General features: G+C 74.2%; 39 protein-coding genes and 1 riboswitch. Of the genes, 25 read left to right on the top strand and 14 right to left on the bottom strand.

The features are described 5' to 3' along the window. The 5 genes from H0H10_RS18570 to H0H10_RS18550 all read left to right on the top strand — a co-directional run. A partial coding sequence (locus H0H10_RS18570; protein WP_188182122.1) for a condensation domain-containing protein occupies window positions 1-595 on the top strand: 595 nt, incomplete at its 5' end. Continuing rightward, window positions 595-15,450, top strand: a complete 14,856-nt coding sequence (locus tag H0H10_RS18565; RefSeq protein ID WP_188182121.1) for a non-ribosomal peptide synthetase — start codon at window positions 595-597, stop codon at window positions 15,448-15,450. The genes H0H10_RS18570 and H0H10_RS18565, both read left to right, overlap by 1 nt. A 156-nt stretch (window positions 15,451-15,606) precedes the next feature. Then, on the top strand, window positions 15,607-16,728 hold the full coding sequence (locus H0H10_RS18560; protein WP_223180076.1) for a hypothetical protein: 1,122 nt from the start codon (window positions 15,607-15,609) through the stop codon (window positions 16,726-16,728). A 250-nt stretch (window positions 16,729-16,978) separates the two neighbouring features. Next, entirely contained in the window at window positions 16,979-18,091 is a 1,113-nt protein-coding gene (locus H0H10_RS18555) for an NYN domain-containing protein (RefSeq protein WP_188182120.1), read from the top strand. A 145-nt stretch (window positions 18,092-18,236) separates the two neighbouring features. Next, complete coding sequence (locus H0H10_RS18550; protein WP_188182119.1) at window positions 18,237-18,560, top strand: alpha-amylase inhibitor; 324 nt, start codon at window positions 18,237-18,239, stop codon at window positions 18,558-18,560. Between the two features lie 70 nt (window positions 18,561-18,630). Here H0H10_RS18550 and H0H10_RS18545 read toward each other — a convergent pair whose 3' ends face one another. The 6 genes from H0H10_RS18545 to hppD all read right to left on the bottom strand — a co-directional run bounded on the left by H0H10_RS18545 (window position 18,631) and on the right by hppD (window position 26,537). Beyond that, window positions 18,631-19,470 carry an ABC transporter permease gene (locus H0H10_RS18545; protein ID WP_188182118.1) on the bottom strand — a complete coding sequence of 280 codons (840 nt, stop codon included), beginning with the start codon at window positions 19,468-19,470 and terminating at the stop codon, window positions 18,631-18,633. Between the two features lie 14 nt (window positions 19,471-19,484). Then, window positions 19,485-20,423, bottom strand: coding sequence for an ATP-binding cassette domain-containing protein (locus tag H0H10_RS18540; RefSeq protein ID WP_188182117.1), 939 nt, complete (start codon window positions 20,421-20,423; stop codon window positions 19,485-19,487). Between the two features lie 215 nt (window positions 20,424-20,638). Next, window positions 20,639-21,868 carry a sensor histidine kinase gene (locus H0H10_RS18535; RefSeq protein WP_188182116.1) on the bottom strand — a complete coding sequence of 410 codons (1,230 nt, stop codon included), beginning with the start codon at window positions 21,866-21,868 and terminating at the stop codon, window positions 20,639-20,641. Window positions 21,869-21,892: 24 nt separating this feature from the next. Beyond that, the gene (locus tag H0H10_RS18530) at window positions 21,893-23,023 is read right to left on the bottom strand and encodes a prephenate dehydrogenase (protein WP_188182115.1); all 1,131 of its coding nucleotides are present in this window, start codon (window positions 23,021-23,023) and stop codon (window positions 21,893-21,895) included. After that, a complete protein-coding gene (locus H0H10_RS18525; RefSeq protein ID WP_188182114.1) occupies window positions 23,020-25,506 on the bottom strand; it encodes an aminotransferase class I/II-fold pyridoxal phosphate-dependent enzyme in 2,487 nt (828 codons plus the stop codon). The genes H0H10_RS18530 and H0H10_RS18525 overlap by 4 nt, the downstream gene beginning before the upstream one ends. Then, window positions 25,503-26,537: a 4-hydroxyphenylpyruvate dioxygenase gene (hppD, locus tag H0H10_RS18520; RefSeq protein WP_309141830.1), complete on the bottom strand. Its 1,035-nt coding sequence runs from the start codon at window positions 26,535-26,537 to the stop codon at window positions 25,503-25,505. The genes H0H10_RS18525 and hppD overlap by 4 nt, the downstream gene beginning before the upstream one ends. 329 nt (window positions 26,538-26,866) lie before the next feature. On the opposite strand from hppD, the gene H0H10_RS18515 reads away from it, so the two are divergent. After that, entirely contained in the window at window positions 26,867-27,328 is a 462-nt protein-coding gene (locus H0H10_RS18515; RefSeq protein WP_309141829.1) for a hypothetical protein, read from the top strand. Here H0H10_RS18515 and H0H10_RS18510 read toward each other — a convergent pair. Then, complete coding sequence (locus H0H10_RS18510; protein WP_188182111.1) at window positions 27,232-28,092, bottom strand: thioesterase II family protein; 861 nt, start codon at window positions 28,090-28,092, stop codon at window positions 27,232-27,234. The genes H0H10_RS18515 and H0H10_RS18510 overlap by 97 nt on opposite strands. Window positions 28,093-28,464: 372 nt before the next feature. Here H0H10_RS18510 and H0H10_RS18505 point away from each other — a divergent pair, with 372 nt between their 5' ends. From H0H10_RS18505 to H0H10_RS18420, 18 genes are all read left to right on the top strand, one after another. After that, on the top strand, window positions 28,465-28,680 hold the full coding sequence (locus H0H10_RS18505) for an MbtH family protein (protein ID WP_188182110.1): 216 nt from the start codon (window positions 28,465-28,467) through the stop codon (window positions 28,678-28,680). Window positions 28,681-28,739: 59 nt separating this feature from the next. Further along, entirely contained in the window at window positions 28,740-28,991 is a 252-nt protein-coding gene (locus tag H0H10_RS18500; protein WP_188182109.1) for an acyl carrier protein, read from the top strand. A gap of 42 nt (window positions 28,992-29,033) precedes the next feature. After that, window positions 29,034-30,290, top strand: coding sequence for a beta-ketoacyl-[acyl-carrier-protein] synthase family protein (locus H0H10_RS18495; RefSeq protein WP_188182108.1), 1,257 nt, complete (start codon window positions 29,034-29,036; stop codon window positions 30,288-30,290). Further along, on the top strand, window positions 30,287-31,417 hold the full coding sequence (locus H0H10_RS18490) for a beta-ketoacyl synthase N-terminal-like domain-containing protein (RefSeq protein WP_188182107.1): 1,131 nt from the start codon (window positions 30,287-30,289) through the stop codon (window positions 31,415-31,417). The genes H0H10_RS18495 and H0H10_RS18490 overlap by 4 nt, the downstream gene beginning before the upstream one ends. After that, window positions 31,414-32,304 carry a beta-ketoacyl synthase N-terminal-like domain-containing protein gene (locus H0H10_RS18485; protein WP_188182106.1) on the top strand — a complete coding sequence of 297 codons (891 nt, stop codon included), beginning with the start codon at window positions 31,414-31,416 and terminating at the stop codon, window positions 32,302-32,304. Before H0H10_RS18490 ends, H0H10_RS18485 begins: the two co-directional genes overlap by 4 nt. Next, window positions 32,301-33,056: an alpha/beta fold hydrolase gene (locus tag H0H10_RS18480; protein ID WP_188182105.1), complete on the top strand. Its 756-nt coding sequence runs from the start codon at window positions 32,301-32,303 to the stop codon at window positions 33,054-33,056. Before H0H10_RS18485 ends, H0H10_RS18480 begins: the two co-directional genes overlap by 4 nt. Before the next feature lie 54 nt (window positions 33,057-33,110). Next, window positions 33,111-34,118 carry a thioesterase family protein gene (locus tag H0H10_RS18475; RefSeq protein ID WP_188182104.1) on the top strand — a complete coding sequence of 336 codons (1,008 nt, stop codon included), beginning with the start codon at window positions 33,111-33,113 and terminating at the stop codon, window positions 34,116-34,118. 8 nt (window positions 34,119-34,126) lie between these two features. Then, entirely contained in the window at window positions 34,127-35,221 is a 1,095-nt protein-coding gene (locus H0H10_RS18470) for a beta-ketoacyl synthase N-terminal-like domain-containing protein (RefSeq protein WP_223180082.1), read from the top strand. Further along, the gene (locus H0H10_RS18465; RefSeq protein WP_188182102.1) at window positions 35,218-35,622 is read left to right on the top strand and encodes a 3-hydroxyacyl-ACP dehydratase FabZ family protein; all 405 of its coding nucleotides are present in this window, start codon (window positions 35,218-35,220) and stop codon (window positions 35,620-35,622) included. The genes H0H10_RS18470 and H0H10_RS18465 overlap by 4 nt, the downstream gene beginning before the upstream one ends. Then, window positions 35,619-36,149 carry a 3-hydroxyacyl-ACP dehydratase FabZ family protein gene (locus tag H0H10_RS18460; protein ID WP_188182101.1) on the top strand — a complete coding sequence of 177 codons (531 nt, stop codon included), beginning with the start codon at window positions 35,619-35,621 and terminating at the stop codon, window positions 36,147-36,149. Before H0H10_RS18465 ends, H0H10_RS18460 begins: the two co-directional genes overlap by 4 nt. Next, window positions 36,146-36,889, top strand: coding sequence for a 3-oxoacyl-ACP reductase FabG (gene fabG, locus H0H10_RS18455; RefSeq protein ID WP_188182100.1), 744 nt, complete (start codon window positions 36,146-36,148; stop codon window positions 36,887-36,889). The genes H0H10_RS18460 and fabG overlap by 4 nt, the downstream gene beginning before the upstream one ends. Beyond that, a complete protein-coding gene (locus H0H10_RS18450; protein ID WP_309141828.1) occupies window positions 36,886-37,587 on the top strand; it encodes a 2-hydroxychromene-2-carboxylate isomerase in 702 nt (233 codons plus the stop codon). The genes fabG and H0H10_RS18450 overlap by 4 nt, the downstream gene beginning before the upstream one ends. Before the next feature lie 12 nt (window positions 37,588-37,599). After that, window positions 37,600-41,097 (top strand): amino acid adenylation domain-containing protein, encoded by a 3,498-nt coding sequence (locus tag H0H10_RS18445; protein WP_188182099.1) that lies wholly within the window; start codon window positions 37,600-37,602, stop codon window positions 41,095-41,097. A 66-nt stretch (window positions 41,098-41,163) separates the two neighbouring features. After that, window positions 41,164-42,228, top strand: a complete 1,065-nt coding sequence (gene sbnB, locus H0H10_RS18440) for a 2,3-diaminopropionate biosynthesis protein SbnB (protein WP_188182098.1) — start codon at window positions 41,164-41,166, stop codon at window positions 42,226-42,228. A 4-nt stretch (window positions 42,229-42,232) separates the two neighbouring features. Next, the gene (gene sbnA, locus H0H10_RS18435) at window positions 42,233-43,237 is read left to right on the top strand and encodes a 2,3-diaminopropionate biosynthesis protein SbnA (protein ID WP_188182097.1); all 1,005 of its coding nucleotides are present in this window, start codon (window positions 42,233-42,235) and stop codon (window positions 43,235-43,237) included. Window positions 43,238-43,298: 61 nt separating this feature from the next. Further along, window positions 43,299-44,891 (top strand): phosphoglycerate dehydrogenase, encoded by a 1,593-nt coding sequence (gene serA, locus H0H10_RS18430; RefSeq protein ID WP_188182096.1) that lies wholly within the window; start codon window positions 43,299-43,301, stop codon window positions 44,889-44,891. Further along, the gene (locus tag H0H10_RS18425) at window positions 44,888-45,406 is read left to right on the top strand and encodes a YbaK/EbsC family protein (RefSeq protein WP_188182095.1); all 519 of its coding nucleotides are present in this window, start codon (window positions 44,888-44,890) and stop codon (window positions 45,404-45,406) included. Before serA ends, H0H10_RS18425 begins: the two co-directional genes overlap by 4 nt. Then, window positions 45,403-46,188, top strand: coding sequence for a thioesterase II family protein (locus H0H10_RS18420; protein WP_188182094.1), 786 nt, complete (start codon window positions 45,403-45,405; stop codon window positions 46,186-46,188). The genes H0H10_RS18425 and H0H10_RS18420 overlap by 4 nt, the downstream gene beginning before the upstream one ends. Before the next feature lie 60 nt (window positions 46,189-46,248). Here the strand turns inward: H0H10_RS18420 and H0H10_RS18415 are convergent, their stop codons facing one another. From H0H10_RS18415 to H0H10_RS18385, 7 genes are all read right to left on the bottom strand, one after another. Beyond that, window positions 46,249-47,121 carry an energy-coupling factor ABC transporter ATP-binding protein gene (locus tag H0H10_RS18415; RefSeq protein ID WP_188182093.1) on the bottom strand — a complete coding sequence of 291 codons (873 nt, stop codon included), beginning with the start codon at window positions 47,119-47,121 and terminating at the stop codon, window positions 46,249-46,251. After that, a complete protein-coding gene (gene cbiQ / locus H0H10_RS18410; protein ID WP_188182092.1) occupies window positions 47,118-47,867 on the bottom strand; it encodes a cobalt ECF transporter T component CbiQ in 750 nt (249 codons plus the stop codon). Before cbiQ ends, H0H10_RS18415 begins: the two co-directional genes overlap by 4 nt. Continuing rightward, the gene (locus tag H0H10_RS18405) at window positions 47,868-48,206 is read right to left on the bottom strand and encodes an energy-coupling factor ABC transporter substrate-binding protein (RefSeq protein ID WP_188182091.1); all 339 of its coding nucleotides are present in this window, start codon (window positions 48,204-48,206) and stop codon (window positions 47,868-47,870) included. Further along, window positions 48,203-48,901 (bottom strand): energy-coupling factor ABC transporter permease, encoded by a 699-nt coding sequence (locus H0H10_RS18400; RefSeq protein WP_188182090.1) that lies wholly within the window; start codon window positions 48,899-48,901, stop codon window positions 48,203-48,205. The genes H0H10_RS18405 and H0H10_RS18400 overlap by 4 nt, the downstream gene beginning before the upstream one ends. Window positions 48,902-48,931: 30 nt before the next feature. Further along, a riboswitch (cobalamin riboswitch) is annotated at window positions 48,932-49,115 on the bottom strand. A 106-nt stretch (window positions 49,116-49,221) separates the two neighbouring features. Beyond that, the gene (locus H0H10_RS18395; RefSeq protein WP_188182124.1) at window positions 49,222-49,683 is read right to left on the bottom strand and encodes a potassium channel family protein; all 462 of its coding nucleotides are present in this window, start codon (window positions 49,681-49,683) and stop codon (window positions 49,222-49,224) included. Window positions 49,684-49,739: 56 nt separating this feature from the next. Then, window positions 49,740-51,119, bottom strand: coding sequence for a chloride channel protein (locus H0H10_RS18390; RefSeq protein ID WP_188182123.1), 1,380 nt, complete (start codon window positions 51,117-51,119; stop codon window positions 49,740-49,742). 401 nt (window positions 51,120-51,520) lie between these two features. Next, window positions 51,521-54,643: an FAD-binding and (Fe-S)-binding domain-containing protein gene (locus tag H0H10_RS18385; RefSeq protein WP_188182089.1), complete on the bottom strand. Its 3,123-nt coding sequence runs from the start codon at window positions 54,641-54,643 to the stop codon at window positions 51,521-51,523. A 211-nt stretch (window positions 54,644-54,854) separates the two neighbouring features. On the opposite strand from H0H10_RS18385, the gene H0H10_RS18380 reads away from it, so the two are divergent. After that, complete coding sequence (locus H0H10_RS18380) at window positions 54,855-55,247, top strand: cell division protein SepF (RefSeq protein ID WP_188182088.1); 393 nt, start codon at window positions 54,855-54,857, stop codon at window positions 55,245-55,247. Window positions 55,248-55,452: the final 205 nt, after the last annotated feature.

Below are 55,452 nucleotides of genomic sequence, written 5' to 3'. Positions count from 1 at the left end.
GCCGGGCGCCGACCTGTCCCGCACGGTCGGCTGGTTCACCAGCCTCTACCCGGTCGCCGTCGACCCCGGCGCACACGACACCGACCCCGGCACCGCCCTCAAGACGGTCAAGGAGCAGCTGCGCGCCGTCCCCGACAAGGGCATCGGCTACGGCCTGCTGCGCCACCTCAACCCCGGCACCGCCCCCGAACTCGCCGGCCGCCCCGAACCGCAGATCGGCTTCAACTACCTCGGCCGGTTCGAAGCCGCCGGCACGGCCGCCGAACGCGCCGAGGACTGGGCCGCACCGCCGGAGGCCACCGAGACCCTCGGCAGCGGCGGGCACGAGCAACGGCCCCTCACCCACGCCCTGGGACTGAGCGCGGTCGCCCAGGACCGCCCCGACGGGGTGCACCTCGTCGCCATCTGGTCCTGGCCCGGCGCCCTGTTCACCGAACAGGAGATCGGCGACCTGGCGGACCTGTGGTTCCGGGAACTGACAGCGCTCGCGCAGTGCGCCGAGCGCCCCGAGGCCGGCGGCCTCACCCCGTCCGACGTGGACCTGCTGCAGCTGTCGCAGGACGAGATCGATGAATTCGAGAGTGATCTGAGCTGATGGAAGGAAACAGCACGGTGACGAAGCCTGGATTCGTCGACATCTGGCCGCTGTCCCCGCTCCAGAAGGGCATGCTCTTCCACGCCCTCTACGAGGACGGGGACCGGGACGGGACGCGGGGCGAGGACGTCTACGTCATCCAGATGGCGCTCGACCTGCGCCGCGACCTGGACACCGCCGCCCTGCGGGCCGCCGTGACGGCCGTCCTCGGCCGGCACGACAACCTGCGCGCCTCGTTCCGCAACCGCAAGAGCGGCGAGCCGGTACAGGTCGTCCTGCGCGACGCGGACCCCGACTGGTCCGAGACCGACCTGAGCGGACTGCCCGGTCACGAGCGGGAGGAGGCGCTGCAACGCCTGCTGGACGCCGACCGCACCCGCCGCTTCGACCTCAGCCGCCCCCCGCTGCGGTTCTCGCTGGTCAAGCTGGCGGAGAAGGAGTACCGGTTCGTCCTCACCGCCCACCACATCCTGCTGGACGGCTGGTCCATGCCGCTGGTGCTCGGCGAGCTGATGACGCTGTACACGGCCGGCGGGGACACCTCGGCCCTGCCGCCGGTCGTGCCGTACAAGGACTACCTGGGCTGGCTCGCCCGGCAGGACCGGGGCGCCGCCGAACTCGCCTGGAAGCAGGCGCTCGACGGGGCCGAGCCCACGCTCGTGGCCGGCGCCGGCGCGGGCAGCGCCCTGCCGGTGACCCTGATCAAGGACGTCGGCCCCGCCCTGACCACGGCGCTGACGGAGCGGGCCCGCTCGCTCGGACTGACCCTCAACAGCGTGTTCCAGACCGCCTGGGGCATGGTCCTGGGCGGGCTGACCGGCCGCGACGACGTCGTCTTCGGCGAGACCGTCTCCGGTCGCCCGCCGGAGCTTCCCGGCGTGGAGAAGATGATCGGCCTGTTCATCAACACGCTGCCCGTGCGGCTGCGCCTGGACCCCGCCCTCACCCTCGGCGAGCAGGTGCGGGCGCTGCAGGACGGTCAGGCGGACCTGCTCGCCCACAAGCACCTGGGGCTCTCCGAGATCCAGCAACTGCTCGGCGCAGGGCCGCTCTTCGACGCCATCACGATCTTCGCCAACTACCCGGTCGACACCGACTCGCTCCAGGACTCCGCCGAGGGCATCGGTGCCGTCGCCGCCACGACCCGGGACGCCACGCACTACGCCCTCAACCTGGAGGGCACCGTCCGCGGCGACCGCATGACCGTGCGCCTGGACCACCGCCCCGACCTGTTCACCGAGGGCGCCGGGCAGGAGATCCTGGACCGGCTGATCGCCGTACTGACCGCCTTCGCCACCGACCCACACCGGCCGGTGGGCACCGTCGGCACGTTCACCGCCGCCGACCGCGCACGGCTGCTCCGCGCGGGACGGACCGAGCCCGCCGCCCCCGGACCCGCCGCCCCGGAGCAGGGCGCGCAGGCGGCAGGGGCGGGCGGCGCCGACGCGGAACGCGAAGCGCTGCTGTGCCGGCTGTTCGCCGAGGTGCTGGGCGTCGAGTCGGTCTCCGTGCACGACAGCTTCTTCGAGCGCGGCGGAGACTCCATCAGCTCCATCCAGCTGGCCCACCGCGCCCGCAAGGAGGGCATCGCCCTCAGCCTGCGGGAGATCTTCGAGCACCGCACGGTCGCCCGCCTCGCCGCGCTGGCCGGGACCGCCGGCGCGGCCGAGGCCACGCCGGAGAACGGCCCGGACGACGGCATCGGCCCGGTGCCGCTCACCCCGATCATGCACTGGCAGGAGAGCCACGGCGGCCCGGTCGACGCGTTCAACCAGACCATGACCGTGCCCGTGCCGGCCGGTCTCGACGAGGCGCACGTACGGGCCGCCGTGCAGGCGCTGCTCGACCACCACGACGCGCTGCGCCTCAGGCTCGGCCGGACCCCGGACGGCCACTGGAGCCTGGAGGTCGCCGAGCGGGGCGCGGTCCGCGCCGAGACCTGCGTCCACCGGCACGTCCCCGCCGGCGAGGACGACGAGGCCGCGCAGGTCCGGGCCGCCACGGCGCGGCTGGCACCGGCCGAGGGCCGCATGGTGCAGGCCGTCTGGTTGGACGCCGGTCCCGCCGCCGAGGGCCGGCTCGCCCTCGTGGTGCACCATCTCGCCGTCGACGGCGTGTCCTGGCGCATCCTGCTGCCGGACCTTGAGGCGGCACTCGACGCCGCACGCACCGGCACCGCCGTCCGCCTCGAACCGGTGGGCACCTCCTTCCGGCGCTGGGCGCGGGAGCTGCGGCAGGAGGCGCTGAGCGAGCGTCGTACCGCCGAGCTCGACCTGTGGCGCGCCGTGCTGGACACCGACGACCCGCTGCTCGCCGACCGGCGCACCGACCCCGCCCGCGACACCCTGGGCGTGGCCCGCCGGCTCACGGCGGTCCTGCCCGCCGCCGCCACCGAGGCGCTGCTCGGCCCGGTGCCCGCCCGGTTCCACGCCGGTCCCGAGGAGGCCATGCTCACCGCGCTGGCGCTGGCGGTCGCCCGCTGGCGGCGGGAGCGGGGCCGCGGCGACGGCAGCGCCGTCCTCGTCGGTCTGGAGGGACACGGCCGTGAGGAGATCGTGCCGGGCGCCGACCTGTCCCGCACGGTCGGCTGGTTCACCAGCCTCTACCCGGTCGCCGTCGATCCCGGCGCACACGACACCGATGAACTGTTCAGCGGCGGACCCGCCCTCGGCGCCGCGTTCAAGACGGTCAAGGAGCAGCTGCGGGCCATCCCCGACAAGGGCATCGGCTACGGCCTGCTGCGCCACCTGAACCCCGGCACCGCCCCCGAGCTGGCCGGCCGCCCCGAGCCGCAGATCGGCTTCAACTACCTCGGCCGCATGGGCACCGCCGACCCCGCCGAACAGGCCGCCGCCGACACCGTGCGGGTGCGCGACCTCACCGGCGCCGGCGACGCCGGAATGCCGCTCGGCTACACCCTGGAGCTCAACGCCGCCACCGTCGACCACCCCGAGGGCCCCCGGCTGACCGCCTCCTGGACCTGGTCCGGCGAGCTGCTGAGCGAGGACGAGGTCCGGGAGGTCGCCCGGCTGTGGTTCGCGGCGCTGGAGGCCCTCGGCGCACACGCCGTCCGGCCCGGTGCGGGCGGCCTCACCCCCTCCGACCTGCCCCTGGTCACCGTCACCCAGGACGAGATCGACCGGCTGTCCGCCGCACCCGGCGGCCTCGCCGACGTCCTGCCGCTGTCGCCGCTCCAGCGCGGCCTGCACTTCCACGGCCTCTACGACGACACGGTCTCCGACGTCTACACCATCCAGTCGGCGCTCGCCCTGGACGGACCGGTGGACACCGGCGTGCTGCGCCGCTCGGCCGAGGTCCTGCTGCGCCGCCACGACAACCTCCGGGCCTGCTTCGTCACCGGCGCCTCCGGCGAACCCCTCCAGGTCGTCCCGGCCGAGGCCGAACTGCCCTGGGCGGAGGCCGACCTGAGCCACCTGTCCGGCGCCGCCCAGGACGAGGAGCTGGCCCGGTTGCTCTCCGCCGACCGCGGACGGCGCTTCGACCTCGGCAGCCCGCCCCTGCTGCGCTGCACCCTGGTCCGGCTCGGCGAACAGCGGCACAGGTTCGTCCTGACCGTCCACCACATCGCGCTGGACGGCTGGTCCCTGCCGCTGCTGGTGGGCGAGCTGTTCGAGCTGTACGGACGCGGTGGGGACCCCGCCGGGCTGCCCCGGCCGGTGCCGTACAAGGACTACCTCGCCTGGCTCGCCGCCCAGGACCGCACGGCCTCCGAGGAGGCCTGGCGCTCCGCCCTGGCCGGCCTCGACGAGCCGACCCTGCTCGCGGCCGAGGCCCAGGACCGCGACCCCGTCGCCCCCGAGCGGCTGCAGACGGAGCTGCCCGAGTCCTTCGCGGCGGACCTCGTGGCCCGCGCCCGCGAGCACGGGCTGACGGTCAACACCCTGGTGCAGGGCGCGTGGGGCATGGTGCTCGGCGCGCTCACCGGCCGCGAGGACGTCGTGTTCGGCGCCACCGTCTCCGGCCGCCCGCCGGAGCTGCCCGGCGTGGAGAAGATGATCGGCCTGTTCATCAACACGCTGCCGGTGCGGATCGCCGCACGGCGCGACGACACGCTGCTCACCCTGCTGCGGCGGGTCCAGACCCAGCAGGCCGGCCTGCTCGCCCACCAGCACCTGGGCCTGGCCGAGGTGCAGCGGCTCGCCGGCCTCGGCGAACTCTTCGACACCGTGCTCGTCTTCGAGAACTACCCCGTCGACTTCGAGACCCTGGAGTCCTCCGCGCAGGAGCTCGGCGTGGTCGACGCCCAGGTGCACGACGCCATGCACTACCCGCTGGCGCTGGGCGTCGCCCTGCGCGGCACCCGGATGAGCATGACGTGGCAGTACCGGCCCGACCTGTTCGCCCACGCCGACGTCGAGGCCGTCGCGGACCGGGTGCTGCGGCTGCTCCGGGCCTTCGTCGCCGACCCCGCCCGCCCGCTCGCCGGCCTGGAGTTGGTCTCCCCGGCCGAACGCGCCGTCATGACCGCCCCGGGAACGCCGGCGGGCGCCCCGGCGCGACCCGCCACGTTCCCCGAGCTGTTCGCCGCCCGGGTCGCCGCCGCCCCCGGCGCCCTCGCCGTGGACGCCCCCGGGCTCCGGCTCGGTTACGCGGAACTGGACGAGCGCGCCAACCGCCTCGCGCGGCTGCTCGTGGCGCAGGGCGCCGGCCCGGAGCAGACCGTGGCGCTGGTCCTCGGCCGTTCCGTGGAGTCCGTGGTCGCCCAGCTCGCCGTGCTCAAGTCCGGCGCCGCCTACCTGCCCGTGGACCCCGAGTACCCGGCCGACCGCATCGCGTTCATGTTCCGCGACGCCAGGCCCGGCGCGGTCCTGACCACCGCGGCCCACCGTGCCGCCGTGCCCGAAGGGGCCGTCGCGCACATCACCGTCCTCGACGACGCGGACGTCGCCGCACGGCTGGACCGCCTGCCCGGCACCGCCGTCACCGACGCCGACCGGGTGGCCCCGCTGCGCGTGGACCACCCGGCGTACGTCATCTACACGTCCGGCTCCACCGGCGTGCCCAAGGGCGTGGTCGTCACCCACCGCGGGCTCGCCGACTTCGCCGCCGCCGAGCACGAGCGGTTCGACGTCACCCCGGACAGCCGGGTCCTGCAGTACGCCTCGCCGAGCTTCGACGCCTCGGTGATGGAGCTGTGCATGACCCTGCTCGCCGGTGCCGCCCTCGTGGTGCCCGAGCCGGGCCCGCTCGCCGGCGACCCGCTGGCCGGCATCCTGGCCGGCCGCGGGGTGACCCACCTGCAGATCCAGCCGGCCGTCCTCGCCACCCTCTCGCCGGAGGCCGTGCCCGGACTGCGCAGCCTGGCCGTCGGCGGCGACACCGTGCCCACCGACCTCGTGGACCGGTGGAGCCGCGGCCGGCGCTTCGTCGTGGCCTACGGCCCCACCGAGGCGACCGTGGCCACCACCCTGTCCGAGCCGCTCGCCCCCGGCAACGGCACTCCGCCCATCGGCCGGCCGGTGCCCGGCAGCCGCGCCTACGTGCTGGACGCCGCGCTGCGGCTGGTCCCGCCGGGCACCGCCGGTGAGCTGTACCTGTCCGGAGGCGCGCTGGCCCGCGGCTATCTGCGCCGGGCCGCGCTCACCGCCGAGCGGTTCGTCGCCGACCCGTTCGGCCCGCCCGGCGCGCGCATGTACCGGACCGGGGACATGGTGCGCCGCCGTGCCGACGGCACGCTCGACTTCGTCGGCCGCGACGACCAGCAGGTCAAGATCCGCGGCGTCCGCATCGAACTCGGCGAGATCGAGACGGTGCTGGCCCGCCACCCCGACGTCGAGCGAGCCGTGGTCGTCGTCCACGAGACGCAGCCCGCGGTCAAGCGCCTGGTCGCCTACGTCGTCGGCGCGGACGGCCGGACGCCCGACCCGGAGGCGCTGACCGCGCACGTCGCCGCCGCGCTCCCGGCACACATGGTGCCCGCCCTGTGCATCCCGCTCGACGCGCTGCCGCTGACCGTCAACGGCAAGCTCGACCGCAAGGCCCTGCCCGAGCCGGAGGCCGCCCCCGCCGCACTCACCCGCGAGCCGCTCAACGACACCGAGGCGACGCTGTGCACGCTGTTCGCGGAGGTCCTCGGCGTCGAACGGATCGACGTGGCGGAGAGCTTCTTCGCCGCCGGCGGCGACAGCATCAGCTCCATCCAGCTGGTCAGCCGCGCCCGCCGCGCCGGACTCGCCTTCAGCCCGCGCGACGTGTTCGTCCACCGGACCCCGCAGGCCCTCGCCGAACTGCTGCTGGGCCGCGAGGAGGAGCCCGCGGCGGATGCCGCCGAGCCCTCCGACGGGGTCGGTGACGTGCCGCTGACCCCGATCATCCACTGGATCCGGGAACGCGGCGGCTCCATCGACCGCTTCAACCAGACCATGTCGCTGCCCCTCCCGCCGGGCACGGACGCCGCCGCCCTCACCGCCGCCCTGCAGGCCGTGCTCGACCACCACGACGCGCTGCGCATGAGCCTGTCCCGGCTCGGCGCCGACTTCGGCTGGTCCCTGGAGATCGCCCCGCCCGGCACCGTACGCGCCGAGGACTGCGTCCACCGGGTCGACGCCGCGGCCCTGCTCGCCGCCGGACTCGACGAGGCCGAACTCGACGCCCGCGCCGTCGCGGAGACCACCGCGGCCCAGTCGCGGCTCGACCCCGAGGCCGGCGCGATGGTGCGCTGCGTCTGGTTCGACGCGGGCACCGACGCCCCCGGCACCCTCACCCTCGTGATCCACCACCTCGCCGTCGACGGCGTGTCCTGGCGCATCCTGCTGCCCGACCTGGAGGCCGCCCTTCAGGCCGTGACGGCCGGCCGCAGCGTCACCCTGGAGCCCGTCGGGACCTCCTTCCGCGGCTGGGCCCGGCGCCTGACGGAACTGGCCGCGCAGCCGGAGCGGATGAGCGAACTGGCGCTGTGGCGGGACGTCCTGGACGGCCCCGACCCGATGCTGACACCCCGCCCGCTGGACCCGGCGCGGGACACCTTCGGCACCGCCGCACAGCTGACCCTGCGCCTGCCCGCCGAGTACACCCGGCCGCTCCTCGGCCCCGTCCCGGCGCGGTTCCACGCCGGCATCAACGACGTGCTGCTGACGGCGCTCGCCGTCGCCGTCGCCGACTGGCGCCGGCGCACCGGGCGGGGCACCGGCACCGACGTCCTGATCGACCTGGAGGGCCACGGCCGCGAGGAGATCACCGACGGCGTGGACCTGTCCCGCACCGTCGGCTGGTTCACCAGCCTGCATCCGCTGCGCCTCGATCCGGGCCCGCTCCCCGACGAGGAGCTGTGGTCGGGCGGACCGGCGGCGGGCACGGCCCTGAAGCGGATCAAGGAGCAGCTGCGCGCCCTGCCCGACAACGGCATGGGCTACGGCCTGCTGCGTCACCTCAACCCGCAGACCACCCAGGTCCTCGCCCGCTACCCGCAGCCCCAGATCGGGTTCAACTACCTCGGCCGCCTCGGCACCGCCGAGGAACCCGGCACCACCGAGCCCGAGGTCAACCGCGACCTGTCCGGCGTCGCCGAGGCCGCCATGGCCCTGCCGCACGCCCTCGACGTCACCGCCACCGCCGTCACCCACCCCGACGGCCCCCGCCTGACCGCCACCTGGATCTGGGCCGGGGAGCTGTTCTCCGACGACGACGTGCGCGACCTCGCCGAGAGCTGGTTCCGGGCGCTGCGCGCCCTGGTCGACCACGCCGGGTCGGCCACCGGCACCGGCGGCCTGAGCCCCTCCGACCTGAGCCTGGTCACCGTCGACCAGGACGAGATCGACCGCCTGGAAGCGGCCACCGACGGCCTGGCCGACGTCCTGCCGCTCTCCCCGCTCCAGGAGGGCCTGCTCTTCCACGGGCTCTACGACGAGCGCGGCGCCGACATCTACACCACGCTGTTCGCCTTCGACCTGCGCGGCCCCCTGGAGCCCGCCCGCCTGCGGGACGCCGCCGGCGCGCTGCTGCGCCGGCACGACAACCTGCGCGCGGCCTTCCGCCCCGGCGCCACCGGTCAGTCCCTCCAGGTCATCCCGCGCGACGTCGAGGTGCCCTGGCGGGAGGTGGACCTCAGCGCCCTCGACCCCGGCACGCGCGAGCGGGAACTCGAACGGATCACCGCCGAGGCGCCCGCCGAGCGGTTCGACCCGCGCACCCCGCCGCTGCTGCGCTTCACCCTGGTCCGCACCGGCCCCGAGACCCACCGGCTGCTGCTGGCCAGCCACCACATCCTGTTCGACGGCTGGTCGGGCCCCGTCCTGATCGGTGACCTCTTCGAGCTCTACCGCAACGGCGGGGACGTCACGGCCCTGCCGCCCGTGACCCCGTACAAGGAGTACCTCGCCTGGCTCGCCGGACAGGACCGGGCCGCCGCCGAGGAGGCCTGGCGCGACGCCCTGGCCGGCGTGGACGAGCCCACCCTGGTCGCGCCCGCCGACCCGGCCCGCGAACCGATGCGCCCCCGCGTCCGCGAACTGACCCTGTCGCAGCGGGCCACCACCGCGCTCACCGCCGCGGCCCGCCGCCACGGCGTCACCAAGAACACCGTCGTCCAGGCCGCCTGGGGCCTGCTGCTGGCCGGGCTCACCGGCCGCGACGACGTCCTGTTCGGCGAGACCGTCAACGGCCGCCCCGCCGAACTGCCCGGCGTCGAGACCATGGTGGGCCTGTTCATCAACACCCTGCCGGTACGGGTGCGCATCGAGCGCGGCGACTCGCTGCTCGACGTGGTCACCCGGCTGCAGGAGCAGCAGTACGGGCTGCTGCCGCACAAGTACCTCGGCCTGACCGACATCCAGCGCATCACCGGCACCCAGGCACTGTTCGACACCTCCACCGAGTTCAGCAACTACCCCGTCGACAAGGAGAACCTGGAGGAGACCGCGGAGGGCCTCGGCATCGTCGACGCCCGCATCCAGGACGGCACGCACTATCCGCTCGCGCTCGGCACCGCGGACAACGGCACGGCCCTGACCCTGCGGATCGACTACCGGCCCGACCTGTTCGACGACGACACCGCCCGCGCCCTCGGCGAGCGGCTGCGCGGCCTGCTGGAGACGTTCGCCGACGACCCCGGCCGGCGCGTCGACTCCCTGGAGACCCTGACCGCGGCCGAGCGCCACACCCTGCTCGTGGAGTGGAACGACACCGCGGCCGACGTGCCCGGGCAGTCCGTGCCCGAACTGCTGCGGGCCCGCGCGGAGCGCACTCCCGACGCCCCGGCCGTCGTCTTCGGCGACGTGACGCTCACCCACCGGGAGCTGGACGAACGCTCCGACCGGCTCGCCGGCCGGCTGGCCGGCCTCGGTGTCGGCCCCGAGACCCCGGTCGCCGTGCTGATGGAGCGCTCCGCCGACCTGCCCGTGGCCCTGCTCGCCGTCCTCAAGGCCGGCGGCGCCTACGTGCCGCTGCGCGAGCGCGACCCGCTCGCCCGGCAGCAGCAGGTCGTCACCGCCACCGGCGCACCCGTGGTGGTCACCGACGCCGCCCTCGCGGACCGGGCGGCCCGGCTCGGCATCCCCGTGGCCGGCGCGCACGAGGACGCACCGGGCGCCGCCCCGCGGCGCACCGTCCTGCCGGAGCAGCTGGCGTACGTGATGTACACCTCCGGCTCGACCGGCGTGCCCAAGGGCGTGGAGATCACCCATCGGGACATCGTCGAGCTGGCCGCGGACCGGCGCTGGCAGGGCGGCGCGCACCAGCGGGTGCTGCTGCACTCCCCGACGGCGTTCGACGCGTCCACCTACGAGCTGTGGGTGCCGCTGCTGAACGGCGGCACGGTCGTCGTCGCCCCGCCCGCGGACCTGGACGTGGCCGGCCTCGGCCGGCTCCTCACCGCCCACGACGTCACCGCCCTGTGGCTCACCGCCGGGCTGTTCCGCCTGGTCGCCGAGGAGGCACCGCACAGCCTGGCGGGCGTGCGCGAGGTGTGGACCGGCGGCGACGCCGTACCGGCCGCCGCCGTGCGCAGGGTGCGCGAGGCCTGCCCGGACACCGTCGTCGTGGACGGCTACGGCCCCACCGAGTCCACCACGTTCGCGCTGTCCCACGCGCTGGCCACCGACGCCCCGGTGCCCGCCCGGATACCCATCGGACGGCCGCTGGACAACATGCGCGTGTACGTCCTGGACGGCGCGCTGCGCCCGGTCCCCGTCGGCGTCGTCGGCGAGCTGTACATCGGCGGTGCGGGGCTCGCCCGCGGCTACACGGGCCGGCCGGGCACGACCGCCGAGCGGTTCGTGGCCGACCCGTTCGGTCCGGCCGGCTCCCGGCTGTACCGCACCGGAGACCTGGCCCGCTGGACGGGCGAGGGCGTCGTGGAGTTCGCGGGCCGCGTCGACGAGCAGGTCAAGCTGCGCGGCTTCCGCATCGAACCCGGCGAGATCGAGGACCGCCTCGGCCGCCACCCGGCCGTCGCCCAGGCCGCCGTCGTCGTCCGCGAGGACCGGCCCGGTGACAAGCGCCTGGCCGGGTACGTCGTCGCGGCGGCCCCCGTCGAGCCAGGGGAACTGAAGGAGTACCTCGCCGCGGAACTCCCGGACTACATGGTGCCGTCGTCGCTGCAGCTCCTGGACGCGCTGCCGCTGACCGCCAACGGCAAGGTGGACCGCAGGGCCCTGCCCGCACCGGAGCTCGGCGGCTCCGCGGAGCGCCGCGCCCCGCGCGACGCACGGGAGGAGACGCTGTGCGCCCTGTTCGCCGACGTCCTCGGGGTGCCCGAGGTCGGCATCGACGACGGCTTCTTCGACCTGGGCGGACACTCGCTGCTGGCCACCCGGCTGGTCAACCGGATCCGCGGAGCGCTGGGCGCCGAGGTGCCGGTACGGGCCGTGTTCGAGGCGCCGACCGTCGCCGCGCTCGCCACCCGGCTCGGTGAGGCCGAGACCGCCCGGCTGCGGCTCGCCCCGGCCGAACGGCCGGCCCGTGTGCCGCTCTCCCACCAGCAGCGCCGGCTGTGGTTCATCGACTCGGTGGAGGACACGGCCGGTTCCTACAACATCCAGCTGGCCGTCCGGCTGCTCGGCGACCTGGACGTGCCCGCCCTCCAGGCGGCCCTGAGCGACGTGGTGGAGCGTCACGAGACGCTGCGCACCGTCTTCCCCGCCGAGGGCGGCGCGCCCCACCAGCGGGTGCTCGACGCCGGCGAGGCCGCCTGCGAACTGGAGACCCGCACGGTCACCGAGGACGAACTGGGCGACGCGCTCGCCGAGTCGGCGGCGTACGCCTTCGACCTGGCCGCCGGCCTGCCGCTGCGGGCCCGGTTGCTGCGCCTCGCCCCGCGCGAGCACGTGCTCGACCTCGTGCTGCACCACATCGCGGCCGACGGCTCCTCCCTGGCGCCGCTCGCCCGCGACCTCGGCACCGCGTACGCCGCCCGACGGGCGGGCCGCGCACCCGGGTTCGGGCCGCTTCCCGTGCAGTACGCCGACTACGCGCTGTGGCAGCGCCGGGTCCTCGGCGACGAGGGCGACCCGGACAGCCCGTTCGGCCGGCAGCTGCAGCACTGGCGCACCGCGCTGGCCGGACTCCCCGAGGAACTGGAACTCCCCGTGGACCGGCCCCGGCCCGCGGACGCGGCCAGCCACGGCGGCCGTGTGCCGCTGGTACTGCCCGACGCGGTGGCCGAGGGCGTGCACCGGCTGGCGTCGGAGAGCGGCGCGAGCCTGTTCATGGTGCTGCACGCCGCGGTCGCGGCCCTGCTCCACCGGCTCGGCGCCGGCACCGACATCCCGGTCGGCACCGTCGTCGCGGGCCGCGGCGACGAGGCCCTCGACGATCTGGTCGGCTTCTTCGTCAACACCCTGGTGCTGCGCACCGACCTGAGCGGTGCCCCCGGCTTCCGGGAACTGGTGGACCGGGTGCGCGCGGCCGACCTCGCCGCGTTCAGCAACCAGGACGTGCCCTTCGAGCGGCTGGTCGAGGAGCTCAATCCGCCGCGGGTGCTCGGCCGCAACCCGCTGTTCCAGGTGGCGATCAGCCTGGAGAACAACGAGGAGGCCCGGCTGGAGCTGCCCGGCCTCACCCTGGCACCGCAGCCGACCTCGGCGGACATCGCCAAGTTCGACCTGTCCTTCTCGTTCGGGGAGGTGCCCCGCGACGGCGGCACGAGCGGCATCGGCGGCGAACTGGAGTACAACAGCGCGCTGTTCGACCGTGCCACCGCCGAAGCGTTCGCGGATCGTCTGACCCGGCTGCTCGCCGCGGTCGTCGCCGACCCCGCCGGCAGCATCGCCGACGTCGACCTGCTGTCGCCGCACGAGCGGTCCCTGCTGGCGGAAGCCAACGACACCGGCCGGGAACTGCCGGGCGGGACGATCGTGTCGCTGTTCGAGGAGCGGGCGGCCGAGCTGCCCGGCGCACCGGCCGTCACCGGAGGCGGGATCACCCTCGGCTACGCCGAACTGGACGCGCGGGCCGGCCGGCTGGCCCGCCGGCTCGCGGCCGCCGGGGTCGGCCCCGGCGACCGGGTCGCGATCCTCCAGGAACGCTCGGTCCATCTGGTGGTCGCCACGCTCGCCGTCCTCAAGGCGGGTGCCGCCTACGTCCCGCTCGACGTGCGCTACCCGGTGCCGCGCCTGGAGCACATCGTCGCGGAGACGGGCTGCGCCGTCCTGCTCACCGACGAGGCCCTGTCCGGCGTGGAGTTCAGGCACACCGCGCAGGTGCTGCGGGCCGACCTGGAGGCCGACGGCCACGACGACGGTCCGGCCGGTCCGCCGCCGGGCGGGCCGCGCCACCCCGACGAGCTGGCCTACATCATGTACACCTCCGGTTCGACCGGCCGGCCGAAGGGCATCGGGATCACCCACGCCAATGTGGTCGCGCTGGCCGCCGACACCCGCTGGCGCAGCGGTCACGAGCGGGTCCTGATGCACTCGCCGCACGCCTTCGACGCCTCGACGTACGAGATCTGGGCCACCCTCCTGGGCGGCGGGCAGCTCGTCGTGGCGCCGCCCGGGCAGCTGGACGCGGCCGGGCTGCGCCGGCTTGCCGGGGAGGAGCGGCTGACCGCGGCCTTCATGACCACGGCGCTGTTCAACCTGCTCGCCGAGGAGGACCCGGCCTGCTTCGCCCCGCTCAGCGAGATCTGGACCGGCGGCGAGCAGGTCTCCCCGGCCGCCTTCCAGCGCGTCCTGGACGCCTGCCCCGACACCGAGGTGGTGCACGTCTACGGCCCGACGGAGACCACGGTGTACGCCACCTGCCTGCCGCTGCGCGCCCCGTACCGCACCGGGCGCAGCATCCCCGTCGGGCGGCCGATGGACAACATGCGGGCCCACGTCCTGGACGACCGGCTGCGGCCCGTCCCGGTCGGCGTGGCGGGCGAGCTGTACCTGTCCGGGGCGGGCACGGCGCGCGGTTACGTGGACCGCCCGGGGCTGACCGCGGAGCGCTTCGTCGCCGACCCGTTCGGCCCGGCCGGCGGGCGGATGTACCGCACCGGCGACGTGGTGCGCTGGGACGCCGAAGGACGCATCGAGTTCGTCGGGCGCGCCGACCACCAGGTGAAGATCCGGGGCCTGCGCATCGAGCTCGGCGAGATCGAGACCGTCCTGCAGGACCAGCCGCAGGTGTCCCGCAGCCTGGTGACGGTCCGCGAGGACCGGCCCGGCAGCAAGCAGCTGGTGGCGTACGTCGTGCCGGTGCCCGGCGCGGACACCGCTGGCCTGCGTGAGCAGATGGCGCGGCGGCTGCCGGACTACATGGTCCCGGCCGCGTTCGTGGCACTTCCCGAACTGCCGCTGAACACCAACGGCAAGGTCGACCGCACGGCGCTGCCCGCCCCGGACTTCGGTCCGTCCGGCAGCGGCCGCGGGCCGCGCAACCCGCGCGAGGAGCTGCTGTGCCGGCTGTGGGCGGAGCTGCTGAAGCTGGACCGGGTGGGCATCGACGACAACTTCTTCGAACTCGGCGGCGACAGCATCATCTCGCTCCAGCTCACCAGCCGGATCCGGTCCGTCCTCGGTGTGGACCTGTCCAACCGGGCCCTGTTCCAGGCCCCGACGGTGGCGTCCCTGCTGGACCTGATGGGGGCCGGCAGCCGGCCGGACGACTCCTTCGAGGTGGTCCTCACCCTGCGCGACGGGGGAGAGGCGGCCCCGCTGTTCTGCCTGCACCCGGTGGGCGGGGTCAGCTGGATGTACTCCGGTCTGCTGAGGTACGTGGACGGCTCGCACCCCGTGTACGGCATCCAGGCCCGCGGACTCGCCCGGGACGAGCCGCTGCCTCGCTCGGTGCCGGAGATGGCGGACGACTACGTGGCGCGCATCCGCGAGGTCCAGCCGTCCGGCCCGTACCACCTCCTCGGGTGGTCGATGGGCGCGATCCTCGCCCACGAGGTCGCCGTCCGGCTCCGGCAGCAGGGACAGGAGGTCGCCCTGCTCGCCAACCTCGACCAGGTGCCGATGAGCGCCGAGGACCTCGACGGCGAGTACACCGAGGCCGACGAGCAGAAGGTCCTGCTGGCCCTGCTGGACTTCGTCGGCCGCGACCCGGGGATGTTCGGGGACGGTCCGCTGCGGCACGAGGAGGTGATGGCGGTGCTCCGCGAGGAGGGCAGCGCCCTCGCCACCTTCGACGAGGAGCACATCATGCGGATCGGCGCGGTGAACAACAACAACTGGCACCTGACGATCGGTTTCGAACCCGGCGTCTTCGACGGCGATGTCCTGCTGTTCGTGGCCACCCGGGACGAGGACCACCCCGAGGACAAGACCGCACGGTCGGTGGCCCGCCTCAGCCGCTTCGTCACAGGTGCGGTGGAGGTCCGCGAGGTCGACTGCGAGCACCGCCAGCTGCTCCAGGCCGGGCCCGTCGCCGAGATCGGCCGTGCCCTGAACGACCGGCTCCGCGGGCGCTGACCACCCCGCACCACCGGGCCCGGCTCCGTACCACCACGGCAGCCGGGCCCGCGCGCTGCCCGGGCCGCACCGGGCGGATCTGCCGATCGGCAGATGTGGCGGCGGACCACCGCGAGCCATGCTGGACACGCAACGACCGAAGGAGAGGCAGGCGCCATGACACGGGTGGAGAACGCGCCCTTACGACGAGCGGCCCGCGCCGGGGACCGGGCGCGCCGCCGGCCCGCCCTGATCGGCTGGGCGGCCGTCGCCGCGCTGACGGCCTACGGCCTCGCCCACGTCCACTGGGCCCTGGGCGGGTCGGGCTTCCCGTTCGGCGCCGACGACGCCAACCCGGAGTACTCGGCCTTCGAACACGTCGGCCGGGACCGGCTCGCGCCCTGGATGGCGGCGGGGTTCCTGCTCAGTGCCGCGGTGGCCGTGCTGCTCGCGCTGCCCGGCCGGCGCCGGGTCCCGACCCGGGTGCTGCTCGGCGCGACGGGGCTGTCCGTCGCCGCGGTGCTCGGGGCGATCGCGGACTTCCGGATCCTCGGCAACCTGGCCTACGTGTTCATGCTGAAGTTCAGTGCCATCAACTGGACCGTCATCAACCAGGTGTTCGCGGTCGTCGCCGTGGGGCTGATGGCGATGTCGGCGGTCACCTACCAGCGGCGCACCACCGGGGCCTGTACCGCCTGCGGGCGGACGGACTCGCGGGCCGACTGGACCTCGCGGGAGTCCGCCGCGCGCTGGGGGAGGAAGGCGGCGTACACCGCGGTCGCCGTGCCGTTGGTGTACGCCAGCACGCGCTGGGCCTGGGCGCTGGGCTATCCGCTCGGCATCTCCGACAAGATGTGGGAGGAGGGCAAGGAGGACAACCTCTGGCTGGTCGGTTCCGCCCTCGCCACGATGGGCGCGCTCGGCTCGCTGCTCACCCTCGGCCTGGTGCAGCGCTGGGGTGAGGTGTTCCCGCGCTGGATCCCCGGACTGCGGGGCAGGCGGGTGCCGCCGGCCCTGGCGATCGTGCCGGCCTCGCTCGTCGCCGTCATGGTCACCACCGCCGGGATCATGTACATCCGCCTGCACTTCCAGGGGGCCTTCGAGGACCCGGCGGCGAACTGGGGCGCCACCGTGCCCGAGACCATCTGGCCGGTGTGGGGCGCGGCCCTCGCGGCGGCCACGCTCGCCTACTACTTCCGGCGGCGCGGCGCGTGCAAGCGCTGCGGCCGGGGTGGGCCGCAGGACGTGGCGGCACAGCCGGCGCAGCACCTCGATTCGAATTCGTCGATGCGTGCTTGAGCGGCTGCCCGGCGCCGGATTCAATGACAGGAAATCCCTTCCGAACCCGCTGATTCACAGACCGGCGGCTTCGGGCCCGTCTTCCCCCGCCGGGCCCGGAGCCGCCTTTTCACGTGTTCTCGCATCGGCCGGAATTCCCGCCGGGATCTGCTGAACGGCAGATGCGCCGAGCGGATCCCGGGCCGCAGTCTTGATTCCACGACGACAGGAACCGCGCCCCGCGGGGAGCGGTGGGAGAAGGACAACCGTCATGGCCGACACAGCCGTTGAAGAGCCGGACAGCCTGCGGGCACCGAAGAACTCCGAGGACCCCGCGCCCCGCCGCCGCTGGTGGCACCGGTGGCCGGACTGGTCGGGCCGCCTGGTCGTGGTGTGGTCCGTCCTGTACGGCCTCGCGGGCCTGTACTGGGCCCTGGGCGGGGACGGGTACCCCTTCGCCGAGGCCGTCGAGGACCGTTCCTCCTCGTCGATCCTGGAGCCGAGCAGCGCCGCGGTCGTCGCCCCCGTGATGGCGGTGTTCGGTGCCGTGGGGGCCGTCGCCGGGACGCTGATGGTCCGCGGACGGGGCACCGGCCGCACCCGCCGTGCGCTGCTCGCGTTCGGCTGGACGGCCGGCGGCCTGCTGACCTTTCTGATCCCCGACTACTCGCTGCTCGGACTGCTGGTGTTCTCGCCGGTGCTGCTGGTGTTCGTCTTCACCGGGGTCCCGGGGCCGCAGGACCTCGGCGACATCCTGTACTGGCACCGCATCAACCTGATCATCGTCTTCGTCGGCGGGCTGCTCTGGATCGCCACCACGCTGGCCTACCAGCGCCGGACGGGCGGCAGTTGCGTGCGCTGCGGGCGCGGCGACCGGGCGGCGGCGTCCTGGACCGACCCGGCGGCGGCACTGCGCTGGTCCCGCTGGGCGGTGTGGACCGCCGTCATCTCCACCCTGCCGTACGACATCACCCGGATCGCCTGGTACTTCGGCTGGCCGCTCGGCATCACCGACGAGTTCCTGAAGGACATGCAGGACACCCCGAACATGCTGGAGATGGGCCTGGCCCTGGGGGTCGTGTCCACGCTCGGCAGTCTGCTGATGCACGGTCTGATCGCGCGGTGGGGAGAGGTGTGGCCGCGCTGGGTGTGGTTCAAGCGCGGCCGGCCGGTCCATCCCGCGACCGCCGTCGTGCCCGCGTCCGTCGTGGCCGTGGTGCTCATCCCGGCCGGCCTGATGGCGATCCGGGACTTCGACCCGCACATGTGGGGCACGCTGGGGCCGTCCGTCTTCTGGGCGGTGTGGGGCGTCGCCCTGGGCGTGGCGACCTTCGGCTACCACCTGCGCCGCCGCGGCGGCTGCGCGCACTGCGGCCGTGGCTGATTCCCGTTGCAATTCCGGAGATTCGCCAGGTGTCCGGAAATCAATTTATTGATCTGCGATGGAGAGGCAATGCCCGGCACTTGTTGAATTGATTTCCGTCCGCCGAACCCACGGCAGAACCGACGAGAGACATGGAGGAACGGGAATGAAGAGGATCGTCCGCGCATTGGGCGCCGGTGTGGCCGGGCTCGCGCTGGTCGGCGCCGTGCAGGGCACCGCCCAGGCCGCCGGCACGGACACGGCCGCGTCCGTGCCCAGCTGCGTGGTGGCCAAGCCCTACTACCTGGTGACGATCACCGTGCAGATCACCAACAACTGTTCGACCACCCAGCAGGTGAGCGTCGAGTACAGCAAGGGCGGAGTGCCGTCCGTGCCGGACAAGTGCCACACCGTCGCACCCGGCCAGACGGTCAGCACCAGCGAGCCCTTCTGGATCGCCGACCGCTACGTGGGGCTCATCCCCTGCTGAGCCGCCGCCCGGAGCACGCCGGGGCCCGGAACCAGTCGCTGGTTCCGGGCCCCGGCCGTGTCCGCGTCGGTCAGGTCGCGCGGCGGAAGCTGCGGACCGCCAGCGGCGCGGTGACGGTCACGATCACCACACAGGTGCCGAGGGTGGCCAGCACGGTCGCCGTGCTCGGCTCGCCGAGCGCCAGGTCGCGGGCCGCGGTGATCGCGTACGACATCGGGTTGACCTCGGCGAACGCCCTCAGCCAGCCGGGCAGTCCCTCGGCCGGCACGAACGCGTTCGAGGCGAACAGCAGCACCATGTTCACGATGCCGCCGATGGGCTGCAGGGCCTCCGGCTTGCGCACCCACGCGGACAGCGCCATGAACACCCAGCCGAGCGACCAGCCGAGCACCACCGCGACCAGCACCGCGCCGAGCGAGCCGAGCACCCCGCCGTCCGGGCCGTACCCGAAGACGAGGGCGGCGGCCGCCAGCATCACCAGCATGTTGACGCAGTTCAGCACGGTGTCGGCGATGCTCCGGCCGACCAGGACCGACCCCGTGTGAATGGGCATCGCCTTGAAACGGGCGATGATCCCGTTGTTCATCTCGGTCGTCAGCGCCACCCCGGACTTCAGGCCGGCGCTGATGGAACCGGTGACCAGGAAGGCGGGCAGCAGGTAGTCGATGTAGCTGACGCCCGCCGGGAAGGCGGAGGTCTGCGAGACGCTCTTGAAGACCTGGCTGAACACGGTCAGCATCAGGATCGGCTCCAGGACGCCCGGCAGCACCAGCGCCGGCTCGCGCAGCGCCCGCAGCGAGCGCCCCGACAGCACGGAGACCTGCCGGAGCACGCCGGCCCCGCCGTACCGGAGCGGGCGCGTGAGTGCGGGGGCCGGGGCCCCCGCTGTCTGATCGGTGGTGAGGGTCATGGGGGCATCCCTGCCTAGCGTCCGTCGGAGTGGTTCAGGGCCATGTACACGTCGTCCAGCGAGGGTTCGCAGAAGGCGAGCCCCGCGAGGTCCACGCCCGCCTCGTCGGTGGCCCGGACGACCTGGGCCACGGCGGTGGAGTCCCGTACGGGCATCGTCAGCACCAGGCCGTCGTCCTCGTGCGCGGGGCTCAGACCGGCCCTGCGGAGCGCGGCGGCCGCCAGCTCCCGGTCGTCGGCGCCGCGCACGGTGACCGACACCGACCGGTGCCCGATCCGGTTCTTGAGCTCCTCGGCGGTGCCGGACGCGACGACCCGGCCGGCCGACAGCACCGTGATCGAGTCGGCGAGGACGTCCGCCTCCTCCAGGTACTGGGTGGTCAGCAGCACGGTGGTGCCCTCCCGGACCAGCCGTTGGACGACGTCCCACAGGGCCCGGCGGGCCGTCGGGTCGAGCCCCGTGGTGGGCTCGTCCAGGAAGATCACGTCGGGGTCCCCGACCAGACTCGCCGCCAGGTCCAGGCGCCTGCGCATGCCGCCGGAGTAGTTCTTCACGGCGCGGTGGGCGGCGTCCGTGAGGGAGAACAGCTCCAGCAGTTCCTCCGCGCGGGACGCCGCCTGGGCGCGGGTGGCGCCCAGCAGCCGGGCGATGAGCAGCAGGTTGGCATGCCCGGACAGGGTCTCGTCGACGGCCGCGTACTGTCCGGTGAGCCCGATGCGCCGGCGCACCTCCTCGGGGTGGCGCACCACGTCGACCCCGGCCACCCGGGCCTGACCGGACGTCGGCAGGGCGAGCGTGCTGAGGATGCCGACGAGGGTCGTCTTCCCGGCGCCGTTGTGCCCGAGCAGGCCCAGCACAGTGCCGTGCGGCACCGTGAGGCTGACCCCGTCGAGAGCCTTGGTGGAGCCGAACGCCTTCGTGACGTCGGTCAATTCGATCATCGGGGTGTCCATGGAATTCCCTTCGCTCGATCCCGGAAGTCCGCTACCGGTCTTCGGGCGTTTTCAGGGATGACCGAAAGGGACCCCATGGGCCGTCACCTACAGCTGTACGGTAGCCGTGCGGCGGGAATTCATGGAGCATGGATCAGAACTGTTGAAGTGGAATTGCCAAATTCCCGGAAATGGCTGTCCGCGTGGTTGCCGCGCCGCAGCGGCGTGCGGCGGCGTCAGCGCGGGGGAAGGACGGCGGTGACCCGCCAGCCGCCGTCGCCGTGGCCGCCGTACTCCAGGCTGCCGCCCAGCGCACCGACCCGCTCGGCCAGCCCGGTCAGTCCCGTGCCGCCACCGCGCCGGCCCCCGTCACCGAGCAGACCGCCGGGCTCCGTGATCGACGGCGGACTGTTGGTCACCGACACGGTCAGGACCGGCTCCGCGACCTCGGGACCGAGCGTCACGGACACCGAGACCAGCGGCGTGGCCGCCGCGTGCCGGCGGATGTTCGTCAGCGCCTCGACGACGATCCGGTGCGCGGTGCTGGCCACTTCGCGCGGCACCTGGGCGATCTGCTCCGGCGTCAGGTCCATGTCCAGGCGCACCTCGGACCGCCCGGCCGACCGGAACCGGTCGACGACGTCGGCGATGTCGGGCAGCCCGTACGCCCGCGTCTTGCCCTCCCCGGCGGCCGGGGCGGCCGTACCGGCACCGTCGTCGAGCATGTGCACGGTGCGGTCCATGGAGCGCAGCGCCTGCTGCCCGGCGGTCTCGATCTGGCTCAGGATGGGCATCACCTTCTCCGGGTGGTCGCCGCCGACCACCTGCGCGGCCTGCGCGAGAACCACGATGGCGGACACGTCGTGGGCGACGAAGTCGTGCAGGTCCCGGGCGAGTTGGAGGCGCTGGTGGCGGCGCGCCTCGTGCACCGAGCGCAGCCGGCGGCCCTCCAGCCCGCGCAGATAGCCGCCGACGGCGCACGCGGCCACCGCGCCCAGGGCGAAGAACGTGCACTGCGCGGCCGCCTCCAGCAGCGTCGGCGGCACCTGCAGGCGCAGGATCACCGTGGACGCCAGGACGCCCAGCACCGCGCACAGCACCACGGCGGCCCGCGCGCCGGCGTACCGGGCGACCAGGCAGACCAGCAGGAGGGTGGCCCCGATCTCCAGCAGCGTCACCAGGCCCGTCGACTGGCGCTGCACCGGAGGGTCGCCGAAGAGCGTGCCCAGCGCCGAGGCGACCGCCACCACCACGGCCGTCGGCACGATCGGCACCCGGTCGCGCCGGCCGGCCACGGCCAGCGCGCCGAGCACCGCGACCATCATGGGGACGACCGCCCGCCAGCCCGCCGTGGGGCCGGTGACCAGGCCGCCCGCGACCGTCGCGGCCGCGAGTACCGCGCAGAGCGGCTGGAGGAGACGGCCGCGGACGAGATTCCCGGACTGGTTCCCGGTTGGCAGGGGCATCCCGCCGATTCTAGTGAGGCATGGTCAACTCCGCCCGGCGGTGGGCGACATGCCCGATACGAGCGGCCGCGCAGGCTGCGGCGCCCAGCCGTGCACGTCCAGCAGACGGCGCACCTCCTCCGTGGACGACTGCTCCACGACCAGCTCCACCCGGCCGCTCGGCTGGTCCACCGAGTGCTCGATGCTGACGTCCTCGATGTTCACCCCCGCCTCGCTGACCGCCGCGAACAGCCGCGCGAGCGCCCCCGGCTGATCCGGCACGGACACCGGCACCGTGACGTACTCGGCGGGCGGCGTGCCGTGCTTGCGGGGCACCCGCGCAGCGCCCCGGGAGCCCCGCCGCAGTACCCCGTCCAGGTCGGCGGCCGCCCGCCGCCGCCGCGCGCCGTCGGCACTGTGCAGGGCGCGCAGCGCGGCGACGGTCCGGTCCAGATCGGCGGCGCAGGCCTCCAGCACGTCCGCCACCGCCTCCGCGTTGGCCTCCAGGATGTCGCCCCACAGAGCGGGCTCGCCCGCCGCGATGCGCGTCATGTCCCGCAGCCCCTGGCCGGACACCCGGATGTGCTCGTCGTCCGCATCGGCCAGCCGGGCCGCCGTCAGCGACGACACCAGATGCGGGGCGTGCGAGGTCAGCGCCACCGCCCGGTCGTGCGCGACGGCGTCCATGATGACCGGGGTGGCGCCGCACAGCGCCACCAGCTCCAGCACCGGGTTCAGCGCGGAGCGGTCCGTGGCCTCCGCCGGGGTCAGCACCCACAGCCGGCCCTCGAAGAGGTCGGCCCGCGCCGCGAGCGGCCCCGAGCGTTCCCCGCCGGCCAGCGGATGCCCGCCGACGTAACGGGCCGGGTCGCCGCCCGCGAGGACGAGGTCCTGGTACGGCCGCTCCTTGACGCTGGCCACGTCCGTGTACGTCCCGGCCAGCCCCTGCTCCTGGCAGCGGGCGAGGACCGCGCCGACGTGCGCGGGCGGCACCGCCAGCACGGCGACGTCCACCGGGGCGGGCGGGGGAGCGAGGGAACCCGCGCCGAGGGCCTCGGCGGTCCGGGCCGCGGTGGTGTCCCGGTCGTCGAGAAACACCGCCACGCCCCGCCGGCTCAGCGCCAGCGCCACCGAGGTGCCCACCAGTCCGGTGCCGATGACGGCGGCGCTCCTCACAGCCCCACCTCCGCCGGCTCCGCGGCGCACGGCCCGGCGGCCCGGGCCGTCTCCGCCCGCACGAACCGGGCGAGCCTGGCCACCCCCGCCTCGATCTCCTCGGGACCGAGGCTGCTGAAGGACAGCCGTATCGCCCGGTCGCCGCCGGCCCCCGGGTGGAAGTGCGCCATCGGCGTCCACAGCACGCCGAACTCCTCGGCGGACCGCACGAGCGCGGCGTCGTCCGCGCGGAACGGCACCCGCAGCGTGAGGAAGAACCCTCCGTCCGGCCGGTTCCAGTCCACGCCGTGGGCGGTGCGCCAGGACTCCGGCAGCTGCCGGTCGAGCTCGTCCAGCAGGGCCCGCAGCGCGGCACCGTAGTGCTTGGCGGGCCCGGCGTTGTACGAGACGAGACTGCCCTCGGCGGCCAGCAGGGCGCCGGCCACCGCCGCCTGGCTGAGGGCCGGGGTGTTCACCGTCACCATGCTCTTGATCCTGGCCAGTTCGTCGGCGAGCAGCCCCTGCCGGCCCCCGGCGTCCACGACCGGCTGGTCGGCGACCACGAAGCCGATCCGCGCGCCCGGGAAGACGCTCTTGGAGTACGAGCCGAGATGGACGACCCTGCGCGCGTGGTCGAGGGACTTGAGCGTGGGCAGCTGCGGGCCGGGGCTGACCAGCCGGTACGGGCTGTCCTCCAGGATCAGCAGATCGTGCCGGCCCGCAATGTCGAGCAACTGCTCGCGCGCCGCCCGGGACAGCGTGGTGCCGGTCGGGTTGGAGTGGTCCGGCACCAGGTACAGCGCCCGGGGGCGGCGTCCCGCGGCCCGCTCGGCGCGGATCGCCGCCTCGACGTCCGCGCACCGCAGCCCGTCGGCGCGTTCCTCGACCGGCACCACCGGGATGTCCAGCAGCCGCGCCGCGCCGGTGATGCCGACGTAGCACGGGCTGACGACCAGGAGCACGTCGTCGGGGCCGGCGAACAGCGCGCGCAGCGCCAGCAGCATCGCCTCCTGGCCGCCCACCGTGACCACGACCGACTCCGGTGACACGTCGATGCCCTCGTCGGCGCGGAGCGAGCCGGCGATCAGCTCCCGGATCCGCCCCGCCGTCGGCCCGTACTGGAACAGGGCCGTGCGGATCGCGTCCGGGGAGGCGCCCTGCCCGGCGAGGTGGTCCAGGTAGCGGCGGACGTGGGCGAAGATCTGCTCGGTGTCGAAGAAGCCCTCGTACGGCCGTCCGGGCGCGAAGGAGATCGCCTCGGGGAAGCGCTCGGTGACCTCGTTGAGGAAGTTCATGGTGTCCAGCACCGGGTCGCAGACGCTGCGGTGCAGCTCCTCCCTGCGCAGCCGCGCCTCACCGGGACGGGCGGGCCCGCCCGGCGGCACGTGCTGCTCCGCCGGACGCTGTCCGGTCGGCGGCACCGGCGGGGTACGCAGCAGCGCGGGGCCGGCGTCCGCGACGGTCGCGGTGCCGGTGAGGGCCATGGCGTCGGCGAGCCCGTCGGTGAACAGGCGCAGCACTCCGGCCACGCCGTCCCGGCCGCCGGCCGCCAGACCGTGCAGGACCGGACGGCCCACCAGCACCGCGTCCGCTCCCAGCGCCAGCGCCGCCAGCACGTCGGACCCCCGGCGCACACCGCCGTCCAGGAGCAGCGGAGTGTGCCCGCCGACGGCCGCGGCGATTTCGGCGAGGACGTCCAAGGTGGCCGGGGCGCCGTCCAGTTGGCGTCCGCCGTGGTTGGACACCACGATGCCGTCCGCCCCGGCGGCACGTGCCCGCACCGCGTCCTCGGCGGTCAGCACCCCCTTCACCAGCACCGGAAGCCGGCTCACCGAGCGCAGCCAGGCCGGCACGGACCAGTCCATGCCGGGGTCGAGCCCGCGGCGGCCGTGCTCGGCCGGGGACGAGTAGTCGCCCACCGGCAGGTTGGCGGGTGTGATGCCCCGCGGCAGCCGGAAGCCGTTGCGCTCGTCCCGCAGCCGGCGCCCGAGCCGGGGCGCGTCCACGGTGAGCACCAGTGCCTCGAACCCGGCGCGCTCGGCGCGTTCGACGAGCCGGCGGGTGGTCTCCCGGTCGCGGAAGCAGTACACCTGCAGCCACAGCGGTGCCTGCGCCGCCGCGGCGATCTCCTCGAACGGGCGGCCCGCGAAGGTGCTCACGACCAGCGGGACGCCGAGGTCGCCCGCGGCCCGTGCCGTCGCCGTCTCGCCCTCGGGGTGCATCAGGGTGTGGTACGCCATCGGCGCCACGGCGAGCGGCGCGGCCCAGCGGCGGCCGAGCACCGTGGTGGCGAGCGACGGGACGCCCGCCCCGGTCAGGACCCGCGGCCGCAGCCGGACCCGGTCGAAGGCGCGCAGGTTCGCGGCGAGGGTGCGCTCCTCGCCGGCGCCGCCCTCGACGAAGTCCCACACGGCCGGCTCCATCCGGCTGCGGGCACGCTCGGCGAAGTCGGCGACGGTCAGGGCCGGGCGGAGGTCGCCGGCGGTGTCCGGCCGGCCGGTCATGCGGTGACCGCCCTGGCCCGCTCGACCGCCTCGTACAGGGCACGGATGTTGGCGCTGCCGAAGCCCTGCGCGCCCTGCCGCTGGATCAGTTCGAAGAACAGGGTGCGGCGCTCGAAGGGGGAGCGGGTGAACAGCTGCAGCAGGTGCCCCCACTCGTCCCGGTCGGCGAGCACGTTCGTCTTGCGCAGGTCGGCGATCACCGCCTCCAGCGAGGGGATCCGCTCGGCCAGCGCGTCGTAGTAGGTGGCCGGGGTGCGCAGGAACTCCACGCCCCGCGCCTCGAACTCCAGCACGGCGGGGACGATCTCCTCGACGAGGAAGGCCAGGTGCTGCACACCGCCGCCGCCGTTGCGCACCAGGAACTCGTCGATCTGGCCGGGCTTGCGGGACACGTCCGGCTCGATGACCGTGAACGTGATCCCGGCGGAGGGGCTGCGCACCACGATGGAGTCCATCGCCTGCTCGCCGACGGCGACGTACTCGCTGTAGAACTGCTCGAAGCCGAAGCCGTCGAGGTAGTAGCGGACGACGTCGTGCAGCGTCCCGGCCTCCAGGCACACCGCGACGTGGTCGAGGGCGGCCAGCGCGGGCGCCGGCGCGGACCCGGCCGGCGCGGACGGCCCGACGCCGGACCAGTCCCACCTGGCGGGCAGCACGGCCGGCGCCCCGGGCTCCCGCCGCACGAGGGTGTGGCGCACCGTGCCGAAGCCCGACACGACGAGCGTCTCCGGCGCCGGCCCGGTCAGCGCGCGCCCGCCGGCGGCCACTGCCTCGTCCCGCACGGCGACCGGGTCGGTGCAGGCGAAGGCGATGTCCACCACGCCGTCGCCGTGCGCGGCGAGGTGACCCGCGGCGGCCGGCCCCGCGGCGACGACGAGACGGACGGCACCCTGCTCCAGCAGCACCCCCTCCAGGCCGGCCGCCGTGCCGCGCGCCCGCGCGCGGAAACCGAACGCGGACGTGAAATAGGCGCAGGTCGCCTCCAGGTCGCTGGTGAGGATCTCGATGTATTCGACGTCGTGTGCGGTCACGTTGTTTCCCCATCCGATGTGTCGGGTGCGGCGGCATTCGATTGAGCCCGCCGTTCTCGGGCCGGCGGGCGGAACGGCACTCTTTCTGTCACCTTGCTGAATGGCGGCCGGACCGGCCGGGCGTACAGGAGCGGTGAAACGGCCCGTCGCTGACATTTACCTGCCAGTGGACCGGCCCCGGCGAGACCATTTCGAAAACTTCTCTAGGATGTTCCGCGGAGCCAGACGGCTGCTTTTTCGTGGAGGGGACTGAAATGCCTGGTGAGAGCGGATCGGAACTGGACCGGCTGTTGCCCGAATGGCATTTCCGGGAAGTGCACCGGATTACGGTGCCCGGTACGACGGACCAGGTGATGCGGGCCGTCCGTGCGACGACCTGGTCGGAGGCGCCGCTGGCCCGTGCCCTCGTGGCGCTCACCCGGGCTGATGTGTCGGCCGAGCGCCGTATCGTCTCCGACTACCTGAGCGGCATGGGCGAGGTGATCCCGGCCGGCGACGACGAGTTCCTGTTCGCCGGGGTGCAGTCGCCGCACGACGTCCCCCGGCCTCCCGGCACCATTTCCGAGATCGTGACCGGATGCCATGAGCCGGGAATCCTGAAGGTCGGCATGAACGTGCGCTTCGCGGGCGGGACGCTGAGCACGGAGACGAGGGTGCTCGCCACCGACGCGCGCACCCGCCGCTCGTTCGCGCCCTACTGGTGGCTGGTGCGGTTCGGCAGCGGGCTGACCCGCGCGTCCATGCTGCGGGCGATCCGCCGCAGGCTGGTGCGCGAGGTCGGCGCGGCCTGATCCGGCGGCGGTGTTCCGTCCGGTGCGCCCGGGCGGAACACCGCCATGTGCTCGGGCAGCCGCCGCCACAGCGCGGGCGTGTAGAAGTGGCCGCCCTCGAGGCGGGTCGCCTCGAACGGACCGGTCGTCAGCCCGCTCCAGCCGGCCAGGTCCGCCTCGGTGAGGTCGTCCTGCTCGCCGTACAGCAGCTGCAGCGGCGCGTCCACGCGGTCGCCGTCGCGGAACCGGTAGGTGTCCGCCACGACCAGGTCGGCGCGCAGCACCTCGACCGCCATCCGCAGCAGCTCCGGCTCGCCGCGCACCGCCTCGGAGAGCTGGCCCATGGTGAGCATCCAGTCGAGGAGTTCCCCGTCCGTGTTGCGCGGATGCGGCGGCACGTCGGTGTGCCGGGACAGTGCGGCGGGCGCGTGCGCCGCCGACACCACCACCGCGTCCGGCTCCGCCAGGCCCGTGAGCCGGGCGCGCACCGCGAGGTCGAAGGCGACCCAGGCGCCCATGCTGTGGCCGCACAGCACCACCCTGCGCCCGGCGAGCGTGCGCAGCGCGGCCAGGGCCCCGTCGAGCAGCTGCTGCCAGGTGCGGGCGAACGGCTCGCCGTAGCGGATCTCGCGGCCGGGATAGCAGTACAGCGCCAGTTCGGTGTCCTCGGGGAGGCTGTCCGCCCAGGGCCGGAAGGGCGCGGTGGCGCCCCCGCAGAAGCTCAGGCAGAACAGCACCCGGCCGGCCTGCGGTCGGGGGAGCGGGCGGATGAGGTGCCCGGCCATCCGGCCTCCTTTCCGAGGGCTCGTGTCGGCTCGCGATCGGTTCGCAGCAACGTAGCGGGTGGGGCCGGCCGGCGGCACGGACGGCCAAGAAATCTTCGATGCCCCGAAGTGACGCTCGGTGGCCGGAGGCCGACGCAGCGGTGACGAGCGGGCCCTCCCGCGGCCCTGCCGGACCTGCGGAACACCGCCCGGGGTCACGCCGGCCCGAACCGTGCAGGGCGGCCGAAAGACCCGCAACACATTATTCAATTCTTCTCATTGAAAACTCTCGAACGCACGGTCGGTGCGATCTCCGGGAAGTCTTGTCCGAGCGAATCTCCGCTGCGTACAGTCGAGCCGAATTGCGTGACCGTGCCAGGAAGGAAGACGCCCATGGCCAATCCGTTCGAGGATGACAATGCCGAGTACTACGTACTCGTGAACGACGAGGGTCAGCATTCCATCTGGCCCGTGTTCGCGGAGATTCCGGCCGGCTGGGAAAAGGCGCACGGCGCCGCTTCCCGCCAGGAATGCCTGGACTACGTCAACGAGCACTGGACCGACATGCGCCCGCGCAGCCTCGCGGCCGCCATGGACGCCGGGGCCTGAGGGACAGCTCGGCCGAACCCGTCACGTCGCACACCGAACCGTCTAGGAGAAACAACGTCATGCCGATACTTGCCGAAGACCGCCGGTCCGCTGTCAAGGAAATCGTCTGCGACATCCTCGAGCTGGAGGAGGACGAGGTCACCGACACCAGCCTCTTCATCGACGACCACGGCGCCGACTCGCTGCGTGCCATCGAGATCCTGGCCTCCCTGGAGAAGGAGTTCGGCATCACCATCGACCAGTCCGAGCTGGCCCAGATGGTGAACCTCGAGGCGGTCTACAAGGTCGTCGCGGAGGCTCCCGCCCGCTGATCCGGGCACCGTCCCGCCGAACCGAAGGTTTAAGGGGAAAACATGTCCTCAGTACGCCCCGGCGGCGTAACCGGAAATCGCCGGGTGGTCCTCACCGGCTTTGGAGTGATCTCCAGCATTGGCATCGGGGCCGAGGAATTCACCGAGAGCCTGCGGGCCGGCCGCAGCGGTGCCAGCCCGATCTCGCTGTTCGACGTCGAGGGCTTCGCCCACGTCAACGGCTGCGAGGTCAAGGGGTTCGACCCCGAACAGTGGATCTCCCGCACCCCGGTGCGGGAGTTGGGGCGCGCCAGCCGCTTCGCCGTCGCGGCGGCGGTCATGGCGCTGCGTGACGCCGGTCTGGATCCCGCGGACCTCGCCGGCCGACGGGGACTGATCTCCGTCGGCACCACGGACGGCGAGTCCTACGAGCTGGACCGGCTGGTGGCCGCCGAACTCGCCGACGGTCCGGAGCGGATGGACCCCCAGATCGTCCGGCGGGTATCGGCGGCCCGGCTCTCCACGGCCATCGCGCACGAGCTGGACCTCACCGACGTCGAGGCCCCCACCATCGCCACCGCCTGCTCCGCGGGCAACTACGCGATCGGCTACGGCTTCGACGCGGTGAGCTCCGGCGAGGCGGAGTACGCGCTGTGCGGCGGCGCGGACGCCATGTGCCGCAAGACGTTCACCGGCTTCTACCGGCTCGGCACCATCGCCCCCGAGGTGTGCCAGCCCTTCGACGTGGACCGCAAGGGCATCCTCACCGGTGAGGGCGCCGGTCTGCTGGTGCTCGAAAGCCTGGAGTCGGCCCTGGCCCGCGGCGCACGCATCTACGCCGAGGTCCTGGGCTACGGCCTCAACTGCGACGCGTTCCACCAGGTCGCCCCGAAGGGCGACAGCGTCGCCCAGTGCATGAGCCTCGCGCTGGCCAACGCCGGCGTGAAACCCGCGGAGGTGGACCTCATCTCCGCGCACGGCACCGGCACCAAGGCCAACGACATCACCGAGGCCGCCGCCATCCGCTCGGTGTTCGGCGCCGACACCCCGCGCACCATCTCCCTGAAGTCGATGCTCGGCCACACCATGGGCGCCGCCAGCGCTCTCGGCGCCATCGCCTGCGGCCTCGCCATCACCCACCGCTTCATCCCGCCCACCATCAACCACCGCCGCACCGACCCCGAGTGCGAGATCGACTGCGTGCCCAACCAGGCCGTCGACGCCGACCTGCGCGTGGTGCAGAACAACGGCCTCGCCTTCGGCGGCAACAACGCCATCGTCATCCTCGGCAGATACGACCGGGACGGTGACATCGGATGACGTACCCCATCACCGGTACGGGCGCGGTCGCCGCCATCGGCGCCGACCCCGGCGAGATCTTCGACAGCCTCTGCGCCGGCCGCAGCGGACTGGCGCCGCTGAAGGCCTTCGACCGCTCCCGGTACCGGGCCCAGCAGCTGTTCGAGATCGACGACCGCCCAAACCCCGGCCTGGACGAGCCCGGCCGGGCCGGCCGCCTCCTCGCGGAGGCCGTCCGGCAGGCCGCCGCCGACGCCGGACTGCCCGAGGACCTCGGCGGCATACCCGTCCTCGTCGGCACCGGACTGCGCGAACTGCGCTCCCTGGAACTGTGGTGGCGCGACGGCACCGTCTTCGACGCCGACCGCCTGCACTTCGAGAACGTCCTGCGCGAGCGGTTCGCAGCCGTCGACACCCACACCTTCGCGGGGGCCTGCTCCGCCTCCCTCTACGCGCTGGCCCTCGGCTGGGACCTGCTGGAACTCGGCGAGACCGACACGGTCGTCGTGGCCGGCTGCGACGTCGTCACCGAGAGCATGTTCGGCCAGGCCGACCGGGTCCAGTTCGACCCGCCGCCCTCCGTGCGCCCCTTCGACCAGGACCGCCGGGGCACCATCCTCGGCGAGGGCGCCGCCGCCGTCGTCCTGACGCGCGAGGCGCCGCCCGGCCGGCCCGTGCGGGGCCTGCTGCGCTCGGTCGCCGTCAACTGCGACGCGCACCACCAGACCGCCCCCGACGAGACGGGCGTCGAGGCAGCCGTCCGCGAGGCCCAGCGGCACGCCGGCGTCGCCCCGGCCGACATCGACCTGGTCGTCCTGCACGCCACCGGCACCCCGCTGAACGACCGCACCGAAGCCACCGTCACCGCCCGGGTGTTCGCCGGCGCCCGCCCGGCGCTCACGGGCATCAAGTCCCTCACCGGACACACCTCGGGCTCGGCCGGACTGCTCAGCCTGATCGTGGCGCTGCGCTGCCTGGAGGCCGGGGTCGTGCCGCCCATCGCGGGCCTGGCCGAGCCGCTGCCCGAGGGCAGCACCCTGCGCCTCGTCGCCGGCGAGCCCCTCGTCACCCCGATGCGCCTCGCCCAGGTCAACAGCTTCGGCTTCGGCGGCGTCAACGCCGTCGCCATCGTGGGAGGTGCCGCATGACGCTCGCCGTCTCGGGCGTCGCGGTGGCCCTGCCCGGCGCGTCCGGGCCCGACGCCCTGCTGCGCCCCGCCGTCGCCGGCGCAGGCCCCGTCGACCCCGCGGCCCTCATCGGCCGCAAGGGACTGCGCTTCAAGGACCGCGCCACCCGGCTCGGGCTCCACCTGGCGTATGCCGCGCTCACCGACGCCGGTCTCCTCGGTTCCGACGGCAGGGCCGTGACCGGCGACCGGGTCGCCACCGTGGTCAGCTCCAACCTCGGCAACGCGGACACCGTGTGCCGGGCGGTGGAGACCATCGCCAAGGACTCCACCGCGGCCCTGAGCCCGATGGACACCCCGAACGCCTCCAGCAACATCATCGCCTCGGAAACCGCCATCCGGTACGGGCTGCGCGGCCCCAACCTCACGGTGTGCAACGGCCGTACCTCCGGACTGGACGCCGTACGCTGGGCCGCCCTCCTGCTGCGCTCCGGGCGCGCCGACCACGTCCTGGTCACCGGCGTCGAACCGGACAACGAGGTCACCCGGCGGCTCGTCGGCGGGCCGGTCGCCGACGGCGGCGCGGCGCTCGTGCTGAGCCGCACCGCCGCGGGTGAGCCGCGCGCCCTCCTCGGCCCGGTCGTGCGCACCCCACAGCCCCTCGCCACCGTCGCCGAGCTGACCCGGCGCACCCCGCGCGGCGGACTGTGGCTCAGCACCGACGCCGGCCCCGTGCCGTCCGGCGCCCAGCGGGTCGCCCTGACCGGCTGGGGCGACCTGTCCGGCGCCCTCGGCGTGGTGCAGTGCGCCGCCGCCGTCGGCTGGTTCGCCGAGGGCGGCACCCGGCCGGCGTACGCCCTGACCGGCACCGCCGGAGCGGCCCTGCTCCCGCCCGGGGGTGCGGCATGACACGGGTGGTGCTGCTGCACGGACTCGCCAACAACGAGGGCATCTGGGCCCCGCTCGCCGGCCGCTGGCGCGACGGCGTCGACGTGCACGCCCCACGGCTGCCCTGGCACAGCGGCGGCATCGACGACTGGCGTCACGAGACCGACTCCGCGGCCCGGCTGGCCGAAGTGCTCGACGCGGCCCCGGGCGGCGCCGACGTGGTGGTCGCCCACTCGTTCAGCTCGGTGGTACTGCTCGACCTGCTCAGCCGCCGCGCCGCCGCGGGCGACCCGCTGAAGCTGCCCGGCGTCGTCCTCGTCAACCCCTTCTACCGGTCCGACGCCGACGACTTCCACTGGAACATGATCGCGCCGACCCTGGACGACTTCCCGCGGACCATGGCCGAGTCGATCCGGCTGCGCACCCCCGGCCACCACATCGAGGCCGACCGGCTGGCCGACATGGCCCGGCGCATGACGGAGTGGATCGGCCCCTACGGCTGGCTGCGGTTCTTCGACGCCTACCTGCGCACCCCGCTGTTCCGCGTGGACCTCGTCGAAACCCCGGCTCTGGTGATCGGCGGGGAGACCGACCGGTCCGCGCCCGTCGCCCAGGCCCGCCACCTCGCCGCCCGGCTGCCCGCCGGACAGTGCCTGGAACTGCCCGGCTGCGGCCACTTCCCGATGCTCGAGGCGCCCACCCGCTTCACCGGCGCCGTGCATGCCTTCCTCGACCGGATCCCGGACCCCGTCCGGCCCCTGGCGGACGCCTGAGAAGCCCCGCACCACCCGGCCGACCCGAAACACCCCGACACGAAGGAGTCCGTGATGGACCCGACGCCCCACCCCTCGGTGACGGCGCTGCTGCAGACCCCGACCACGGCGCGGCTGCGTCCCCTGTTCGAAGGCAACAACATCAGCTTCGCCATCGGCTTCAAGCACATCAACTACGTGGCCGAAGCGGCGGTTCTGCATCACTTCAGGGAAGCCGGGCTGCCCGTCGTGGACCTGTACCGGCGCCACGGACTGGGCTTCGACGTGGTCGACATCCGCTCCCGGCTCGGCGCGCTGCTCGCCGTCGACGACGAGGTGGAGGCCGTCGTCACGCCGAAGACCAAGGACGGCGAGAACCGGTTCCGCTTCCGGGTCGAGCAGTTCGTCGAGCGTGACGGCAAGCGGGTGCGGTGCGCGGACTCGACCCTCGTCGTGGCGCTGCGCGTCGACGGCCACATCCGCGCCGAGGAACCCTGGCCGGCCGGTCTCGAACGCTTCACGACCGCCCGCCTGGGCACCGGCGAACGGCTGGACCTGGCGGCCGCACCCGTGCCGTACGGCGAGTTCACGGCCGGCCGCGGCACCAGTGCCGACCCGGTGCTCGGCGAACTCATCGGCGAGACCAACGCGTTCGGTTGGCGCTGGCGGGTCGGCTACTTCTACTGCCACTACAACGAGCGCGTCCAGATGTCCGGCTTCCTGCGCATCATGGAGGAGGTCGAGGACCTGTTCCTCGCCGACCGGGGACTGGCCATCAAGGAGGTCCTCGACACCCGCGGGTGGATCCCCGTCGTCACGCAGTCCCACATCGAACTCCTCGACGAGACCGTGATGGAGGAGGAGCTCTACACCGTCTACACCGTCGAGAACATCTTCAAGACGCTGCTCTACACCACCCGCATGGACTGCTACGTGCTGCGCGACGGGCAGCTGGTGAAGACCGCCACCGGAAGCATCACCCACGGCTACCTCCACGAGAAGGAGCCCAACCAGTGGGAGATGGCGGAGTTCGACGAGGCCACCGTCACCGCCCTCACCACGCCCCGCAAGGCGGTGTCGTGAACGCCGTCATGACCGGGCCGCCGGTCATCACCGGCTGGTCGGCGGTCTCCCCGCACGGCATCGGCGCCGATGCCTTCGCCGAGGGCGTGCGCGCCCAGCGGCCCACCCTGGCCCCCGTGGACACCGAACGCTGGAACGTCCCCCACAGCCGGGCCCACCTGGTCCCCGGCTTCGAGGTCCGTGAGGTGCTCGGCAAGAAGGGCACCCGCTCCATGGACCGGGTCACCGGCCTCGCCGTCGCCGCCGTCGGCTCCCTGCTCGACCGGCCCGGAGCACAGCGCGAGACGGAGACCGGTGAGCGGGCCGCGCTCGTCCTGGCGACCACCACCGGCAGCGCCGCCAGCATGATGGACTTCACGCGCAGCTCCCTGGTCGGCGCCCGGCCCTACGACGTGGACCCGGCCGTGATGCCCAACGCGGTGATGAACTGCGCGGCCGGCCAGTGCGCCATCTGGTACGGCATCAAGGGCCCCAACACCACGCTGGCCGGCGGCCGGGCGGCGGGCCTGCTCTCCCTCAACTACGCGATCCGGCTGCTGTCCACGGGCCGCGCGGACACGGTGCTGTGCGCCGCCGCCGAGGAGTACTCGCACGCCCGCTACTGGCTGGAGCGGCACAGCCGAGGCCCGGAGGCACCCGGCGCCGCCCTCGGCGAGGGCGCGGCCGTCATGCTGGTCCGCCCCGCCTCCGCGGCCACGCCCGAACGCCCCGCGCTCGCCGAGATACTGGCGGTGCGATCCCGGGTCGCGACCGGCAGCCGGGTGCGCGCCACGCTGGAGGCCTGCGTGCGCTCCGCCCTCGAAGCGGCGGGCGTCGGCGCCGGCCAGGTGTGGGCGGCGAGCCCCAGCGACGCGCCGGGCCTGCTCGGCCACCTGGAGCGGGACGTCCTCACCGAGGTCTGCGGGGCGGCCGCCGTGGACCGGGTGCCGGCCGTCGGCCGGATCGGCGACGTGTCCGCGGCGTCCGCCCAGTTCCAGATCGCCACCCTGCTCGCCACCGCCGCCGACGACACGACGGCCGCGGGCGGCATCGCCCTGGTCACGTCCGCCGACCGGGACGGCTCCCTGGCCTGCGCGGTCCTCAGGCTGGCGGGTCCCCGATGAGCGGCGCGACCGCCACCGTGGTCAGCCCCGTCGCCGCCCGGATCGTCGTGGAGTCGCGCACCGGCGAGGGGCTGGCGTCCCGCGCCACGGCCGAACTGCGCGAGACGGAGCCGGTGTTCGCCGGTCACTACCCCGGATTCCCGATCTTCCCCGGCGTCTGCGTCCTGGAGTGCGTCCGCCGCGCCGCCCTCGACGCGGACCCGGCGTCCGCTCCCGGCACGCTCGCCGCCGTGGAGTCGGCCCGGTTCTCCGGCGCCGTCTACCCGGGCGACACCCTCCAGCTGGCCCTGACCTGGCAGCACACCGGCACCGCGTGGCGCTGCAAGGCCACCGCCACCACCTCCCGGGGCCCCGCCGCCCGAGTCCGCCTGCGCTTCGAGCCCCCCGGAGGTGCCCGATGACCGCCCTCGGCGCCGGCCCGGCCTCGTCCGTCGCCGCGCTGCTGCCGCACCGCTACCCGATGCTGCTCGTCGACCGCGTCGTCGACGTGGTCCCGGGCGAACGGATCCGCGCCGTGAAGGCGATCACCGTCAACGAGCCCTGGTACGCCGGCACGGCCCCGGACGCGGACCTCGCCTACCCGCCGAGCCTGCTCGTCGAGTCCTGGGGGCAGACGGCGGGCCTGCTCACCGTCGCCGGCGGCGGCGCGCCGGCGGACCAGATCATGCTCTTCGGCTCGGTGGCCGACGCCGAGTTCCACCACCCCGTCCTGCCCGGCGACGTCGTCGAGCACCGGGTGGCCGTCACCCGCACCTTCACCGACTCCGTCGTCTTCGAGGGCAGCAGCCACTGCGGCGACCGCACCGTGATGACCGTGGCGCAGATGGTGATGGCCTTCCGCCCGGCCGGCCTGCTCCGGCCCACCGGGCCCGACGCCCCCACCCCCACCCACCCGTCCGCCGCAACCGGAAATGAGGCCGAACGATGACCGAGACCAGGCCCGTGGCCCTGATCAGCGGAGGCTCCCGGGGCATCGGCCGGGCCGCCGTGCTCAAGTTCGCGGCGGACGGCTACGACGTCAGCTTCTGCTACCACTCCAGCCACGACGCCGCCGAGATCCTGGCCAAGGAGGCGGAGGCACTCGGCGCCCGCGTGCTCCACCGCGGCGTCGACGTCTCCGACGCCGCCGCGGTGCGCGACTGGGTCGGCGCCACGGAACAGGAACTGGGCCCCGTCGAGACCGCCGTCACCTCCGCCGGCATCACCCGCGACAAGGGCCTGGTGATGATGTCCGACGAGGACTGGCGCTCGGTGCTGAGCACCAACCTCGACGGTGTCTTCCACCTCTGCCGCGCCGTCACCTTCGGGATGATGAAGCGCCGCCGGGGCTCGCTCGTCAACATCTCCTCCGTGGCCGGCGTGTACGGCAACGCCACGCAGACCAACTACGCCGCCTCCAAGGCCGGGATCATCGGCCTGTCCAAGTCCCTCGCCAAGGAGGTCGGCCGCTACGGCATCCGCGTCAACGTGGTGGCCCCGGGATTCGTCGACACCGACATGGTCGCCGCCGTGCCCGAACGGCTGCGCACCGAGGCGCTGGCCTCCGTCGCCCTCGGCCGGATGGGCACCGCCGAGGAGGTCGCCGAACTCGTCGCCTTCCTCGCCGGGCCGCGCGCCGCCTACATCACCGGTTCCGTCTTCCAGATCGACGGGGGGATCGCCCTGTGAGCACCGTACGCGGCAGGAAGAAGCAGCCCAGGTGGTACTTCTCCCTGCGCAGCCCGTACTCCTGGTTCGCCTACCGCGACCTGCGGGACAAGTACCCCGACGTCCTCGACGGCATCGAGTGGATCCCGTACTGGGAGCCCGACGAGGAGTCCACCCGGCTGCTCGCCGACGCCGGCGTGACCCTGCCGGTGATGCCCATGCACCGCACCAAGAACTTCTACATCCTCCGCGACGCCCGCCGCTGGGCCCACGCCCGGGGCTGGCAGGTGACGTGGCCCGTGGACCGCGCCCCGCACTGGGAGGTCTCCCACCTCGCCTACCTGGCCGCCGAGGAGCAGGGCCTGGGCCGGCAGTTCGTCGACCTGGCCTACCGGGCCCGCTGGACCGAGGGCCGGGACCTCGCGGAACGCGGCACCATCGCCGCCATCGCCCGCGAGCTGGGCCTCGACCCGTCGATCGCCGACTCGGTCGACGACCCCGAGCTGCGCATCAAGGGCGTCGAGTGCCTGATCGCGGCCTACCACGACGACGCCTTCGGCGTGCCGTTCTTCGTCCACGGCCGCGAGCCGTTCTGGGGCGCCGAGCGGGTCGGCGCGTTCGTCGCCGCCGTCCGCGGCGAGGCCTGGGACGGCGTCAGCGACGCCCCCTTCGACGCGCTCCCGTCCCCGGCCGCGCCGGACGGCAGCCGCCCGGTCTGACAGGAGACACCGATGACGACCACGCAGACCCCCCAGCGGACCGTGCCCCGCTGGGTCGCGCCCGCCCCCGCCGGTGAACCCGGCCGTAGCGGCTGGGCCGAACTGCGCCACCCCGTGCCGCACCGGCTCGCCGCCCGGACCCGCCTGCTCGCCCGCCGCACCGGCACCGGCTGGGAGGCCGCCGCCCTGGCCGCCCACACGGCCGTGCTGACCGCGATCAGCGGCGAGCGGACCGTCCTCGCCGGCTATCTGTCCCCCACGCCGCACCCCGCCGGCCCGGCCACCGCCGCACCGCGACCCGTGCCCGTCGCCCTCACCCTGGAGGAGCACACCTGGCGCGAACTGCTCACCGCCTCCGCGCGGGCCGCCGCCGCGCCGGCCGAGGGCGCCTTCGAGACCGTCCTGGACCTGGCCGGTGCCACCGGTGCGCCCGCCGCGCCGTCCGGGCACACGGCCCTGCGCGTCGCCCTGAGCCTCGACGCGGACGGACCCGCTCTGCTGATCGGGTACCGCACCGACGTCCTGGACGCCGCCGCCGCCGAGCGCATCGCGGGCTACCACGTCACGGCCCTGGAGCAGCTGACGGACGGCCCGGACGCCCCCGCCCGTGCCCGGGGACTGCTGTCCGGGGCCGAGTACCACCACCAGATCCACGAACTGTCCGGACCGGCCAGGCAGGTGCCGGACCGCCGGTTCCACGAGCTGTTCGAGGAGCAGGTCCGCCTGCGGCCCACCGACGTCGCCGCCGTGCACGCCGGCCGCAGCTGGACCTACGAGGAGCTCAACACCCGCGCCAACCGCGTCGCCCACGCCCTGCTCGCGCGCGACCTCGGCCCCGAGGCCGTGGTCGCCGTCATCACCGAGCGCACCCTGGACTGGCTGGCCTGCGTCATCGGCGTCTTCAAGGCCGGCGCCGCCTACCTGCCCGTCGAACCGCACGCCCCGGCCGACCGGATGGCCCGCACCCTGGTCCGCAGCGGCTGCCGCCTGGTGCTGACCGAGGACGGCGCGCTCGGCCGGGTCCGGCAGGCCGTCCCCGAGGGCGTCGAACTGCTCACGGCCGCCGCCGCGTACGCCGAGGAGCGCCCCACCGGCGACCCGGGAGTGCCCGTCGCCGCCGGACAGCTCGCCTACCTCTACTTCACCTCGGGTTCCACCGGCGAACCCAAGGGCGCGATGTGCGAGCACGCCGGCTTCGTCAACCACCTGTTCGCGAAGATCGACGACCAGCGCATCACCGAGGGCCAGGTCGTGGCCCAGACCGCCCCCCAGTCCTTCGACATCTCCCTGTGGCAGCTGGTCGCCGCCCTCGTCGTCGGCGGCCGCACCCTGATCGTCGAACAGGAGGCGATCCTCGACGTCGACCGCTACCTCGACACCGTCGAGCGCGGCGAGGTCGCGATCCTCCAGGTCGTCCCGTCCTACCTGGAGGTCGTGCTCAGCCGCCTGGAGGAGGTCCCCCGCGACCTGCCCGCGCTGCGCTGCGTCTCCGTCACCGGCGAGGCCCTGAAGAAGGAACTGGCCGTCCGCTGGTTCGCACGTTTCCCGCACATCGCGCTGATGAACGCCTACGGCCTGACCGAGACGTCCGACGACACCAACCACGAGGTCATGACCGCCGTCCCGGCGTGGGACTCCGTGCCGCTCGGCCGCGCCGTCAACAACGTCTCCGTGTACGTCGTCGACGAGGACCTGCGCCCGGTGCCGCTCGGCGCCCCCGGCGAGATCGTGTTCTCCGGCGTCTGCGTGGGACGCGGCTACATCAACGACCCCGAGCGGACCGCCCAGTCCTTCACCGAGGACCCGCACCGCCCCGGCCACCGCCTCTACCGCTCCGGCGACTTCGGACGGTGGCTGCCCGGAGGGACCCTCGAATTCCTCGGCCGCCGCGACGCCCAGGTCAAGATCCGCGGCTTCCGCATCGAGATCGGCGAGATCGAGAACCAGCTGCTGCGCGTCGACGGGGTCCGCGACGGTGCCGTCGTGGTCGTCGAGTCACCCGACCGGGGACGCCACCTCGTCGCCTTCCAGTGCGGCTCCGACGCGGCCTCCGACGCCCTGCGCGACCGGTTGCGCGCGACCCTCCCGGCGTACATGGTGCCGAGCCGGGTGGAACGGCTCGACGCGCTGCCGCTCACCCCCAACGGCAAGACCGACAAGCGCGCCCTGCGCGCCCTCGCCGCGGAACTCGCCGAACAGGAGGGCACGGCCGGGCGCGAGGAACCCCGCACCGCCACCGAGCGCCGGCTCGCCGCCGCCTGGTCCGAGGTCCTCAAACTGCCGGTGGAGCGGATCGGCCGCGCGGACGGCTTCTTCGACCTGGGCGGCACCTCACTGTCCGCGGTACGTCTCGTCGTACGGATGGAGCGCGCCTTCACCCTGCGCGACGTGACCCGGTACCCGACCCTCGCCGCGCTGGCCGCCTTCGTCGACGACCCGTCCTCCGCCGCCCCCGCCCCCGGGCCGGCCGACACGGCGGCCGGTCCCGCCGCCGAGGCCGGCCCGGCCGCCGCGGCCACCGCACCCGGCACCGGCGGCGCTGACGCGCCGTTCGACGTGGTCCGCACCGAGGGCCGGCCCGCGGTGCTCGTCCTGGACGGGCCGCCGCCCACCGACCCCGCCGCCTGGACCGCCGCACACGCCGGCCGGCTGCGGGCCACGGTCGCCGAGCACGGCGCCGTGCTCGTGCGCGGCCTCGGGCTCGCCGACGCCGGGACCGTCGGCCGGGTCGGCCGGGCCCTGCTGCACGAGGTGATGACCGAACGCGAGGGCTTCGCCCCGCGCCGGCGGCTCGCCGACGGCGTCTACTCGTCCACGGAGTGGCCCGCCGACCAGCCCATGTGCATGCACCACGAGCTGTGCTACGCCCGTGAGGTGCCCGGCACGCTCCTCTTCGCCTGCCTCACCGCGCCCGAGTCCGGCGGCGCCACCGGCGTCAGCGACTCGGCCGACGTGCTCGAAGCGCTCCCGGCCGGCCTCGTCCGCCGTTTCGAGCGCGAGGGCTGGCTCGTCGAGCGCAACTACACCGGCACCGTCGGCGTCGGCCTCGCCGAGGCCTTCGGCAGCGACGACCGGGCCGATGTGGAGGCGTACTGCGCCGCCCGGGGCATCGAGCACCGCTGGGAGCCGGGTGGCGACCTGCGCACCCGGCAGCGGGCCGCCGCGGTGCTCACCCACCCGGTGACGGGCCGGCGCGGCTGGTTCAACCAGATCGCCTTCCTCAACGAGTGGACCCTGGACCCCGTCGTCCGCGAGTACCTCACCTTCGAGTTCGGGCCCGACGGACTGCCGTTCAACAGCCGCTACGGAGGCGGCGACCGCCTCGACGAGGACACGGTGCTCACCATCAACGGCGTCTACGAGAAGCACACGCTCCGCGAGCCGTGGCGCGACGGTGACCTGCTCGTCGTCGACAACCTCCGCATGGCGCACAGCCGGGAGCCCTACGAGGGCGAGCGGCACATCGCCGTCGTCCTCGGCGACCCGGTCGCCCTCCCCGCGTACTCCTGACCGCACGCCGGCCGGGCGCGCCCGCCGCGCCCGGCCGCCCACCCACCACCCACGGATGGAGCAACCATGTCCCGCCAGCCGCTCGTGCCGCCCTTCGCCGTGATCACCGGCGCGCAGGTGGCCGAGGTGCTCACCGGCAGCGAGAAGCACGTCGTGAACCTGGTCGAGGACGTCTACCGGCTGCACGGCCGGGGCGACTCGGTGAACCCGCCCTCCTACTTCCTGCGCTTCCCCGACCGGCCCAGCGCGCGCATCATCGCGCTGCCCGCCTCCGTCGGCGGCGACCGGCCCACCGACGGACTGAAGTGGATCTCCAGCTTCCCCGAGAACGTCGCGGCCGGCATTCCCCGGGCCTCCGCGGTGCTCATCCTCAACGACCCCGCCACCGGATACCCGATCGCCTGCCTGGAGAGCTCCATCATCAGCGCCTCCAGGACCGCCGCCTCGGCCGCCCTCGCCGCCGACCGGCTCAGCCGCGGCGAGCGCCCGCGACGCATCGGCTTCATCGGCGGCGGACTCATCGGCCGCTACGTCCACCACTACCTCGAGGCCACCGGCTGGACGTTCGACGAACTCGGCGTCCACGACCTGTCGGACACCCACGCCGAGTCCTTCGCCGGCTACCTGGCCGGCCGCTCCGGCGACGCCCCCGTGGTCGTGCACCGCACCGCCGAGGAACTGGTCCGCTCCAGCGACCTGATCGTCCTGGCCACCGTCGCGCCCCGCCCGCACATCCACGACCCGGCCTGGTTCGCGCACAACCCGCTCGTCCTCAACGTGTCCCTGCGCGACCTCGCCCCCGAGATCCTGCTGGCCTCCGCCAACATCCTCGACGACGTCGAGCACTGCCTCAAGGCCGACACCTCCCCGCACCTGGCCGAACAGCTCACCGGTGGGCGGGACTTCATCGACGGCACGCTGTACGACGTCCTGGAGGGCCGCGTCGAGCTCCCCGCCGACCGGCCCGTCGTCTTCTCGCCGTTCGGCCTCGGCGTGCTCGACCTCGCCGTCGGCCGCCACGTCCTCGACACCCTGCGCGACACCGGCCGCCTGTCGGTCGTCGAGGGCTTCTTCCACGAGCTCGACCGCTACGGCCGCCCCGGCGGCCCGGCGCCGCACGGAACCCGGTGACGACGTGACCGTCATCACCGCCCCGTACGAGATGAACGTCGACGACGTCTTCGTCGACCTCCGGTCCGTCTTCGACGTACCCCTCTACCTGAAGTACGAGGGGATCAACCTCGCCGGCTCGGTCAAGCTGAAGGCCGCCCTGGAGATGGTGCTCGCCGCGGAGCGGGACGGCACCCTCACCCCGGGCGCGGTGCTTGTGGAGTCCTCCTCCGGCAACCTCGGTGTCGCCCTCAGCATGATCGCCGCCCACCGCGGCTACGGCTTCGTCTGCGTCACCGACTCGCGCTGCAACCCGGCCACCCGGCGGCTGATGGAGTCCTTCGGAGCCCGCGTCCTCGTCATCTCCCGCGCCGACAAGGAACGCGGGCTGCTCGGCGCCCGCATCGACTACGTGCAGCGCCTGGTCGACTTCGACCCCAACTACGTGTGGCTCAACCAGTACGTCAACCCGCACAACTGGCTGGCCCACTACCGCACCACCGGCCCGTCCGTCGCCGCCCAGTTCCCGGACCTGGACGTGCTGTTCGTCGGCGCCGGAACCACCGGCACCCTCATGGGCTGCGCCCGCTACTTCCGCGAGCGGGGCGGCGGTGTGCGGATCGTCGCCGTCGACAGCGTCGGCTCGGTCACCTTCGGCGGGCCGGCGTCCACCCGCCACATCCCCGGCCTCGGCGCGGGCGTCCGCCCGCAGCTGCTCGACGAGGGACTGATCGACGAGGTCGTGATGGTGCCCGAGCGGGACACCCTGCAGAGCTGCCACGCCATGGCCCGCCAGGGCTTCCTGTTCGGCGGCTCCACCGGAACCGTCGTCAGCGGCGCGCTGCGCTGGCTGGCCGGCCGGCCGCGCGGCGAGCGGCTGACCGCGGTGGCCCTCTCCCCGGACCAGGGAGACCGCTACCTCGACACGGTGTACGACCCCGCATGGGTGGAACGGCACTTCGGCGCGCCGCACACCTGGGACGCGGGGGAGCCGGAGAAGGAGCTGGAACTGGTCCCCGGCGCCGGCTGAGTCCCCAACGCGCCCTCCGGGAGCGCGCCCCGAGACACCCGTGAGACAAGGAACCCGCGACATGGACAAGGCAGTCGTACTGATCGCCGAGGAACTCTCACCCGCCACCGTCGACGCCCTCGGCCCCGAATTCGAGATCCGGTACTGCACAGGCGCCGACCGGGCCTCGCTGCTCGCGGCGCTGCCCGGCGCCGACGCGGTGCTCGTGCGCAGCGCCACCCGGATGGACGCCGAGGCGATCGCGGCGGGCACCCGGCTGAAAGTGATCGGCCGGGCCGGGGTGGGCCTGGACAACGTGGACGTGCCCGCGGCGTCCCGGGCCGGCGTGATGGTGGTCAACGCCCCCACCTCCAACGTGGTCAGCGCCGCGGAGCTGACCGTCGGCCTCCTGCTCGCCGTGGCGCGCAACATCCCGCAGGCCGACGCCGCGCTCAAGGGCGGACAGTGGCAGCGCGGCCGGTTCACCGGCGTCGAACTGTCCGGCCGGACGCTCGGCATCCTCGGACTCGGGCGGATCGGCTCCCTGGTGGCCCGCCGCATGGCCGCGTTCGGCATGCGGCTGCTCGCCCACGACCCGTACGTTCCGGCCGGGCACGCCGAACGGCTGGGCGCCCGCGTCGTCGGGCTCGACGAGCTCCTGGAGTCCTCCGACTTCCTCACGGTCCATCTGCCGAGGACACCGGAGACCACCGGCATCCTCGGCTTCGACGCCCTGCAGCGCGTCAAGCCGGGCGTCCGCATCGTCAACGCCGCCCGCGGCGGCATCGTCGACGAGGCGGAGCTGTACGCGGCGCTGAAGGAGGGCCGGGTCGCCGCCGCGGGCATCGACGTGTTCGCCACCGAACCGTGCACCGACTCCCCGTTGTTCGAGCTGGACAACGTGGTCGTCACCCCCCATCTCGGAGCCGGCACGGCCGAGGCGCAGGAACGGGCGGGCGTGGCCGTCGCGCGTTCCGTGCGCGAGGCGCTGGCCGGCCGCTTCGTGCCGGAGGCCTGCAATGTGCGGCTGGGCGAGGTCGACGCGGAACTCGACCCGTGGCTGGCACTCGCCGAGCGGCTGGGCGGCCTGTTCACCGCGACCGCCGGAGCCCTGCCCGGCCGGCTGCGCGTCACCGTCGGCGGTGAGATCGCCCGGCACGAACTCGCGGCCCTGGAACTCGCCACGGTCAAGGGAATCCTGGCTCCCGTGGTGGAGGGCGGGGTCACCTACGTCAACGCCCCGCTGCTCGCCCAGGAGCGAGGGCTGGACACCGAGCTGGTCACCGGGGCCGAGAGCACCGCGCACCGCAGCCTGGTGCGGATCGAGGGCACGCTGCCCGGTGGGGAACACGTCTCGGTCTCCGGCACCCTGACCGGGCACCGCGGCGGCGAGCGCCTGGTGGAGCTGCTCGGACACGATGTCGACGTACCGCTCGGCGACGGCCTCGCCTTCTTCCTCGCGCCCGACGAGAGCGGTCTGATCGCCGGTGCCGGCGAGGCGCTGGCCCGGGCCGGAGCGGCGGTCGAGTCCCTGCGGCTGGCCCGGACCGGCGGCGACGACGGCACGGTCCTGGTCGCGGCGGCCCTCGCCGCGCCCCTCGAACCGGCGGCGCTCGACGACGCCGCCGTCCGGATGGGTGCCGTGCGCGGCTGGGGTCTGGAGCGGCGACGATGACGGTGTACGACTGGCTGATCGAGCAACTGGTCAGCGGCCGGGCCCGGTTCCGGCTGATCGACCACCCCCCGGAGGGGCAGACCGAGCGGGCCAGCGAGCTGCGCCGGCACCCGCTGGCCCAGGCCGCCAAGTGCCTCGTCGTGCGCGTCGCGACGGGACGCCGCTCCCGGCGGTACGTGCTGGCGGTCGTGCCCGGCGACCGGCGGGTGGACCTCGACGGGCTGTGCGGGATGTACGGCGGCTCGGAGGCCGCCTTCGCGGCCCGGGACGTGGCCGAGCGGCTGGCTGGCAGCGTCAGCGGCTCCGTGGTGCCGTTCGCCCGCCATCCCGAGCTGGACCTGGTGGTCGACCCGGAACTGCTCGTGCACGACGAGATCTTCTTCAACGCGGCGCGCCTGGACCGCTCGGTCGCCCTGGACACCGACGACTACGTGGCCCTCGCCCGCCCCCGGGTGGAGCCCATCACCCAGCACTCCGCCGCCTGGCCGGAGTCCGCCCGAAGGAAAACAGCATGACTCTTGGCCCCCGTCCCACGGCAACGCGGCCCGCTGTCGCCGGCGAACGGTGGTTCCGCCGTTACCCGGCCACGTCCGCCCCGCGGCGCCGCCTGGTCGTCCTGCCGCACGCGGGTGGCTCGGCGAGCTTCTTCCACGCCTGGGGAACCGCCTTCGACGCCGGCACGGAGGTGGTGGTGGCCCGCTACCCGGGCCGGCACGACCGGCTCGCCGATCCGTGCATCGACAGCATGGCGGAGCTCACCGAGCAGGTCACGGAGGCGTTGCTGCCGCTGCTCGACGTGCCGGTGACCCTGTTCGGGCACAGCATGGGCGCGTCCCTCGCCTACGAGGTGACCCTGCGGCTGGCCGAACGGCACGGCGTGTCGCCCGCCGCCCTCCACGTGTCGAGCCGCAAACCGCCGCACCGGCTCACGCCGCGGCGCCTGCACGAGCAGGGCGACGACGCGCTGATCGCGGAGGTCCGCCGGCTCGGCGGCACGGACGAGGCGCTGCTGTCCGACCCCGACCTGCGCGACATCGTGCTGCCCGCGATCCGGGCCGACTTCACGATCGTCGGCACCTACGGGCCGCGCCCCGCGGACCCGGTCGACTGCCCCGTCTACGCCTACCTCGGGGACCGGGACCCGTCGATCAGCGTCCAGGACATGTCGGGCTGGGCGGACATCGCCCCGTCGCACTTCCGCCTGGACGTGCTGCGCGGCGGCCACTTCTACCTGCAGGACCACCGGGAGTCCGTCACCCGCGTCATCGACGCCCGCATGGCCGGCCGCACCGTCTGAGCTGCCCCCGCCGGACACCCGGCGCCGCCCGCCCCGCGACGGACGGCGCCGAGCCGGCGGTCACGGTCCTGCCGGCGCCGTGCCCACGTCCGGCCGGCCGGACGCCGTCGCCATGGCGGCCAGCTCCTCCGCGGTGCGCGGACCCTCGGCCGTGGCCGCCAGCGCCCCCTGCGCACGCAGCAGCCGGGCCGCCGCCACGCCCCACGGCAGGCGCAGTCCGGCCTGCCGGAGGAGGTCCGTGCGGGACAGCATCGAAGGTGCCGGGCCGGTGTGCACGCCGTCCGGGGTGAGCAGGGCCGCGTCGTCGGACCAGCGCAGGGCGAGGTCGACGTCGTGGGTGGCCATCACCACCGTGGTGCCGGCCTCGCGGAGGCCGTCCAGGGTGGCCAGCAGCCGCTCCTGGCCGTCCGGGTCGAGACCCGCGGTCGGCTCGTCGAGGATCAGCACCCGGGGCCGCATCGCGACCGCGCCCGCGATCGCCGCCCGCTTGCGCTGCCCGTACGACAGCAGATGGGTGGGCCGGTCCGCCAGAGCCGTGATGTCCAGGGCGGCGAGCGCCCCGGCGACCCGTGAGCGCACCTCGGCGTCGGGCAGGCCGAGGTTCAGCGGCCCGAACGACACGTCCTGCGCGACGGACGCGGCGAACAACTGGTCGTCGGGGTCCTGCACCACCAACTGCACCGTCGTCCGCAGCCGCGTCAGCCCCGCGCGGTCGTACCGCACCGGCTCGCCCTCCACCGCCAACCCCCCGGCCTGCGGCCTCAGTCCGCCGCTGAGCAGCCGCATCAGCGTGGTCTTGCCGCTGCCGTTGCGCCCCAGCAGGGCCAGCGCGCGCCCCTCGCGCACCTCGAAGTCCAGGCCGCTGAGCACGGCCGGGCCGTCCTCGTACGCGAACGACGCGCCCCGCAGGGCGACCAGGGCGGGCTCGTTCACGACAGGGGCCTTTCCAGTACGAGGGTGAGGGCGGCCAGCGCCCCGAGCAGGGCCACGCTCGCCGCCGTGAACGGCACGGAGACACGGGCCTCGGGCACCAGGACGCGAAGGGTGCCGTCGTAGCCGCGCCCGGCGAGCCCGGTCTGCAGCCGCGCCGCCCGGTCGAAGGCCCGGACGAACGCCGTGGCGCCGAGCCCGCCGAGCGAACGCCAGGCCGCCGCCCGTGTGGTGTGGCCCAGCCGCGCGGCCTGCGCCTCACGGATCCGGCGCACGGAGTCGAGCAGCAGGAAGCTCATCCGGTACGTCACCAGCGCGACGTCGACGACCGGCGCGGGCACCCCGGCCCGCACCAGACGGGGCAGCAGGTCGGACATGGGAGTGGTGAACGCGAACAGGAGCACGCCGAGGGAGGCGGCCGACGTGCGCAGCAGCAGCCCGCCGGCCCGGAGCGCGCCGCCGTCGGCCCAGGCCACGAACCCCGCCGGGCCCCCGACCTGCACCAGCAGCGGCAGCGCGCCGGTCACGCAGAAGCCCAGCGGCACCCGGTACGCCCGCCACAGCCGGCGACCGGGCACGCCCGCCGGGCCCAGCAGCACCGCCAGCGCCGTCACCAGCACCAGCGCCGCGCCCGGCCACGGCGGCAGCGAGATCGCCAGCACGGTCAGCCCCAGACCGAGCACGGCCTTGTCCACCGGATGGCGGCGGCGCCAGCGACTGCTGTGCGCCGCCGCGTCGATCGGCAGCACTCAGTCCTCCGCGGGCGGGTCCTGCCGGGCCGCCAGGGCTCGCTCCTCGCCCTGCCTCCTGCCCCGGCGCAGACCGAAGTAGTAGGCCAGCACGCCCGCGCCGACGGCCGCCTGCAGGGCGAACAGCGCGGACTCGATCTCCCCGGACGGCGGTTCGTACAGCGGGGAGAACCACGGCTCGTAGTCCGGCTCGATCTCGGTGATCGCCGTCTCCGCCTCGGCGTCGGCGCCGGTGAACGGCTCCTCCTTGTGGTCGCCGAGGCCGAGCACCAGCGGCAGCGCCGCGAGCGCGGCCACGGCGAGCAGCAGGAGGGCGTTGATCCTCGTGTTGCGGTTCATCGGGCGCTCACCGCCTGCTTCTTCGGTCCCCGCGTGGTCAGCAGCACGCCCAGCCGGGTCAGTTCGCCCTTGCTGGACTGCACCAGCAGCCGCATGACCAGCACCGTGAGCAGCCCCTCGCTGACCGCCAGCGGGATCTGCGTGACGGCGAAGATGGAACCGAACTTGCCGAGCGCGCCCAGGAAACCGCTGCCCGGGTCGGGGAAGGCGAGCGCCAGCTGCACGCTGGTGACGCAGTAGGTGGACAGGTCGGCGACGAACGCACCGAAGAACACCGTGACCATCAGCGGCACGTCGTAGCGGCGCAGCAGCCGGTAGACGCCGTATCCGGCCCAGGGGCCGGCGACCGCCATCGAGAACACGTTGGCGCCGAGCGTGGTCAGGCCGCCGTGTGCGAGCAGCAGCGCCTGGAAGAGCAGGGTGATGGTGCCCAGCACCGCCATGATCGGCGGCCGGAACAGGACGGCGCCCAGGCCGGTGCCGGTCGGGTGCGAGCAACTGCCCGTCACGGACGGCAGCTTGAGGGCGGACAGGACGAACGTGAAGGCCCCGGAGGCCCCGAGCAGCAGCGTGCTCTCGGGATGCTCCCTGACCTCACGGGTGAGTGACCGTACTCCGTGGACGACGAACGGCGCGGACGCGACACCCCAGGCGATCGCGTGCGCCGGAGGCAGAAAGCCCTCGGCTATGTGCATGGCTCAGCAGACCCTCTCCAGCACCTCGTGGATGGACGACGCGCCTTGGCCGGTCTCCTGGCTGACGGGTGACACCGCCCGTACTCCGCCTTCCCGGGTCCGAGGACCCAGTGGCTGCCCGTGGAGGGCTGGAGCCGGACTTCCCGATCACAGTGGCGAGGGCCGCACCGGTATCGCACCGGATTTCCCGTTCACCAAGGCGTGGCGACAGTAGTGCGCGCAAGGGGGTGGTGACAAGCGGGCCTCGGGGCCGGCAGGCCCCCGGGGCTGCGGAAACGGCCGCGGAACTGCCGCGGAAACGGCTGTGGGAAGGGCCGCCGTCACTCGTGCGGGCCCCGCTCCAGCCGCCGTTCCAGCAGGCGGCGTACCCACTGGGTCAGCGCGGTCGCGGCGGCGGTGAGGAAGACGAAGCTGTAGAGGATCTGCAGGACCGTCAGCACCCGGGCGGTCTGGCCCCGGGGGGTGATGTCGCCGTAGCCGACGGTGGCGAGCGTCACCACGGTGAAGTACAGCGCGTCGACGCGGGTGCGCAGGCCCTCGAACTCCCCGGGCTCTTTGGCGAGCGTGTAGTAGGCGCACGCGAAGACGTGCAGGGAGAGGACGATCAGCAGGGGGATGAGCACGCCGGGCCGGGTGTCCGGGCGTTCGACGAGGACGTTGCGGATCTCCCGGAGCAGCAGTGCGGCCACGACGGCGAGCGCCAGCCCGAACAGCACCCAGCTCAGGACCGGCCGGCCGGGCCCCAGGTGGTCCAGGGGGAGCAGGAAGTAGGCCACGACCATGCCCGCGGCGGCGGCCGCCCGCAGCAGCCAGGGCCCGGCCGTACCCCGGTGCCGCGTCACCGGGCGGCCGCCGTTCCCGTCCCTGCCCCCGGGTCCGGACCGGCGGCCTCCGGCTCGGTTTCCGCCTCCGTCTTCGGTGCGCGGCGCACCAGCTGGGTGACGACGAAGGCGACCACCGACGCGGTGACGATCAGCGGCATCTGGTCGTACGCGTCGCGGCCGACCAGGAGCACCGCCAGCACCGCGCTGGCCAGCGGCAGCCCCGTCACCGCGGCGGAGGCGGCGGAGATGCCGAGGGCGAGGGCCGGAGCCGCGCCGAAGCCGGGCAGGCCGGAGCAGGCCATGGCCGTCGCCGTGCCCAGCAGGACGGCGGGGAAGACGGGGCCGCCCCGCAGGCTGCCCAGCGCGATGGCCCAGGCCAGCCCCTTGCACGCGACGAGCGCGACCAGCGCGCCGACGGACCAGGCGTGCGGGTGCGCGGCGAGCATGGCGAGCGTCGCCTGGCCGGACAGCGCCGCCTCGGCCGGGGAGCGGCCGGTGATCAGGGCGTACGCGGAGAGGCAGACGCCGACGGCCGTGGCGCACGCGACGGTGCGGACGGCCGTGCGGTGCCGCGTCCAGGACACGGTCCGCCGGCCGAGCCGACGGGCCAGCGCGACCCCGACGGCGATCAGCGCGGCCGTGGGGACGCCCCAGAGGAAGTCGCCCGCGTCCGGGTTGGCGCCGGGCGGCACGTCGGGCAGGGCGAGCGCGCCGATCTCCAGCCCGGTCCACTGTCCGAAGCCGGTGAAGACCAGGGCGCCCGCCGCGCTGGCGAGCAGGCAGGGCAGCAGCAGCGCGACCATCCGGGCGCCGGCCAGCCCCGCTCCCTCGATGAGCAGCACCGCCGCCACCACGGGACCGCCGAGGATCGTGGAGATCGCGGCCGTGGAACCCGCCGTCGCGACGACCGCCCGCGCCCTCCCGTCCACTCCGGCCGCCCGCCGCACCGCCAGCAGTGCGAGCCCGCTGCCGACCGCCATCAGCGGTGCCTCGGGGCCCAGGACCACGCCGAGCGGCAGGGTCGCCAGCGCGGCCAGGACCGCGCCGGGCAGCGCCCCGGGGCCCACGGGCGCGCCGCCCAGCCCGTCCACCGGCAGATGGCCGCCCGCCCCCGGCATCCGGGTCACGACCGGCGCCAGGACCAGCCCGGCGAGGACGAGCGCGGGCAGCGGCCACCACCAGGGCGGGGAGCCGTACCCGGCCGTCTCCGGCAGTGACGTCCACACCCAGTGCTCCAGCTGGTGCTGGAGCCCGACGAAGAAGAAGCAGGCGAGCGCGATGGGCACGCCGAGCAGCACGCACAGCAGCAGCAACCGCAGGTATCCGGGGCTGAGCAGGGTGTCCCTCAGGGACCGCTCGGCCCCTGCCGGGGTCCTGTCGGCCGGTGCGGTCACGATGCCGCCCGCCGCGTTCCGTCCGAGGGGCCCGCGGGCCGGGACCGAGTCGTCACGGGCCGCCTCCTTCGTCCGCGTCCGCCCCGCCGTCACGTCGTCCGCGTCCGCCCACGTCCGCGGCGCGTCACCGGTGGCGTTCAGTAAACGCGAGGCGAGCGGGGCCCGCATTCCATGACCGCCGTCCGGTTCACCCGTTCGGCGTGGCCCGCATGGCCCGCCACGGGCCCCGGCAGGCTCGGTGGCACCCTCCGGCACCGTCCGGCACCACTCGCGCGTTCCGGTGCCGGTGGTCCGAGGCCCGTACAGGCGTACGGGCCGCGCAGAAAGGACGCCGCTCATGAGCCGGCACGCCGCCACGGACCCCGGTACGCCGTCCCACGGCGGCGACCGTCCCCGTCCCCTCAGCGGTGACGGCGGCGCCGCAGCGCCAGGGCCGTCGCCGTGCCCGCGGCCGCCAGCCCGGCGCCCGCCAGGCCCGCGGCCAGGGCCTGCGCCGGGCGTCCGGGGGCCACGGGCCGGGCGCCGGGCGCGGTCCCGTACGCGCTGCCCGGTCCGCCGGGCAGCGCCGAGGCCAGCAACTCCGCCAGGTGCACCGCCTCGTGCCCGCCGCTGTCCAGCTCGTGGATCTGCGTACGGCAGCTGAAGCCGTCGGCGAGCACGACGGTTCCCTCGTCCTCCGCCCGCAGCCGCGGCAGCAGCACCCGCTCCGCGCAGGCCTCACTGACGTCGAGATGGCCGCGCTCGAAGCCGAAGTTGCCGGCCAGCCCGCAGCAGCCGGAGTCCAGCCGCTCGGCGTCCACCCCGGCGCGGCGCAGCAGTTCCCGGTCGGCGTCCCAGCCCATGACCGCGTGCTGGTGGCAGTGCACCTGGGCCAGCGCCCGCGCGGACCGGTCGGGCACCCGCGGCGGCTCGTAGCCGGGGGAGTGCTCGGTGAGCAGCTCCGACAGCGTGACCGTCCGGTCGCGCAGCCGGCGCACGTCGTGGTCCCCGGGGAACAGCTCCGCCGCGTCCGAGCGGAACACGGCCGCACAGCTCGGCTCCAGGGCCACCACCAGGCCGCCTTCCCGCACATGCCCGGCAAGGGCGCGCACGGTCCGGGCCAGCACCCGCTCGGCCGTGCCCAGTTGCCCGGTGGAGATCCAGGTCAGCCCGCAGCACAGCGGCCCGGCCGGCAGCCGCACCCGCCAGCCCGCGTGTTCCAGCACGTGCACGGCCGTCTGCCCGATGTGCGGGTGGAAGTGGTCGGTGAACGTGTCGGGCCACAGCAGCACGGTCCCGCGCTCCCCGTCGCCGTAGGGCTCGTGACGGGCGAACCACTGCCGGAACGTCCGCCGCGCGAACAGCGGCACCTCCCGGTCCGCCACCCCCGCGACGGCGACCGCGGCCCGCGACAGGACCGGGGTGTGGGTGAGGACGTTGACGACCGGGCCCAGACGGGTGCGGCCCACCGCCTGCGCGAGCGCGGGCAGCCAGCCCATCGACCAGTCGGAGCGCGGCCTGCGCCACGGCCGGCCCGCGTAGTGGTGGGACAGGAACTCCGCCTTGTACGTGGCCATGTCCACGTCCGCCGGACAGTCCCTCTTGCAGCCCTTGCAGGCCAGGCACAGATCGAGGGCGTCCCGGACCGCCTCCGAGCGCCAGCCGTCCCGGACGGGGCCGTCGCCGTGCCCGTCGAGCATCTCGAACAGCAGCCGGGCCCGGCCCCGGGTGGAGTGCTCCTCCTCCCTGGTGACCTGGTACGACGGACACATCACGGTTCCCTCACTGGTGTGCTGCCGGCACTTGCCGACGCCGACGCACCGGTTGGCCGCCTCGGCGAAGGACCCGCCGTCGTGCGGGAACCGGAAGTGCAGGTCACGCGGGTCGTACGGGGCCCAGTCACCGCCGAGGCGCAGATTCTCGTCCAGCCGGTACGGGGCCACCACCTTCCCGGGGTTCATCCGGTCCAGCGGATCGAAGACGGCCTTCAGCCGCCCGAACGCCTCCACCAGCTCCGGTCCGAACATGCGGCCCAGCAGCTCCCCGCGGCTCTGCCCGTCGCCGTGCTCGCCGGACAGGGACCCGCCGAACTCGACGACCAGATCGGCCGCCCGTTCCATGAACCGCCGGTAGGCCGCCACGCCGCCCGCGGTGTAGAGGTCGAAGGGGATCCGGGTGTGCACGCAGCCGTGGCCGAAGTGGCCGTACAGACTGGGCCCGGTGTCGCTCTGGTAGCCGAACTCCTCGAACAGCGCCCGCAGCCGCCGCAGATAGTCGCCCAGCCGCTCCGGCGCAACCGCCGAGTCCTCCCAGCCCTCGAAGGTGTCGGCGCGGCCCGGGATGTGCGCGGTGGCGCCGAGACCGGCCTCGCGGACCTGCCACAGCTCCTCCTCCCGTGCCGGGTCGTCCATGAAGGCGCAGTCCGGGTCGTGCTCGGACCGGTGCAGCGCGCGGAGCATCCGGTGCGCCCGGGTGTCGGACTCCTCGACCGTGTCGCCGCCGAACTGCACCATCAGGAAGGCGTTTCCGTCGGGCAGTTCGCCGAGGGCCTTCGGGTTGAGGTGCTTGAGCCGTTCGTCGCGGACCAGCCGGGCGTCGACGCCCTCCAGCGCGATCGGCTCGTGGGGCAGGATGTCCGGCACCGCGTCGGCGGCCCGTTCGACGCTGTCGAAGCCCAGCACGACCAGGGTGCGTTCCCGCACCACCGGTACCAGCTCCAGCTCCGCGCGCAACACGGTGACCAGCGTCGACTCGCTGCCGACCAGCAGCCCGGCGACGTCGAACCCGTACTCCGGCAGCAGCGAGTCCAGGTTGTAGCCGGAGACCCGGCGCGGGATGCGGGGGAAACGGCGGCGGATCTCGTCCGCGTAGGTGTCGCGCAGTGCGCGCAGCTGCCGGTGCACGGTCGCCCGCAGGTCGCCCTGCCGCTCGATTTCGGCGTACTCCTCGTCGCCGGTCTCCCCGCACCAGAAGCGGGTGCCGTCGTAGAGCAGCACCTCCAGGCGGGCGATGTTGTCGACGACCTTGCCGTGCGCCTGGGCGGTGGCGCCGCAGGAGTTGTTGCCGATCATGCCGCCGATGGTGCAGTTGGCGTGCGTGGCGGGTTCCGGGCCGAAGCGCAGGCCCTCGGGCGCGAGTCGCCGGTTCAGCTCGTCCAGTACGATGCCGGGCTGGACGACGCAGCGGCGGGCGCCGGTGTCCAGGGACTCCAGGCGGGTGCAGTACTTCGACCAGTCCAGCACCACACCGGCGTTGGTGCACTGCCCGGCCAGGCTCGTCCCGCCGCCCCGTGACAGGATGGGCGCACCGTGTTCGCGGGCGACGGCCACCGCCTCCGCGGCGGCTTCGGGGGTACGCGGGACCACCACCCCGATCGGCGTCTGGCGGAAGTTGGAGGCGTCGGTGGAGTACGCGGCCCGGCTCCCGGCGTCGAAGCGGATCTCGCCGTCCACCCGGTCGCGCAGCGCGGTGCGGAGGGATCCGATGTCGACCGGCGGCGGGGCCCCTTCGCGGGTGACGGGTGGGGGCAGGTCCGGTACGCCCATGGGCCCTCCTTCGTCTGCCGGCGCGGGCGGGCGGCGACGGTCGCGTGCGGCATGGCAGCCGTCCGGGTACCCCGCCGGTCCGGGCGGCAACCACCGGCGGCGGGGAGCACCGGGACGGTCGCGGTCCGTGTCGTTGTTGGGCCGAACGGGTGACTTGGCGTAAGAATTGGCTGGTGCAGGCATTGAAGGCGAGTCGAATCGGGGGGAGCCGGTGAACAGTCACGACGTCACCGATGAACAGTGGGAAGGGCTCGCCCAGGTCGTTCCGTTGCGCGGGCGCGACGCCTGGCCGTCCTCGGTCGGCCATCGCGCGATGCCCGAGGCGGAGACGGAGGCGCGCCGCCGCTTCGTCGTCCTGAGGGTGAACGTGTTCGCGGACGCCCGCGAGGTCGCCGAGACCCTGATGGCGGGCATTCCGGTCCTGCTGGACCTGACCGGCGCCGAGACGGAGGTCGCCAAGCGGGTCCTCGACTTCAGCACGGGCGTCGTCTTCGGGCTGGCGAGCGGTATGCACCGCGTCGACCGGAACGTGTTCCTGCTGACCCCGGCCGGAACCGAGGTCAACGGCCTCATGGAGGGCGCGGCCGGCGTCCCCGGCGTCTGACACGCCCGCCCCCGCGGCCTCCACGGTCCCCGTGCACGGCCCGGGGCACCTCGAAACCGTGCACGAGCGATGTCAGCCGTGCCCGGAGGGGCCGGGTGCCGGGTGACGGCCGCTCCGCTCCGGTGGTCCGCGCGGGGCGCGCTCCCCGCCGGGCCGCTGCCCCGGCCCACCACGTTCGCGGGACGACGGCCGCCGGGCCCCTTCG

The organism is Streptomyces griseicoloratus (genome assembly GCF_014534645.1).
In the GTDB taxonomy this organism is placed as follows: Bacteria; Actinomycetota; Actinomycetes; order Streptomycetales; family Streptomycetaceae; genus Streptomyces; species Streptomyces griseicoloratus.
Note: the sequence above shows the minus strand (reverse complement) of the source record. Positions and strands in the feature narration are given on the sequence as shown.

What these genes read in the sequence shown, in the direction of transcription:
- H0H10_RS18565 (WP_188182121.1), top strand. Translation starts at nt 595, where the DNA reads ATGGAAGGAAACAGCACGGTGACGAAGCCTGGATTCGTCGACATCTGG.
- H0H10_RS18560 (WP_223180076.1), top strand. Translation starts at nt 15,607, where the DNA reads ATGACACGGGTGGAGAACGCGCCCTTACGACGAGCGGCCCGCGCCGGG.
- H0H10_RS18555 (WP_188182120.1), top strand. Translation starts at nt 16,979, where the DNA reads ATGGCCGACACAGCCGTTGAAGAGCCGGACAGCCTGCGGGCACCGAAG.
- H0H10_RS18550 (WP_188182119.1), top strand. Translation starts at nt 18,237, where the DNA reads ATGAAGAGGATCGTCCGCGCATTGGGCGCCGGTGTGGCCGGGCTCGCG.
- H0H10_RS18545 (WP_188182118.1), bottom strand. Translation starts at nt 19,470, where the DNA reads ATGACCCTCACCACCGATCAGACAGCGGGGGCCCCGGCCCCCGCACTC.
- H0H10_RS18540 (WP_188182117.1), bottom strand. Translation starts at nt 20,423, where the DNA reads ATGGACACCCCGATGATCGAATTGACCGACGTCACGAAGGCGTTCGGC.
- H0H10_RS18535 (WP_188182116.1), bottom strand. Translation starts at nt 21,868, where the DNA reads ATGCCCCTGCCAACCGGGAACCAGTCCGGGAATCTCGTCCGCGGCCGT.
- H0H10_RS18525 (WP_188182114.1), bottom strand. Translation starts at nt 25,506, where the DNA reads ATGACCGGCCGGCCGGACACCGCCGGCGACCTCCGCCCGGCCCTGACC.
- H0H10_RS18510 (WP_188182111.1), bottom strand. Translation starts at nt 28,092, where the DNA reads ATGGCCGGGCACCTCATCCGCCCGCTCCCCCGACCGCAGGCCGGCCGG.
- H0H10_RS18505 (WP_188182110.1), top strand. Translation starts at nt 28,465, where the DNA reads ATGGCCAATCCGTTCGAGGATGACAATGCCGAGTACTACGTACTCGTG.
- H0H10_RS18500 (WP_188182109.1), top strand. Translation starts at nt 28,740, where the DNA reads ATGCCGATACTTGCCGAAGACCGCCGGTCCGCTGTCAAGGAAATCGTC.
- H0H10_RS18495 (WP_188182108.1), top strand. Translation starts at nt 29,034, where the DNA reads ATGTCCTCAGTACGCCCCGGCGGCGTAACCGGAAATCGCCGGGTGGTC.
- H0H10_RS18490 (WP_188182107.1), top strand. Translation starts at nt 30,287, where the DNA reads ATGACGTACCCCATCACCGGTACGGGCGCGGTCGCCGCCATCGGCGCC.
- H0H10_RS18485 (WP_188182106.1), top strand. Translation starts at nt 31,414, where the DNA reads ATGACGCTCGCCGTCTCGGGCGTCGCGGTGGCCCTGCCCGGCGCGTCC.
- H0H10_RS18480 (WP_188182105.1), top strand. Translation starts at nt 32,301, where the DNA reads ATGACACGGGTGGTGCTGCTGCACGGACTCGCCAACAACGAGGGCATC.
- H0H10_RS18475 (WP_188182104.1), top strand. Translation starts at nt 33,111, where the DNA reads ATGGACCCGACGCCCCACCCCTCGGTGACGGCGCTGCTGCAGACCCCG.
- H0H10_RS18470 (WP_223180082.1), top strand. Translation starts at nt 34,127, where the DNA reads ATGACCGGGCCGCCGGTCATCACCGGCTGGTCGGCGGTCTCCCCGCAC.
- H0H10_RS18465 (WP_188182102.1), top strand. Translation starts at nt 35,218, where the DNA reads ATGAGCGGCGCGACCGCCACCGTGGTCAGCCCCGTCGCCGCCCGGATC.
- H0H10_RS18460 (WP_188182101.1), top strand. Translation starts at nt 35,619, where the DNA reads ATGACCGCCCTCGGCGCCGGCCCGGCCTCGTCCGTCGCCGCGCTGCTG.
- fabG (WP_188182100.1), top strand. Translation starts at nt 36,146, where the DNA reads ATGACCGAGACCAGGCCCGTGGCCCTGATCAGCGGAGGCTCCCGGGGC.
- H0H10_RS18445 (WP_188182099.1), top strand. Translation starts at nt 37,600, where the DNA reads ATGACGACCACGCAGACCCCCCAGCGGACCGTGCCCCGCTGGGTCGCG.
- sbnB (WP_188182098.1), top strand. Translation starts at nt 41,164, where the DNA reads ATGTCCCGCCAGCCGCTCGTGCCGCCCTTCGCCGTGATCACCGGCGCG.
- serA (WP_188182096.1), top strand. Translation starts at nt 43,299, where the DNA reads ATGGACAAGGCAGTCGTACTGATCGCCGAGGAACTCTCACCCGCCACC.
- H0H10_RS18425 (WP_188182095.1), top strand. Translation starts at nt 44,888, where the DNA reads ATGACGGTGTACGACTGGCTGATCGAGCAACTGGTCAGCGGCCGGGCC.
- H0H10_RS18420 (WP_188182094.1), top strand. Translation starts at nt 45,403, where the DNA reads ATGACTCTTGGCCCCCGTCCCACGGCAACGCGGCCCGCTGTCGCCGGC.
- H0H10_RS18405 (WP_188182091.1), bottom strand. Translation starts at nt 48,206, where the DNA reads ATGAACCGCAACACGAGGATCAACGCCCTCCTGCTGCTCGCCGTGGCC.
- H0H10_RS18400 (WP_188182090.1), bottom strand. Translation starts at nt 48,901, where the DNA reads ATGCACATAGCCGAGGGCTTTCTGCCTCCGGCGCACGCGATCGCCTGG.
- H0H10_RS18395 (WP_188182124.1), bottom strand. Translation starts at nt 49,683, where the DNA reads ATGGTCGTGGCCTACTTCCTGCTCCCCCTGGACCACCTGGGGCCCGGC.
- H0H10_RS18385 (WP_188182089.1), bottom strand. Translation starts at nt 54,643, where the DNA reads ATGGGCGTACCGGACCTGCCCCCACCCGTCACCCGCGAAGGGGCCCCG.